The following is a 57671-nucleotide window of genomic DNA, read 5'->3' on the forward strand; positions in this document are numbered from 1 at the left end:
GTATGAAAATAAATGATTTTTTAAATAATTAGAAAATTTTCTGATTTAGAGTTGCTAAATTACACAAGGAAGAGTACTATAATTAGTAATTAATGATTTACTAATTACTCAACCCCATACTTAGTGAAAGAAAGTGAGAGTTGCCATGGGTCAGCAGGAAAAAAAGAAATATATTACTCCAGATGGATATACAGCAGATATTGCAATCTTTACGATAACTACAAAGAAAACGGCAGAGAAAGCCCCGCCTGAAATGTTTTTGAAATTATTATTAATCAAACGTGCCACAAAAGATAAGGAAGGAAGCCCGAATGTTGAAGGAGATAAATGGGCTTTACCTGGAGGCTTTGTCAATGCTGGCGAGACTGCTTATGAAGCAGCCAAAAGAGAATTGAAAGAAGAAACGGGCGTAGCTGGATTCCATGTCAAGCATTTCGGGGTTTATGACCGGCCAGGACGTGATCCCAGGGGTTGGATCATATCCAATGCTTTTTATGCAATTGTCCAGGAAGAGTTTCTTCATCAAAGAAAAGCGAATGACGATGCAGCCGAGGTTGAATTGTTCACGATTCAGGAAGCCTTACAATTAGATCTTGCGTTCGATCATTATACAATTATAAACGATGCGATGAATTTAATGAAAAAAGAAATGGTGCAAACGACGATAGCCCAAAAATTCCTGCCGGATGAATTTACACTTTCTGAATTGCAACGGGTTTTGCTGACAGCCAGAGATGATGCAAAAATAAGCGCAGACTCACTTTTTTATGCAAAAGCCCCGAAACTCCCGTTTTTGGAGAAAGTCTTGGATGAAAAGGGAATGCAGAAGAAAACGAAACGTAATTCGTATCGGCCTTCACAGCTTTACCGATTTAATGCAGAGGTTGTCATGGACTCTATTTACTACTAAGGGGGAATCGTGCAATGGGAAAAAAGGCATTGATCAATATAGATTATACGTATGACTTCGTGGCAGACGGGGGTTCATTGACCTGCGGGAAGCCAGGCCAGGATATCGAGAAGGCTCTTGTCAGTATAACCAAGGATTTTATCGAACAAGGTGAATACACGGTATTCGCGATTGATTTACATGAAGAAGGAGACCGCTTACATCCCGAATCGAATTTGTTTCCACCACATAATATTAGCGGTACAATGGGTAGAAACCTATACGGGGCGTTAAAAGAGGAATATGAAACAAATAAAAATCAAAAGAATGTTCATTATATAGATAAAACACGTTATTCGGCCTTTGCAGGAACGGACCTTGATATCCGCCTGCGGGAACGTCACATTACCGATGTATATTTAGTCGGGGTTTGTACGGATATCTGTATTTTGCATACGGCAATCGACGCTTATAATCTAGGCTATAAAATCTTTATATATGAAAATGCAGTGGCCTCGTTCAATGATGCGGGTCACCATTGGGCGCTTGGACATTTTAAAGGATCTCTTGGAGCAACCATTCTATAACATTAACGCAACAGAATAGAAGGGAAGCGAAGGCTTCTCTTTTGGGAGGAACTATACATGGAAAAAAAGTACAACGACGACAGTTACGCATTACACACTGATCTATACCAAATCAATATGGCCCAAACTTATTGGCAGGACAAAACACATAACCGAAAGGCAGTTTTCGAAATATTTTTCAGAAAGCTTCCATTTAACAGCGGATATGCGATTTTTGCGGGACTTGAAAAAATTGTCCATTACCTTCAAAACTTTTCCTTCTCGGAAAGTGATATCGACTATTTAAAAAATGATCTGCACTATGATGAAGAATTTTTGAATTATTTGCGGAACATCCGTTTCACGGGAGAGATTCGCTGCATGAAAGAGGGAGAGCTCGTCTTCGGCAATGAACCGATTTTACGGGTGGAGGCACCGCTCGGTGAGGCTCAACTCATCGAAACTGCGCTGCTTAACATTGTGAACTATCACACACTCGTAGCAACAAAAGCTTCGCGCATCAAACAGGTCATCGGTGAAGAATCTGCCCTCGAATTCGGTTCAAGGCGGGCGCAAGAAATGGATGCTGCAATTTGGGGAGCGAGGGCGGCCTATATTGCTGGCTTTGATTCCACCAGTAATGTACGTGCTGGAAAGCTGTTCGGCATTCCTGTTTCAGGGACCCATGCACATTCCATGATCCAAGCTTATAAAGATGAATATACTGCTTTTCACAAATACGCTGTTTCCCATAAAGACTGTGTATTCTTGGTTGATACTTATGATACATTACGTTCTGGCATTCCGAATGCAATCCGTGTTGCCAAGGAACTGGGCGATAAAATCAATTTCATTGGCGTCCGTCTTGACAGCGGTGATTTAGCTTACTTATCAAAAGAAGCACGACGTATGCTTGATGCTGCAGGGTTCCATGATGCGAAGATTGTCGCTTCCAATGACTTGGATGAATATACGATCATCAACCTGAAACAACAAGGAGCAAGAATTGACATTTGGGGCATTGGAACCAAATTGATTACGGCTTATGACCAGCCAGCGCTCGGTGCCGTTTATAAAATGGTTTCAATAGAGGGCGAAGATGGGAATATGAGAGATACCATCAAAATTTCTTCTAACCCTGAAAAGGTTACGACACCTGGCTTAAAACGAGTATATCGTATCATCAATAAAGTGAACCATCATGCTGAAGGTGATTATTTGGCGATGGAATATGAGAAGCCGCAGGAACAGGAAAAATTAAAAATGTTTCATCCTGTCCATACCTTCCTAAGTAAATTCGTCACGGATTTCGATGCGGTTGATCTGCATGTGGATATTTTCAAGGATGGAAATTTGATTTATGAATTGCCAACCATAGATGAAATCAAGGCATTCACGCAAAAAAATCTCCAAGTATTATGGCCGGAGTACCTGCGTGCACTTAATCCTGAAGAATACCCGGTAGATCTAAGCCAGGATTGTTGGGATAATAAAATGAGGAATATAGATGAAGTTAAAGCTAATGTAGAAAGAATGCTAACGAAATGACAATCCTATTTTATTAGAAAGCGGGGCTTTGCCAATGCGTCCATTACAAAAAGAAATCGTAAAAAAATTACTTGTCCAACCAACGATCGATCCTGAAGTCGAGTTCAGGAAAAGTGTTGATCTACTAAAAGGGTATATGAAGAAAAATACGTTTCTGAAAAGCTTTGTACTTGGAATATCTGGAGGGCAAGATTCAACACTGGCGGGGTATATTGCCCAAACCGCTGTCAATGAATTGAATGAAGAAAAGACTGGCAGCGACTACAAGTTTGTTGCTGTAAGCTTGCCATATGGAGTACAGGCTGATGAAGATGACAGGCAGCTGGCTTTAAAATTCATCAAGCCAAGCCAAACGGTTACAGTCAACATCAAGGAAGCGGTGGATGCATCAGTAAAAGCTGTGGAAGAAGCAGTTTCTGAAAAGCTATCGAATTTCTTAAGGGGAAATGTTAAAGCACGTGAGCGAATGAAGGTACAATATGATTTAGCCGGACTTTATAAAGGCGTCGTGCTTGGTACGGACCATGCAGCAGAAGCGATCACAGGTTTCTTTACGAAACATGGTGATGGCGCAGCGGATATCCTTCCATTATACCGATTGAATAAAAGGCAAGGAAAAGAAATCCTGAAGTTCGTCGGGGCTCCCGAGCGTCTTTATACGAAAATACCAACGGCCGATTTGGAAGATGACAAACCGTTGCTTCCTGATGAAGTCGCTTTAGGCATTAGCTACGATGAAATCGATGATTACCTTGAAGGCAAGGAAATCAGAACGGAAGCTGCCGAAATCATCGAAGGTTGGTATACTAAAACCGAACATAAACGCAATGAAGCCATTAACGTTTATGATACTTGGTGGAAATAAGAAGCTGATAAGTTATCCCGCATCACATAGATGCGGGTTTTTTTGCAAGAACATAACGAGCACCTTGGCCAACACATCAGTATTGAAATTTTACCGGCAAAGGGGGAAACGAAATGTCGATTCTAAATATGGATTTATCCAGGATATGGAAAAAACGAGCAAGGAAATTAAATTCTCGGGTGTAATCGGTGTGAAAGCGGGAGATGACGTGATCCATAGCTCAGCACATGGCTATTCCAATCGAGCGGATGAAATCATGAATACGACCGAAACAAAGTTCGGAATTGCTTCCGGGTGTAAACTGTTTACGGCGATAGCCATTTGCCAGTTAATACAAAATGGGAAACTTAGGTTCGATTCTAAGCTTAAAGACTGTCTTCCGACCGAGTTTCCTGGTTTCAACCAAATTGTAACCATACATCACCTCTTAACACACACATCGGGCATTCCTGATTACTTTGATGAAGAAGTGATGGATGATTTTGAAGAGCTTTGGCAGAAAAATCCGATGTACCATATAAAAAGATTAAAAGATTTCCTGCCAATGTTTCAAGATGAGGTGATGATGTTCGAACCCGGGGAAAGATTTCATTACAATAATGCAGGCTATATTTTATTAGGATTGATTGTTGAGGAACTAACCGGGCTCGAATTTTCGGAATATATCGACAAGAACATCTTTCTGCCTTGTGAAATGAAAAATTCCGGTTATTTTTCCATGGACCAGCTTCCTAAAAATACTGCATTAGGGTACATTGACGAAGAAAATGGAGCATGGAGAACGAATGTTTATTCCCTTCCGATCAAAGGCGGTGCGGATGGAGGGGCGTATCTTACAACATCGGATATGTTCAGATTTTGGGAGGGGTTATTTTCCAATCAATTACTGAATCAAGCATATACCAATCTTTTATTGAAGCCCCATATTGCAACGGAAGATGAAGGTGGATACTACGGATATGGTCTATGGATTCGTAAAAAAGATGATGCGATTTTCAAATATCATCTTATGGGGCATGACCCGGGTGTAAGCTTCAATTCAGCGGTATATCCGGCAAATCGATTGAAAACCGTCATTACTTCAAATGAAAGCACGGGTCCATACCATATTGCTTGCGCGATTGAAAAAGAACTATAAACAAAGGGAACCTTTCTGCTTGTGAAGGGTTCCCTTTGTTTAGTCAATGTGAGTTCATTCATGGAGAACCTGTTTTTTAAGAAAGGGACGAATTCGCATCCATTGCAATATTGGTTCCAGAACTTCTGGAATTTCAAGGGAAGAAAACTTTACCTGTACCCGTATTCAAGAACTAAGCTTTAATGAAGCGGCACACCAATTTTTCATTTATTGTCTTTCGGAGATCTTTAAGTAGGTAGCTTTATTTAGGTTTCAAGGCTTTTCCAAACAAAGAATTTGTATATTTAAATATCTTGAAGTAGAGTATATTTAATATACTTTATTTTATCCGGTATTTTCCGATGGAGGTTCTTTTTACATTATGAAGGCAAGATATGAACTCGCGAACATGAACTTAACAGTAAGCAATGTGACTTTACGTAATGCTGCGGATAGCTATGTCCTCTTGAAAGCTGCAGATGATCAAAATAATGAAATCACGATCAAGCTTTCCCACGAACAAGCGGAATTTCTGGAAGCGGAATTAAGGGAAGTGAATCGCCGTCGCAAGGAAAATAGTCCTGATGTAACAGGAAATGACCAGGAACGCATTAATGACGACGATTCTTTTAATCTGTTTAGCATTGATTTATTCAATGAAAATGAATCGAAGTAATTCCCCGAATCAAATTTGCTTCTCTGTAACCTACCTTTCCAATAAAGATGATGCTACAGAGAGTTTATCATTCCCGCCAATGCAAAAATCCGAATTTCCAGTTATTGAAAGGCATTAGGAATGTTTTAAGCCAAGGTGACCTATCGTTACCTTTATTTTGATTGCTTGAATAAATTCTTCACCAATAGGAAAATGGATGAAAGTACAGCAAAAACCATGAAAAATACAATGAACCCCCATAGGCCTACCGCCGCATCTTGAAACTCCATATTCCCCCTGCTGGTAAGGGCTTGCTGTATTTCAATGGCAAATACTAAAACAACCATGACGGTAAAGGTATAAAGGAAAGAGAGGATCGTTATCCCAAAACGCATCCGGGAAATTAAATTAGATAAAAATAACACGAACAAAAATATGATGATACCGATGATTCCCATTATCCAAAAATGCAAATCTTTGTCCGTTGCATTTGAATTTAATGTGTCACTTACAAAGAATAGGATGAAATCGTGAAGATTATTGACGATTTCAGCTAATATCTGGATGATTTCTTTCAATTTTCACACCTCCAATCCTTAGATTATAGCAGGTTATAAATCTTTATAGAAGAGGGGGTTGCCAGACTGTCCTTCGATGGAAGTAATATGAAATCATAGACATGTTAAGAGAAGTATATTCCGGGTAACGTAAAAAAACATAAGGAAATGAATTGGAAGTCAGGACATGCAACGCCAGTTTAACTATGATTATAGTTAATAGATCAACCAAAATACATAAAAAAATAAAGTATAAGCGATTTTAGGGAAAGTATGTGTGTCTATTTCCAAAGTTTTAATGCCTTTAGCGATCTTAACCATAGTTTGTTGTTTGGATCGGTTTCTTTATTATAATGTTAGTAAAAAATATCTTTACTTAATGCTTTCATGGTTGGAGGGAAAAAGAATGAGTGATGTACATAATCATGTTTTAACGGTAATTGATTTTATGAAAACCGGTCACAAAACTTGCTTTGTGAAAGTCATCGGTTTTGATGGTGAATCCGGACAGGATTTTGAAGGCGAAGTTAAGTTTGTCGGTGACTTGCCTTTTGGAGATTTGATACATCCTGAGCGGTCACATCTATCTTCGACTTGCAGGGAGTTTGTTCGGGATGATTTGTTGCACAGATACAATTTAGGGCAGTTTGAATGAAGTGGGGCAATATTTAAGGGAATCCAATGAGATGACATTCTGTTCACTTGTTTAAAATTGGTAAAATACAGGGTATATAGAATATGGTATGTAGGAACTTTTTTATGCCAATCTTCTCTTTTAACTGACAAAATAGCATATTTCTCCCTATTTAACTCTCGGACTTTAATCCTTATAATGTTAAATAGGAAAATATGACATTTAGTGTAGGATTATACTGTTTTTGAGGTGAGTTTCATGGTTTATGCAGATATTTTGAGTAATATACACTCTGCTATCTCCAGTAAAAAAGCTGATTTGAATGTGAAAATTGAACGTTTAGAAAATGCGAAGAACGATATTATAAAAGAGCAGAGCATGTGTCTGAACGAGATTAGGAAAATAAAAGACCCTGAGCTAGGTGGCAGCTGGACAGGGAATCGCTCGGATCAATTTCAGGAAGCCCGTCATGATGCCTATAATGTGATGTTCAGTATCATTCATGACGATTATGACGATTACCAATGGAAAATCGAGGCAATGATTACAAAGCTGAATGCCGAAAATACTCTTCTGAGCATAGCGGGGAATATAGCCCAAGAGGCCGACTCCCTTTTGAGCAAAGGCGAAGAGGCATTTGAACAGCTGGAAAGTAAAATATCCGATTTAAAAAGGCGGTTGTTTTAATGACGACAATCAAACTGAATCATCCTGCCGTAACGAAGCAAGTCGATCAGGTGAAGACGGCACTTGGTACAGTCACGCTTGGAAATTTGCCGGCAGGCGAGCTTGGCAGCAATAAATTGGAATTCACCTCGAAATGGATCGACCGGGAAACGAACCTGGAAAAGGTCTTTGAGCAATATATCAAAATCGTCCAGAAAAATGTGGAAGATACCCGTGCCAACATTGACTTATTAAAAGAACAGGATGAAGCCATCGCCCATACGTCTTCACATGGGTATCCTACGCGATGAAAATATATGAAGCCAAGACATTGACGGCCGCAACCAAGTCGCGCGCCAAGCAATATGAAGAACTAAAGAAGGAAGTCACAGCCCTGAAAAAGGAATTTCAGGGCATCGTCGGCCTGGATAACGAGTTTCAAGGGGCCGGTGCCACTGCCATCAAAAGCTTCTATGAAGCGCAAATCGAGGTGGCGGACGCCTGGATGGAACTTTTTACGACCCAGATCAGTTTTTTGGAAGGCATTCCGGCAAGTCTGGAAGAGGCGGACCTTTCCGGAAATACGGTGGTCGAGGTTCCCTTTTTAGATGGCGAAGTCTCGAACGGCATCAACCAAGCGAAGTCGCTTGTCGATGAACAAGCAAACGATCTCCAAAGGATCCTCGACAGCATTGACGATATCCTGCCTCTTGATAGGTTCGACCAAAAAGACTTTAATGAAAAAATCACGCTGGCCGGCCAGAGGCTGGATGACACCGTGACAAAAGTCGAGAATGTCGACCGGCAATTGGTCGAGGAATATGATGTATCCGTCGGGCAGGAAAACGTGGCCGTTGGCCTCTTCCGCGCCTTGCTCGATGCCACCAAACAGGACGGCAACGTTTCGCCGATGACCTTCAATCAATCGGCCTTCAAGAAAAGTGATGTCTATCAAGTGAAGGATGAAGTCGCCGGTCAGATGAAAGACTATCAGACCTTCAAAAAGCAGCAAACCGAAGCCCGGAAAATCGAACAAGAAATGGAAGAACTCGAAAACCGCCCATGGTACGAAAAAGCCTGGGATACGACAAAAACCTTTACAGGCGAATTCACGGGATATTATGATTCAATCAGGGCCTCAACCGGAGTCGATCCAGTAACCGGCCGCAAGCTGTCCGATGCCGAAAGAATCGCCGCCGGCGCCATGGCCGCCGCTGGATTCATCCCCGTCGTCGGCTGGGCCGGACGGGCCATCAAAGGCGGCAGCGCCCTATACAAAACTGCCAAAGGACTTAACGCAGCGAACCATGCCCTCGATGCTTATAAAACGACAAAAGGCTTTAGCCTTCTCCAGAAAACCGAATACGGGATATACGGCCTCCTCGCAGCCAACGGCCTCGGAGAAGCCGTCACCGGCAAAGACATGTTCGGCAACCAGCTGACCGAGGAACAGCGCCAGAACGGGCTGTTGATGGCACTCGGAATCGGCGGTGTGGCTGGTGCGGCTAAGGTCGCTGATAAAGTGGCGAGTGGTACAAAGTTCGTCCCTTACAGCAAGGAATTTGCGCAAAAGCAGGTTCAGAAGGCAAAAGTATTCGGCCGGCAAATCGGCAATGTGGAAGTACCTCTTCGTATCAGAGTCGAAGAGTTAGCCACGGCGTATGGAAACAACTACAAGCATGTCACTTTTGATAAAACGGCTATTAAGGATATCGTACAGAAGTTTGCGGTGAAGAGTGATGGTGGTAAAGGTACAGGCAAAGTAGTGCTAGCAAAAGGATCGAATGAAATTACAAAAGTGGCGTATGGAAAGCACTATACAAGAGAACGAATGAAGAAAGTTTTAAAACCGAATATTGAATATACATCCCCTGGTGGTCATGTATATAAAACGGACGAAAAGGGTCGGATAACAAGTGTAGAAGGTTCTCTCGACTTAGGCAGTGGCAAACGAAACAATTATGCACAGCGGATTGCTGGAAGAGAAGACCGCTTGCCAGATGATCAAGGGGGCCACTTAATCGCCAGCATATTTAAAGGGTCTGGTCATTTAGACAACCTTGTTCCTATGAATGCAAACCTGAATATGGGAGAATGGAAAAAACTCGAAATATCTTGGGCAAAAGCTTTAGACAGTAATCCTCCTAAAACAGTTGAAGTGAAAATTACTCCAGTTTATAAAGGAGACTCGAAGCGGCCTGCTAGTTTTAGAATAAATTATAAGATTGATAATAGTCGTTGGGAGAGAAGAATTTTTGAAAATAGATCAGGAGGTAAGTAAGTATGAATGAAATTAAACTTAATAGTATTTATCAACAAATAGCTCAAACTATTAATGAAACTATACCAGAGGAATGGTCAAAGGTATTAATGTACGGTGAAATTGCTGAAGGTACCGGTACTGCATTCTTTTTTTATTATACTCCTAAAAGTGAAGTGCCTATTTATAGTCATGATATACCTGAAATATATAGTTTTAATGAAGAAGAATACGATAAATTATGGTATCAATTATTAGATGAATTAAAACTATTGTCAGATGAATTTAAAAATAATAATCAAGAACAATGGACCAATTTAACTTTCACTTTAGAAAGTACAGGGAAATTTAAAGTTGACTATGATTATGAAGATCTATCAGATGCAGATGATCATGAAAGAAGGGTTATTTGGGAATATACTCGTTTGGGCCTTTTACCTGAATCTGAATATGATAAGAGTATTTTAGAAGAATACCTTAAGAAAGAATGATGTAGGGCAAGAAAAGCCTGTTCGAATGACCTTAACGTAAAAGTTAAGGTCTTTTCATTGTTGAAATAGAATATGTATCATCTTAAGTTATATCGGTTACCTCAGAAAAAAGGCAGTCAGGGCAAAAAAAACTTTCTTTAGAAAATATATGGATTTACTTACCTCAGGTAAGGTGACTTAGGAAAAAGTAACCACAATGCAGAAGAATTCGCAAGACAGTTAAAAGACCAAGAAAAAGGGTTGAATGGTTTAACTATTGAAGAGTATTTAAAGAATAGAGAAAGATATATAGAAGAAGGAAGGGATTTAGAAGGGAATGCAGCTCAAAAGTCTGCAAGAGTAAAAGATTATTTAGATAAAGTTGATGTGTTAAGGGAGACAGGCTTATCTAGAAAAGAATCAGAAAAGCAGGCTACGGTATGGATTAATGAACAGGCTGCGTTACATAATCCAGATCAAATAGCTGGTTGCAATCCACTTGATATTGGTGGAATGGGAGATAAAAGGGTTAATTCATCCCTTGGTTCGCAATAGAGATATAGAATTGATGTTATAGATGAACAAATAAAATCTGTTGCAGCTAGTATGACGCAAGTGGATAAAAAGTCAATATACTTAAATGTGAAATTAATACAATGAAATAGAGGTGACTATAAAAATGTCAACTGCGATTTTTGATAACTTTAAATTATTTGAAAAAGCACAAGCAGAAACTATTAATAATTTTTATGGTTATATACCTGAACAAGTATTAGAAGTGTGGAATAAATATGGTTTTGGTAGTATATTAAATGGGTATTTAAATATCGTTAACCCAGAAGAGTATCAGGAACTATTAAAGGATGTATATGTAAGAAACGAGGATGCTCTAGTTTTGTTTACTACATCAATGGGAGATCTAGTTGTTTGGGAAGATAATAAATATTTAATTTCACTTAATTTTAGAAAGGGTGAAATTAAAGAGATATCGTCCGGTTTTAAATACTTCTTTCCTGATTTAGAGGATGAATCATTTTACCAAGAAATATTAGACTGGAATCCTTATCCTGAAGCAGTTGATAAATATGGAGAGCCAGATTTTGATGAATGCTTTGGTTATACACCTCTGCTTGGATTGGGTGGACCCGAGAAAGTGGAAAACTTGAAAAAGGTGAAACTTATTGAGCATATTTATCTGATTGCTCAATTCATGGGACCAATCGAATAAGGGAGAACCAATCAAGTTGAAAAGATTATAATTATGAAGATCTATCAGATTCAGATAATCACGAAAGAAGGGTTATTTGTTAATATACTTGCTTGTGTCTTTTACCTGAATCTGAATATGATAAGAATATTTTAGAAGAATACCTTAAGAATGAATATTGGAGGACAAGAAGAGTTTGTTCTTTTTGTATGACCTTAACGCAAAAGTTAAGGTCTTTTGTCTTTTCATTGTTGAAATATGAAAATGAATCATTTTACGTCATATCGGGCTCCTCCGATAATAGGCCGTAAGGACTTAAAATCATACAGATTTATTTACAGCAAGGAATTTGCGCAAAGGGAGGTTCAGAAGGCTCAAGCATTCGGCCGGCAAATCGGCAATGTGGAAGTAGCTCTTCGTATCAAGGTCGAAGAGTTAGCCACGGCGTATGGAAACAACTACAAGCATGTCATTTTTGAAAAAACGGCTATTAAGGATATCGTACAGAAGTTTGCGGTGAAGAAACTATCTACCGTAAATCAGGCAAAGGCTGACGATGCGATGATTGAAGCAGCTCGAAAACTCCCAGCATATACAAGAAGACCTAACCAACCAAGAAATTATAAGTATAAAGAACGTAATGAAGACGGAACTACACTGTACACTTTTATTTCAACCAAAAATGGAAAAGAATATCAAGTAATTTATGATAAAGATGGATTCCCAATTTTTCATTCGAAATTTGAAATTTACTTACCAGAAAAGTATTTTTTAGAAACAGATGCTGCACAATTTGAATATTTATCTAAAACCTTATCTGAAGAAGTTATAAGGAATCCAGAACTAGCTGAAAAGTTCTTTAAATAGGAGTGAATATAAGACTCTAGAGAATACATGGAAGAAGGCTTTAGTAGAGGGTAAAGAAGTAACCATTAAAGTAAAACCCATATATGAGGCACAATCAGCTAGACCAAGTGAGTTTAAAATCAACTATGTAATAGATGGTAAAAAATATTCAGATAGATTAACTAATTATTTAGGAGGTAAGTAGATGGAAACCAAAATAATGGAGCAGACATATCAACAAATTGCGAATACATTAATTAATATAATTCCAGAGGATTGGAAACAAATCTTTTTATACGCTGAATTTAGAGAAGGCTATAAAAAAGTTTTTTTCTATTATTACCCTGAAACTGGAGGGGAACCAGTATATAGTCTGAATATAACAGATTTATTTAATGTTGATGAGGAAGAGTTTGATGGGCTTGATGATGATTTGTATAATTGTTTTTCAAGATTGCGTGAAGAATTTAAGGAGCAAGAACAGGAATTATGGACAAACCTAACTTTCATTTTAGATAACACAGGAAAAATGAAAATAAATTATGGATATGAGGATATTTCAGAACTTAGCCCTGTAGAAAAACAAGATAAATGGGAAGCTGAATATCTAAAGTAAAACATTATATAGAATGAAACCCCTTGATTGGTTAAATACCTTTCAAGGTTTCTTTTTTTGGGGAGCTACCTAGTGCCGAATAAATAGTTTGGTACTAAGAGAGTAGAGATAACACTTATTAGTTATAAATAATGTTTGACAAAAATTTATCCTACATAAAAATCAACTTTAAAAACAGGTACCCTATTAAGCCCTATGGGTACCTCAGATAAAATGCCGTCAGGTCTAAAAAAGTGGTACAAAGTTCGTCCCTTACAGCAAGGAATTTGCGCAAAGGCAGGTTCAGAAGGCTCAAGATACAATAACAGACATAGCGAGATCAGGAAAAACCACGTTAAAAAATATAGGTGAAGAACTAAGTAAAAAAGAAATTCCTAAACGTATAAGTGTGGAACAAGTTTCCCTCGCAGGAGGACCAAACCTTCGCCAAGTTATGATGGAAAAGCAGACACTTAAGGAAGTCTATCAGAAATTTACGGTGAAGGATAGCAAAGTAGAGGGTGTTTCAGGGGAGAAGATTTCTAAGGGTACGGGTAATAGGGGGGCTGTAGTTCCACCTGCCTTTAGACAAACTGAATTTGCTAGTTCGTATGAAGCGAGGCTTAATCAGACACCTGCATTAGAGAATTCAAAGGTTGAATTTGAGGGAATAAGGGGTGAATCTAAGGGAATACTTAAGCCGCCACCAGACCGTCAATTAAAACAAATTTTAGATGAAGTTGGGATTGATGGCATCCAATATAAAAATGCTGTTCCTGATTTTTCACCGACAGCAAAAGCACAAGTTGAAATCAACTATATGCTTGGAGGAAAAGGAACTTATGGAGGGAAAGCCAGACGCGCTAATTTTGTTCAATCAGACCAAAAATTAGCTGATCAACTTAATAATTCACCTGAATTAGCAAGCCAATTTGGGATGGAGTCTGGTAAAATTAGTGCAAGAGATATAAAGAAATATCGAGAAAATAATAAATTAACATGGCATGAATTAAATGATGTTAAAACAATGCAACTTGTGCCAACAAAAATAAATAGTGAATTCGGACATCTGGGTGGTGTAGGAGAAATAAATGCAGGAGCTTTTATACCTGGAGGGTTTGCTAATAAACAAAAAGAGGAGATTTTAAAATGACTATAAACGACCCAATTTTTGGTGAACTTGAGTATGAGTATGGTTGGGCTAAGGATACCACTATTCATTTTTTTGGTAAAGAAACTGAGATATCTTTGATGATAGATGGTGAAGAAGATGGAAAGTTTGATGAAGAGCAGTATATGGCATATCAAGCATTAATGCAAAAATGGGAGGATTTACAGCTAAGTTTATTGCAATCAATTTTAGACTATTACAAACAAAAGCGACATGAACTAGGTTATGATATTGGATTAAATGAAAATTATCCATTAGTTGAAACAACTAATCAAATACTAGAAATGATAACTTTAGATGGAATTGTTGTTCCTTATGCGTATATTTTTGAGGGGCGAGATATTGGAATTACTTTTAATTGTACGTGGGATATAGAAAATGGATTAGGGCTTCGTCTATTAAATGAAAAAATAATTGAAGTAGGTTTCCAGGATGTTGCAATTTAAAATCGGCTGTTAAAAAGTAAAGACTCATGATGGTAGTACCATCAAAGAGTATTACGTGCAATGATAGAATAGAAAAAGAAGTATGAGCTTAGGTGATATGACATTTTAACTGGGCGATGAAATATAAAGACATTTATTGTATATTAAACTAACGAACTCGTACAAACTCGTAAGTTTTAACGTAGTAGTTGTCACGACATATGCCAAAGTTAAGGTCTTTTCATTGTTGATATGAATATCAGTTAGATTTAGATTTAACACTTGATTGCCTTTTAGGCACAGGTGCTTTTTGTTTTTCTAAGAAGAAATTCAAGTATAAAACACATTAAAGGAAACGATGGCTACGCTAATTTGGAAATCCCAGCTTATCCAAGCGACAAAGACCGAACAAGCCTTTTTCGAAGAAATGCTAAAAAAATTGGCTTATTATCTCATTCTTTCGTTAGTGCAAACCTTTGTGTCACATTTACATGATGATATTCTTCACCTTACCTAAAACGGCTTCTTCACTTTTTAATATAGCGAAATTGTTTATCAAAGATCATCCAACACAACCTTTAAAACTTACTGATGCAGCGAGTCATTTTCATATGTTTGGTCGGCACTTGTCTCGGATATTAGTCTTGGAATCAGGTGTAAGTTACTCAGAGTTTGTTCAGAATGAGAGAATACAGGGAGCTGCGACCATAATAAAAACAACAGATTTATCCATTAAAAATAATTCGGAAGAAAGCAGTACGTACCGTTTATTATTTTTTGAGCCACTAATGCCTGTATAAGCCTGTTTCGAAATGTAATGAACGTTATAAACCAGCTAACAAGATTAAAAATCCTTTTTTTAACTTTTTCTTATATTTCTTCCTTCCTGTATTATAGTTATACTTCCAAATTTGAGTTCAAATAAATATGACCTCTCTTTTAATATCTCATAATATAATTATGTAAACAGATAAGAACTGGAAAATTGGCAAAAGAGTTTAACTATTCTATTCCTGATCCTTTACCGGAATCAATAGCAACACCGTTAACAGTTGGAAATATGAAAATCGAAGCATACTTCCCCGGAGAAACCCAACATGGCTGCCAAAGTATAATTTCTAATTTGTTGACATGATTTTCTTGCTGGAACAAAAGAATTCAGGAATCATCGATGAAGCGAACATGGAAGCATGGCTAAATACGATGAAGAAAGAAATTAATATATGTATCTAAAGATGCGAAAAACGACATACAAATTGGGGAGATTTCAGTTTGCTTTAAATACATTGGAAATCATCCAGAATCATGGAAATGAATTAATTTGCATTCACTTCTAAACTTTTAGCAACTTGTCCACACCTTCCAACAGTCCATGCATATACAATAGTAAGGAGGGTGTTAGGATGGAGATAAATTGTTGTTATGAGGAAAAATGTTATGAGGAAAATGATCCCAGTACAGTATGGTTTCCTGGGAAACATTGTAAATGTAAATGCAAATGCAAAAAGGACAAGCGCCGTAACCATTAATCACTAAAAGAATGAAGCAACGTAAAAAGTTGTTCAACAGAGGCAGTCCTTGTGGCTGCCTTTTTTATTTGGACATGCAGTTGTAGATTAGGATGTATTAGTGCAAATATAAAGATGAAAAAACACTCAACCGTGATGACTGAATGATTATAAGCCAGTTTTTCTTAAGGTTGGAGGTTGAAAATACGAAACAAAACGAATAAAAATTAATCGAAAGCTGGTTGAGGTTTGGCGAAGTGTGCTGGAGGCTGGATGATTTTTGGAACTGACGCTGTGACTTTAGGAGATTATTTGCATCTGTTTTAGAGTATATGTTGCACGATAAGTAAATTTCATAAGAACAATTTTGTAGCTTTAAAATAAAGATCGGCCAAATGGAAAAACCCCATTTTGGATCGATTCAAAAATGGAGTTACTTTATTTCGCTAAGTATGAGCTTTTTATAAGTTGATTAAATGTCCCTCCTGTTTAAATGGAAGGATATTTTAATCGAGGTGTATCCTACATAAAATTATAGTCTAACCTTAACCTCAGTGCCGTCCTTAGCTTTGACATCCACTAGCACGATCCCTTTATAATTTTTCAGTTCCTTGACGATAGGCTTTAGCGTTTTTTTGTCTATTAGTGGAAAGGTAAAGTCCAGTTTTTTTCTTTCGAAGTGCTCTTTTGTCCATTTGTTTGCATTTTGCTGAAAAAATTTTGAAGACAAAATTGAAATAACGATGTTTAAAATAGCATATGGAATTGGGATGGAAAACCGAACGTCTTTTGCTTTCACTTTTACATGCATCATAAGCGAATCACTAATCAATGATGACCGAAACGGTATCCCCGTTTGCCGATTTAATATCAACAATTTGGCCATCCAATTCGTTTTCGATTGCTTCAATAATAAGGTTTATGTTTATATCTTTAACGTATTTTTCCGATTGAGGAATACTAGCTGCGATGCTGTGTCCAGCCATTAATACGACCTTGACGAGTTTTATGGGCAAATTGACCGTTACGTTATCATTTTGGGCTGATACAACACGAATTTTTAATGTTTTATCCAAATATTTAGTCGGTTTTTCAAAAAGCTTATTACCTGTTTCTTCTTTCTCTTTTAGTACTTGAATCAGTTCTGATCCCTTATCTGCATCAATCTTCCCTTCTTGAACCATTGTTAACACTCTTGTAATTTCCTCTTTCATGATAAATTCCTCCTTATTCCTCTTTTAAGAGCTTTATAGCTTCTTCTGGTGTGATTTCGCCATTTTCCAACATGGTGACAACTTTTTTCTCGTCTAATTCATTTTTCTTCTTCTGTACATATCCAAGGGATGAAATGATGTCTGTTAGCTTGCCTCGAACCGTTGGATACGAAATCCCCAGTTCCTTTTCAACTTCTTTGATATTCCCTCTGCATGTTAAAAATACTTCTACAAAATGAAGCTGATCATTTGATAAGGATGCCAGCTTAGATAATTCAAACTCATTTTCAATCGTAGTGTGACAATGAGAGCACTGCAACTTTGTAATTTTCAATGTTTCACTGCAGACAGGACAATTTGTGATTACTTTATAAGCCATAATGAAATTCCTTTCTTTTATTTGATTCGATTATATAACAAGGTATTGAAAATATAAATAATAATATTGAAAATTTTAACCAAAAAAATCAATAATATTAATTTATTATTTAATATTATTGATTATCTGTTTCCGTTATTCAGTCAAGTATTATATTTACCATAGTGTATAAATACATAATGAGCACGATTACATAGACTAAGAGATGCTGAATAATAATCCCTGGATATTTGATATTAATATTCCACCTAAGGATGATTCAGCAGTCGTAGAATTGATGTATTATTTAATGATAGAACTTGAAAATTACGTAGTCTATATTTTAGTTATTCCAGAATAGGGTGCTATTGTTGAATAAAACTTAGATTTTTAAAAGACTTTATTGTTATATTTTTTTAGGACAGTGAAGGATACTATATCGAAAATTGAACGACTATATTTTAACCCCGTCCTAAATCTAGAACGGGGTCTACTTAGCCTGTTTTTCCTGTATAATAATACTATATTTTACTTTCAGGAGGAATTATTTATGGACCAAGCCAGCAGTTTAATAGGGCTATTTGCAATCATACCGATTTTGTTTTATCTGGGACTTATTGTTTTAAGTGTTTATTTCATTATTAAGATAATAAAATTCATCAATGCAAAGACAAGATTAGATCAAGAAAGAAATGAAAAAGCTGGATGAATTGATAAAGGTTATTGGAAAAGGTAAAGATAAAGAAAATCAAAATAATCCTTTATAAAATAAAAGCACAATCCCATTAAGGGGTGTGCTTTTGTTTTTTACCAGAATTGTATGGATGATGAACCCAAACTAAATCAACATAAAAGGACGTTTTATTGTAACGTCAAGGTAGGTGTACAAGCATTCCCTAATAAGTACCATAACATATTAGGAGGTGATAAAAATTGGCAGTTAAATTAGAAACTTTATTGGATCGTTCGGAAAAGAATATGGGCAGCGGAATTCATCCAGTCGTAAAAGAATCAGCATTGGAAATGGTTAAACGGGCATACGAAGAAGGCATTTTTGTCCAAATCAGCGCAGGTTATCGGTCTATGGAAGATCAAGCAAAGCTATATGGTCAAGGTCGCCTAGGTTATATCTACGATGGTAAAAACTATAGTGATTTATCGAAACCGAGAGTGACCAATGCTATGCCAGGCCAATCTTACCATAACTATGGACTAGCCATTGATTACTTCATAGTCAGCGATAATGGAAAGAATGCCATATGGACTGTTGATGCAAAATGGAAACGTGTAGCGGCCATTGGTAAAACCTTGGGCTTTGCATGGGGCGGGGATTGGTCAAGCTTGAAAGATTATCCGCACTTGGATATGACGGGCGGACTAACTTATTCTCAGCTAAAAGCGGGAACAAAGCCTAGACTGATATCAAAAGTGAATGGAACCACGCCACCAGCAACACAAGTCGAATCGGATGTCATTATAAAAGATACGCCTGCAAAGGACAGCGGCAATCCGGCTATCAAGTCCATCCAAAGTACATTAAATAGCCGGTATAATGCAAAAATAGATGTTGATGGTTATTATGGTCCTAATACTAAAACAGCTTTGATAAAGGGTTTTCAAACCGAATTGAATAAACAATACGGTGCAAAGATCAATGTTGATGGAATATGGGGACCCCAAACAAAAGCGGCATCACCTAATGTTAGGGAAGGGGCGAAAGGGAATATCACCTATATCCTTCAAGCTGCACTTTATTTGGAAGGGCAAAATCCACATGGCATGGATGGCATCTTTGGAAGCGGAACGGAAATAGCGGTTAAGGCATTTCAAAGGGCCGAGGGGATACCTGCAGACGGTATTGCAGGTGAAAATACCTTTGCAAAACTATTTAAATAATATATGAGAATAAAACTATAATGCTTAAATGCAATTGGCTTAGGAAAAAAGCCCTAAAAATGAGGGCTTTTTTTGTTTGAATAAAAAATGGTTTTATAATGGCAGTTTTTTTAAAAGTAAATATCCCAATCGTTCAAGAAACGTAGTATAAGAAAAGTAAGAATACATACTGGGACAAGAAATGTGACCGCATTTACGATATGGAAGTACTTTAATGTGGAATGCTTTATACCCTTGACTTTAATCACTAAATAAAAGAATGATAAGGTTGCAATAATTGGGCATAGCAAACCAAGATCTGTTAAAATCCTTGAAATTGGATAGTTCATGGTACTAAGTCCAATAAGGAATGAAGCAAGGCAGATAATATTGATAACCGACAAAATGGTTGGTATTAATAATAAGTTCTTTTTTACTGTCTCCATCAATTTCACCTCCAGACTGATAATCCCACGCGATATTCTTATGATATCCACTGATCAGGTAGTAAGGCAAGGTTAAGGCTTTGTTAAAAGTAAAGGTTGATTTACTGAGTACAAAGAGAAAATATCCAAAAGTTGTCCTTTCACAAAAATGAATTGTAATATTTATCGAGCATTTATTCTCATTTTCGTTCACTTAAAATTGACTGAAATATAATAGTCTTTTTAATTTTCCAACACATTTAGACAATAAAGTTAAAGGTGGACATAACTTTATTGGAGGAAAAAGATGAAAAAAATATGGAAAAAGCCAATTTTGCCTATCGCCTCTATTAGTCTAGCGTCAGTGATGATTGTTAATGCGATTCCGGAAACTCCAGTTCAAGCAGAATTGAATGTTCAATCACAAGTGCAAATGAATAATCATGTGCTTCCGCTGGGAACGTCTAATTTGGATGAGCAAAGAACTTCCATGAATCCAGCACCAGGAGTGACGTACACCAAAATCAATCGTGGTGAAACATCTTCTAAAGACTATTTCACAGTGGATGTGGCATTTGCAGAAACACAGAAGCAGGCAAAGAAATTGTTGGGAAATTTAAAGAGGGACGGTTTCAAAAATGCTCGCATAATAAGGGAACCGGATCGGACCTTGGATGACAGGGGAAAAGGACCACTTGGATACATTGTTCGCATCGGCCAATATCAGCAGGAAGCGGATGCAGCCGAAATGAGAAACAAGTTATCGGAAAAGGGATATTCGGGTCTACGGACTGTGTATACGGGTGAAGACGGAGAGAAAACAACAGGACCATGGGTGGTGAACGTACTTGAAGTGGATAGGGATCGATTTCAAGGGCATGTGGTGCCAGAATTAGCAAATGATGCAGTGATAGGAAAAGAAACATTGACCCAAATGGCTGATAGAAATGATGCCATTGCAGGAGTTAATGCTGGATACTTTGTTGTTGGGGCCAAGGATGGAACACCAGGCGATCTTGCCGGTATATTCGCCAGCAAAGGTCAACTTGTCAGTGAAGCGATAAATGGCCGTTCAGCTCTGATTTTTTCTTCTGTTGAAGAGAAGGCAAACATCGCATCCGTTTCCACGTCAATTCAGGCTACTTCATCTGATGGTGCGGTTAGGGAAGTGGATGGATTAAATCGTAAGCCGGGATTAATCCGCAATTGTGGCGGTATTGGAGGAGATACGACAACAGAACGGCCGAAACACGATTTTACTTGTATGGATGAAAGTGAGCTTATTCAATATACATCCGTATTTGGAGAAAAGACAGAATCGGGCGACGGTGTGGAAGTGGTAATAAATCATGCCGGGGACGTGGAGGAAATTCGTAACCATCGTGGGGGAATAATTCCAAGCAGCGGTTCAGTTATTGCGGGAACGGGGGAAGCGGCAGAATGGCTTCGTGACCATGCCCGACAAGGGATGAAGATTCAGGTGAAGAGTGAAATCCTCGGGGATGGAAAGCCATTAAGATTAGACCAAACCACTAGCATGATTAACGGAGGTCCCCGTTTATTGGAAAAGGGAGAAATTTCCATTAATGCCGTAGAGGAAGGCTTTCACTGGGAAGAAGATCCTGGATTTTATTATCGATTTGGGGAACGTCGTAATCCTAGAACGCTTGCAGGAATAAAAGAGAATGGAAATCTATTATTTGTCACCATCGATGGACGCGCACCAGGATGGAGTGTGGGGGCTAATTTTGAAGAAAGTGCAAAAGTCATGAAGTCACTAGGAGCCGTAGATGCCATCAATCTTGACGGCGGCGGATCGACGACCATGACAGTTGGGGCTGACCGAGTCACAAGACCATCTGACGCAACAGGTGAACGCCCGATTGCCGACGGAATATTGTTAGTGAAATAATAAATGAACATGTAAAGGAGATAAAGAGTAACTTCTTCATATATTCAGAAGATTCCTTTAAGCGGTGATAGTGGTTTTAGTTCAAACCGGCCGTCACGAATAAACTAAAAAATCTCTTCAGATAGGTTTCTGAAGAGATTTTTTATAATGGGATCATCCGACCAAGATCACAAAGAATTAAGCTATTTATTGCTGTTTGAACTTGAGGCATAAAATAAGGCCAAAAGGTAATGTAATTTTGCGATCATTTAATATAAGGATTTTGAAATACTTTCAGCAGTTCTTAACAATAAAGAGATATGTTGTTCCATCGATTCTTTATTCCAGCGAAAGACTGGCCCGGAAATGGAAATAGCTCCAATGACTTTCCCTTTAGCACCGAATACTGGGGCTGATAATGCAGCTACATTCTTCGTGATTTCTTCCTCATTAATAGAGTAATGAGTATTTACAATAATATCCAATTGTTGTTGAAGCATTTTTCTTTCTTCCTCTGGAAGGAGGTTTAATACTTGTGCCTGTAGGCCTTCGCTAAGAAATGCCAAAATTACTCGTCCGCTTGAGCCAAGTTGTAGCGGAATCCTATTACCAACCCCTGCTCTTCTGCTTATTTCCTGATTACTTACATGTTCAATTACACACATCCTAATCATGTTTGTTAACATATAAAACCCTACAGTTTCCTGTGTCTCGTCTCTTAATTTAATTAGTTGTGGATCGATTATTGAGACAAAAGGTACATCGGTGATTATTTTATTTGCATAATCAATAAACACCGTACCAAGTGAATATTTTTTGGAATCTGCATCTTGGAATACCAAACCGTCCATTTTCAAAGTAGTAAGCAGACGATGAGTGATAGGGGGAGAAATGTTAAGTTTTTCGCTAATATTTTTAATTCCTTGTGGACCGGTTGTTTCATTTAAATAATTGATGATTTTGATTGCACGCTGCACTGTAGAAGAAATCTTAGTGTTCATAAATAAATCCTCCAAAAAAATCCCAAATTAATTTAATTATTAAAAATATTATATCATAGTAAGATAAGGGGCCAATTAGTAGCTAGAATAGTTTCTGTTATCATTATTATGAATTGAAAGGGGTGATTCAAAAAGTTCCCCAAAAGTGAACTTTATGGATCATCCCATCTTTTTTTAAAATTATATTTATATAAATTTTGGAGGAGAAAAAGTCAATTTTTCTGCAAGTTGAGGTCTTAAGTAATAAATTGACTTTTCTGAAAACTAACTTTATATTCATAATATAGGAATTGTGATTCCTTTATTATGAATAATAATTTCGTGAAATGAGGAAAGGAAGTGAAATAGTAACCTGGAAAACGAATGACTTTTACAGATCCTGATTTGGTAAACCGTATAAAAAAGTAAAAGGGGGGATAACAGAAAAATTCTATATTAATGATTGAAAATTAAACAGGGGGGATTAATATGTCCGTGAAATTATTAAACTCTAATTCTAGAAAAGCCTATTCTGGTGCGATGCCCGACACGAAAGGATTAAACTTTTTTGAAGAGGATCAAAATTTGTCTTTTATACTTAAACATTATCTTTCTACAGAAAATTATGATCGTGCCCTTCCTCACTTAAAGGAGTTGGGGGAAATAGCCGGAACAAGGCTTGATGAATTATCCCGGATGGCCGATAAGCATACTCCCGAGTTAATAAATTACGATGCAAAAGGGGAACGAGTAGACGAAGTTGCATATCATCCTTCCTATAAAGAAATGGAAACATTAGGATATGGAAAGTTCGCACTGGTCGCTATGTCTCATAAACCTGTGCTGGGATTTCCTACTAAACTACCGCACGTGTTAAAGTACGGATTTTGGTATTTGTTTGTCCAATCCGAGTTTGGTTTAGCTTGCCCGATGAGTATGACTGACTCTGCTGCAAGGGTCTTAAGTAAATTTGGTGATCAAGGTTTAAAAGAAACCTATTTGTCTCGTATGACGAGTACTGATATGAAAACTTTATGGACAGGTGCCCAATTTATGACCGAAAAACAAGGCGGGTCTGACGTAGGTGCTAATACGGTAACAGCAAGGAAAGTTGATGATCATTGGGAGATTTGGGGTGATAAATGGTTTTGTTCCAATGTTTCAGCAGATGTAGCATTAGTTTTGGCTCGCCCTGAAGACGCCCCCGAGGGTACTAAAGGTCTTGGAATGTTTTTAATGCCAAGGAAACTGCCAGATGGTTCTCTTAATAAATACAAAGTTAATCGCCTAAAAGATAAATTCGGGACCCGCGATATGGCTTCCGGTGAGGTGACTTTTGAAGGGGCCGTTGCGTATGTCGTAGGGGATATTACAAAGGGTTTTAAACAAATGATGTCGATGGTGAATTCTTCACGGTTATCGAACGCCGTACGATCTAGCGCAATGATGCGAAGAAGCTTTTTAGAAGCACACGTTTCAGCTCGCGGACGTGTCGCATTTGGCAGCTCATTGTCTGAAAAACCCCTTATGAAAGAAACACTTTTTGAACTATTACTAGATTGCGAAGCAGCTGCGTCCATCACATTTTACACAGCTTCCGTTTATGATAATTCTGATCAAGGGAACCGGGAAGATGAAAAGCTATTACGAATTTTGACGCCATTGCTAAAAGGATACATTTGTAAACGTGCAAGAAATTCTACCTCGGAAGGGATGGAAGCCAGAGGAGGAAATGGATATATCGAGGATTGGATAGATTCGAAACTTGTCCGGGATGCTCATGTTGGTTCCATTTGGGAAGGCACCACGAATATTGTTGCCTTAGACGTTGTAAGAGCGTTAGTGAAAGACGAAGCAGGAGAAATCTTTTTTAACGACCTTTACAATCGATTGGAAGGGATTACGAATTCTTTGACTAAACAGATTGGGAAGATTCTTCTGCAAATATCCAAAAAAGTTGAATCGCAATCAAAGAGGATAATGAGTCTGAATGGACAAGAAAGGGAATTGCCTTCTAAACAATTAATGAACCGGATGTATCATATATTCACTGCCAGTCTTCTGCTAAGTGAAGCAGAAGTACAAATTACAGCCCAAGAAAACTATCGAAAATTATACATGGCTTTGCAGTATATCCATCGTTTTTTGCTTTCAAGTGGCTTGGATGAACTTAATTACTTTGACTCATCTTTATTGCAATGGTTTGATGCTATTGTTGCCTTTGACATAGTGTCAAAAGGGGCCGTAGAAGGTTTGCTGGAAAACGTGCAACAGGCTGTGAAACTCTAAACGTCAAAGGATGGAGGTGAGAACAATGAATAGGGCATTAAGCCGGATAAAAGTTCTTGATCTAAGCCGAGTGGTGGCTGGTCCTGTCTGTACAAGTATTTTAGGAGATTTGGGTGCAGATATTATTAAAGTGGAAGGGCCGGATTTCTTGGATGAAACACGAACATGGTTTCCTCCGGACATTGAAGATATTAGTTTGTATTATATGGCAGTTAATCGAAATAAACGTGCCATAACGGTGAATTTAAAGACAAAAGAAGGAATTCAAATCATAAAAAAACTCATTCAGGAATCTGATGTTATTGTAGAAAATTTTAAGACAGGAACGATGGAGCGGTTAGGACTGGGATACGAAGACTTGAAAGCATTGAACCCTAAAATAATTCACTGCTCCATTACTGGGTTTGGTCATACAGGACCGTATAAACAATTACCTGGATATGACTTTCTTGCTCAGGCAATGAGTGGGTTTATGAGTGTGAATGGCACATCCGATGGTGAACCTGTAAAAGCAGGGATTGCCATGGCCGATTTATATGCAGGTCTATACGCAATCATTAGCATATTAGCCGCTTTGGAGGCTAGGAACCATACTGGCCGTGGCCAGCATTGTGACATCTCCCTTATGGACTCAATGGTTGCTTCATTGCTGAATATAGGTACAGGTTTTTTAAATACAGGAAATCTGCCTAAGCGGTATGGAAATCAGCATCCGACCCTAGTTCCCTATCAGAATTTCCAAACAAAAGATAAAGAGATCATAATTGCAGTAGGCAACGACAGGCAATTCCAGCGTTTTTGTTCATTAATAAATGCAGAGGAATTACCCCAGGATGAGCGTTTTGCAACAGCTAATGCAAGAATCATATATAGGGAAGAGTTAATTCCTATATTACAAGAAGTGATATTGACAAAAACAGCAGATGAATGGCTTAAAGTCTTCCAAGAAAACAATATTCCTTGTGGTCCCATCAATACTTTAGATAGAGTATTTACAGATGAACAAGTACTTGAAAGGCAAATGATTCAGGAAGTTGATCATCCCACTGTCGGAATTGTTAAACTTTTGGGATCACCTATAAAGCTCTCGGATACACCTGTCACAATCGAGAGGCATCCCCCTTTACATGGGGAGCATACTAAAGAAGTATTGTTGGAATTAGGGTACGATAAACAAGAAATTGAAACGTTTATGGAAGAGAAGGTTATTTGAAAATAAATTACTTAGTAGGCATCTGGATATCACGTTATTGGTAGATGGAAAAGAATTGTTGTTAGCTTTTAAAGTAATCCCCTGATTAATCAATAATACTATGAACCTAAAACCATGTTAAATGAACAAAATTAGTATGGGAAAACGAAGCAGTGATGAATAAAGTCTTCATTACACTCCTATCATCGGATGATTTTTCAACTTCAAATTGACGGCGCTTACATCAAATGGGCGTTTACCGTTTTTAACAAGAAGATAATCCAAAATCAAGGGGGGTTAGTATGAATAATCGTACGTCAGATCGGACTTGGATTGTGGTATTCGTCGCAAGCTTTTTAGGTCTTATGGTAGATGGCATGGACTTAATCATGCTATCTATCACGATGCCTAGTCTAATGGAAGAGTTTAATATTGGTAAAGCAGATGCAGGTCTCATCGCTACATGGTCCTTAGTGGGTATGGCTGTCGGCGGAATCGGTGGCGGTTGGTTATCTGACCGGTTTGGCCGGGTAAGAATGGCAACCTGGATGATGGTTCTATTCTCTATTGGAACGTGTATACTTGGATTTGCCCAAACGTATGAACAATTTATCGTTATTCGTTTCATTTCTGCTATCGGGATAGGGGCGGAATATACTATTGTTACGATGCTTATGGCAGAATATGTACCTACGAAAAAAAGGACGACGATCTTAGGTACATTACAAGCAGCTTATTCATTAGGATATTTAGTGGCAGCTTTATTGGCTGGTGCAATCTTGCCTGAATACGGATGGAGGCCTCTTTATTTTATCGCAGTTGTACCTGTTCTTTTGGCAATTTATATCAGATTCAAAATTCCTGAACCTCAAGGGTGGAAGGAAAGGGTGCAAGCTCAAAAACAAATGGGTAGGGGTAATAAGAAAAATGAGTGGGCTGCGATTTTCAAAGATTCAAAAACAAGAAAGATTTTTATATTTTGGGGTCTTACTGCGACCTTCTTACAATTTGCTTATTATGGCATTGGTACCTGGCTGCCGACGTATATTGTATCTGATTTAGGTTTTGATTTTAAAAAAATGACAGGGTATATTGTAGGGACATATGCAGCGGCAATCTTAGGTAAGATCATTGCAGGTTGGCTGGCAGATCGATACGGTCGTAAAACGATGTTTATTGTTGGTGGTTTCTCTACTGCAATTGTCTTACCAATCGTTTATCTTTATAATTCACCGTCCAACATTATTCTGTTACTTACTTTACTAGGTTTCCTTTATGGTATACCTTATGCGGTTAATGCTACTTACATGGCAGAGAGTTTTCCTGCACATATTCGTGGTACGGCTGTAGGGGGATCGTATAATGTCGGTAGAGTCGGATCAGCGATGGCTCCATTTCTCATCGGTGTCGTGGCGGAATCCTATTCAATTGGATTCGGATTAGCTACACTAGCTATTGCGTATGTGGTATCAGCATTAATTCCTGCACTGTTTATTCGGGAAAAAATGTACGATCCATTTGGGAATGAAGAAAATTCTGCAACCGGCCAAAAAGAAAGCGTTTACGCCAATCAGTCTATAAATTAACAACATTATGGATTAACAAAGGCTAATAATGTTTAATTGTTTAAGGAAGCACTGAGTATAAATGAATATCAGCAAAGTGTGTACATAATGGTAAAGAAGGGTCAAGAAGGACGAGTGAGGTTATATTCACATCGTTTATTGTGGAGGCAGTATGATTATCCATAGAGGTCGAGGATGTCCTCTACGAGCTTCCAGATGTAGAGTGGAAGCAGTAGTTGGTAAACAATCAAGTGAGAGAATTTTTAGAAAATAACTTTAAGAAGGCTGCCCTAAAATTACTGAAACATGATTTGGGGTCAGCCCCTTTTTTTTTCACTCTAGAAGAATATGTGATTTTCAGGTCATGCCCTAAGGTTGCCTAATAAAATAAAGTGTCTAACTTTTTGTGTTCACTTCTATCTCTTTAAGCCAATTTTTAGCGCCCGATTGTGGAATTTCATTATTTTTACTTAATGCAAGATAGTCCCTATTAAACGGTAGGCTAGTTACAAAACTCCCGTATAATCTGGTTCTTTATTTCTTCTACCGGAAACCCTTGTTGATAGGTGGATATCATCAACATAATCCCTTGTAGCACAGATGAAAAATATAACGATCGTTTCCTTGGTTCCTTTTCCCCCATACTTTCAAATATCTTACATTGAAACTCAAATTGTCTAGCATTTGCTTTAATTATGAGATGACTGTATTTTATCAACTCTTCATCAGCCTCTGGCTGAGTTTGCAGGTGCAGATAGAAGCGGTGGACTTCCGGTTTTTTGTGGATATTTTCAATGGCACCATTGACTATATGTTCAAGCTGTTCACGAGGTGTATTTAAGGTGAACGCTTCTTCCATGACTTCAACCACTTCCCTGATTCTGGCCTCGACCATTTCTGAAAGCAGCTCTTCTTTTCCTTTGTAATAGTTATAGAGTAAACCTTTAGAAATACCCGCCTTCTTGGCTATATCACTTATGGAAGTAGCGTAATATCCCTGTTTCATAAATAACTCCATGGCTGCAGTACGGATTTTTTCTTTGGATGCTTGGCGAATGCGGTCATTCTCTTCGGGTGTACGTGGCATTTTAACTTCAATCCTCCATAAAAGCAGTGAACTCTTGATATAAAACTTCAGAATGGGTGAGGGGCAGCATATGATCGGCATCCTCTAGTTCGATGAAACGGATGTTTGGAACCTTACGGAAACAATCGGCAACCCGAAAATTGTCTGCCAAGTCCTTTTTGCCGATAAAAAACAAAGTTTCGGGGTTTAATTCTTCTAATCGTCCCATTGCTGGCGGCTGAGGCCATATCATGCAGAAATCAGCGGGCCACTTAAGCATGCGCCCGAAATGATGCCTGAGCATTTGAACAGCGAGATCTTTGTGCGGACTATCGATAACAACTTGATATGTTTGTGAATGAAGGGCAAGATCCAACATCTTATCTATATTGGGGGCACTTTCCAATATCTTGTCATGATATTGTTCAAACTCCTTTGAATAGGGAAAACCTGTTAAAGAAGGAGCAATTAATACAAGTTTCGATACTCTTTCAGGGTAATTAAGAGCGAAATCAGTTGCAATCTGTCCGCCCATGGAATGGCCGATAATCGTTGCCTGTTTAAGTTCTAGATAATCCATTAATGTCAATACATCGTCAACATAGTTTGCATGTTTTATAGGGGATGGTGATTGACCAGCACCACGTCCATCAAAAGCAATAACTTTGTAATCCTTAGATAAAAGAGAAGCAAAAAATGTCCATTGCCTCAAATCAGCACCACCGCCATGAATAAGAACAATAGGATGACCACTGCCAGTAATCTCAACATGTAAATCCAATGCAACCCCTCCGTTTTTACTGAATTTTCAGTATTATTTTATTATTGAATGAACGTTTAGTCAATATTAAACCTAAGTAATTATTTCTATTCCGCATAATGCTGCTTATCAATAGTAAAATCTGAAGGCTTCAGCTTTACATCTCCTCAGGTTTTCTTAAGCGGTCTTTGTGTTGAGTAAAAAATGATGTATAATGAACACGTTTTCAACACTTAGAAAAAGAGGGTACGAATAGCATGGAAATCATTTCAAATATATTACAAAAACCAGAAACGGATAATGAAATCCTCTTTATAGGAAATACCGAAGATGAGATTTCATTTGTGAATAGTAAAATCAAATTGTTTGGTGAAGGAAATCGGTTAATTATTGAACGTGGAGCGGAATTTAAAGATGCGACGCTAAGTTTTAATGGCAACAACTCGCTCATAATCATTGGTAAATCCAAACGCAATGCAACGATAAGAGTCAATGTTTGGAATGACAATACATTTTTCCTGGGTCGCAACTATTCATTTAATGGAGCTACGAGATTTATTCTCTCTGAACAAAAGAATCTATTCATCGGTGATGATAATATGTTTTCAACTGGTGTAGTCGTTCGTTTGGCAGATCCACATTTGATTTACGATGGAACAACTCGAAAACGGATTAACCCAACAAAGAGTGTGTACTTAGGTGACCACATATGGATTGGGCAGGACGTCATGATTCTTAAAGGAGTGGAAGTTGGTACAGGTTCAATTTTAGGTGCAAAGTCACTCGTCGCAAAATCGCTCCCATCAAATGTAGCAGCTGCAGGAAGTCCTGCACGTGTGGTGCGGAAAAATGTTTTTTGGGCACGTCCGTCTGTCCATGCATATACTGAAAAAGAAACAGCACAATCACAAAAATTCCCGGATGGGCGTTTTGTCTATACCTCAAAAGGCTCAACGGCAAAACATTTCGCGAAAATTGAAGAACAGCTAAGTACCGCAACTTCTGTAGAGGAGAAGACTGACATATTAACCCCTTATCTTGATGTAATAAGTAAGAATCGTTTCTTTCTCCCAGTGCCTCCTGAGAGAAAGAAAACATTTCTCGATCGAATCTTTAGCAAGGGAAGTAAGAAGTAGATGAATGAATTATTCCAGATTAAAACCAGAAAATTCTAAATGGTAGTTAAGGGATGATGGATACAGGAATAATTGTAAGTTTTTTTAAAATGCATTTAAGGGGTTTAGTTCCTTATTGTCTTTTTTAGGGTTATTCCTTTTTCACAAAGGAGAATTAGCAATAGATTACTATGAAGGAGCATTTCTCAAGATTACTTTAGATCAAAGAGAACTATTTGTTGATTTTGAAAGTCCCGCTATCGTACTAAATCTAAAATTTATTGACTTCCAGCGACAAGAAGCAAGTGAAAAGGTATTAGATCGGTTGGAGCTATCTGAGGGGAAATTTAAAGGCCGATACACTTCTAGCATTTTAAGTGAAGCGATACTTGATAACTATTTGAGAGAAGCTTTTGAAGAAGAGTTAGACAGGTTATTAGGGGATCCTGCTTTCTAAAGTTGCTCAATATTCCGTAAGCATCCGAATAATCGGGTGTTTTTTTTATCTGAATTATGTGTTTATTCAATCATGGTAGGTGGTATTGACAAATAATTAGGAGGATATTTCAAAAATAATCAAAGAGGTGAAGATATGCCCAAGCTTAAAAAGACAGAATTACAAATTATTGAAAATGATCTTATTAAAAATCCTAACATTGATGGTTATACTTTTCAAAAAATTGTAAAATCATTATCGAAAATTCCAGAAGAAAAAATAAAAATTATCGTTTCACAGATAGGTAATTTTTCTCAATTGGTAAATGATTATATGGGATATCTAAACGAATCACTAAAATACAATAATCAAAGGGTAGCTGATTACCAAAAAACACTTTCAGAGCAGCTAAAAAATGAAAATGATTCAGAAATCTGAATGATAATTATTGAAGATTTAAAGGACTTACATAAGTCTGTAAATAAACAAATTTTATTAGATAAATTACATTTAGATAAAGTAGCAATGGGTGGTGCAGCTATAATTAGTGCATTAATTTTTGCAATTGCGAATAAGGACAATTCTGACCATGACAATAAAAATTAAATATTAAAAGAAAAAGCACTCAGCCTAAATGGTCGAGTGCTTTTTGTGTCTTATTTAATACTTCTTTATTTTTATTAATGAAAACTTTATTTCTTAATATCATTTCTTTATTATTAAGCTCATCATTTAGTTCGGTAGTATTGTTCAGTTTCTCTAGAAGTGAGACTATTGATGGCATTGCTAATAATTCATGGAAAGCTATGTTTGTTTTAGTAGATAAGATTTTTAGCTCAGTAAGTTGACGAGGAGATAAAAAAGACTCAAATGGTTGCCTATCATTTATTTCCATGATGTACCCTCCATATGATGATGAATTATTAAATTGTAATTTAATTATAAAATAGATAAGTCCAAAAAAATGTATTAATCATGTAAAGATTTGATGAATTGCAGAAGGTTCGATGAAATTAGGGGAATATTCCTGTTACTATGGTAAAATATTGATGATGAATAGGGGGAGGATTATAATAGATACAACTAAATACTCAGATAATTTTTCTGAAGATTCATTTTGGAAGAAGATTAAAAAATTCGGCAAAAAGGCAGGGGTTAAAGTTGTTTATGTAGCTTTGCTTTTGTTTTACACACTTCAAAAGCCAACTACTCCTGTTTGGGCAAAAACAGTAATTATTGGTGCATTGGGATATTTCATACTTCCGATTGATTTAATTCCTGACCTAGTCCCAGGTGGATATACTGATGATTTTTCAGGGTTATTTGGAGCATTGATTACTGTTTCAATGTTTATCGATGAGGAAGTTAAGCTAAATGCAAAAGAAAGAATTGGGATTTGGTTTGGTGAAAGTGCAATTTCTGATACAGATTCAGTTGATGATAAATTAAATAAGAAAACTGATCAGGATGAGCAAGATAAAGATTAAGATAAATAAATTCAAAAAAAGCACTTTCCCTATATTGGTTAAGTGCTTTTTTAATTTGTGAGAATGAGATAAAATAATGCCCAACTTTTCCGTACGAACACCTTTAAATTTACCACCTGAAGTCTTTTGATCCATAATACGTCCTGTAGCTGCATCTCGTTTAAGATAGATACCATTTGGAGCTTTGAATTGGGTTCTGTTTTTTACTGCTCCGTCACGATGGTTTTTTACCTGAATTACCTGCCATAATACTCACCTCGCTATTACTAAATTATAACATTAATAGGAAATAATACACAGGAAGAGGCATCAATTGTGTCGATAGTTAAAGATAGAAGGAGGTGGATGGAAATGCAAAAATTTAGAGTGAGATTTAAATAAATGTTACATGGTAATATTATTTCTAATAAAGAGTGGTATGAGCATGGGTTATAAACATGAAGCTTGTAACCTCTATTTTATATTGCAGCATGGGTTTATAACGATATAGTTGCTAAATTTTAAAATGTTCAAATTCTCAATAATATCTCCGAAGGTTATACTGGAACAGCCAATGAATCTATCTTAAATTTCTGTGACAACAAAGATAGTGCTGATCCGGGCGGTGGTCCACGGCAAATGAGGTAGAATTAGTTTAGAGAGTCTAAGATGGAATTTTAGACTCTCTAAACTAACATATTACTTGCACTGAAGATATAAATTCACTATTTAAACACAAAAAAACTACTAATTGTTAGTTAGTAGTTATGATCAAATTAAGAGTAAATAACGGCGGTTTGAGAGTTTGAATTTTTGTATAAATATTGGTTGCAAAATTGGTCACAGAATCGTCTGAAACCCTTGATATTAAGCAATGGTTAGATGATTGAATCATCATATTTCCGTGTGACTCGGACTATTTCTTAACTTTTATTTATGATTTTTTCAATTAGTACTTGCAAATCATCTGGCCTATGAAACTCAATCGGCGACACGCCTTTATCGAATTCTATTGTATTGGATTCTATCATTAATACATACTTCCCATTAATCTTCCCTAAATGGATGCTGTCGCCGAAATCGGCTAACAGTCCTTTGACAGATGTACTGCCAAGCCTCATTCGCAGTTCGGCTTCAGGAGTATGCTCGACAATCTGGGCTGTGGCTTCGACTACCTGATGGGTTTCAAGACGTTCCTGGATTTCCCGCTTTTCACTCGTTTCCCAGATTTCCAGGTCCTGTTCGAATTTGTGCAGTTCGTCGCTGTTTTCTTCGAATTGTGCGGATACATGTTCATGGACCATGTGGATGACCTGGTTTTTCATGATTTCCGGCATCGATTCACCATATTCGACGAATTTCAGGAAGTCCTCGAAGTAGCGGGCATGTGAGGCCTGATGGATTTTCAGTTCGCCTTCTTCGACCATTCCTTCTTCGGGCATGTATGGGTATTGAATGGATTTCATATTTTTAGTGGTGATTGCCATTTCAACGTGCCTAATCAGGGTCCGTTCATCCGAAATGGAAGCAACTTTTGGCTCGAAATCACATTTTAATAAGAAAACGAATGGTTCATCAAGATATTTCGTTAATTTAGCCGATGCAATTATGAAGACACCGCCACGGACGGCACTTGTATCGATATAGGACCGCGTGAATTGTTCATTTTCCTCTTGGAATTCCTCTTTCGTTTTGGCATAGCGAACACGGTTAAATACATTGTAATTAGGATTGGAATCAAGTGCATGCCCTTCTTCGACAATAAAAGAACCGATTTTGGTCGGTATTTGTTCAGTTTTTGGATGACGGTCCACTTTTCGCTTGGAAATCTTCATCAATTCCCCATCCAAAAAATCCTTTAGAGGACTTTCCTCGTATTCTTGGCTATCAAGAGTTTGGAAATGTTTAAAACGCTTATCAGCCTGATCGCCTTTTCCTTCAACTTGGATTAGATAAAAAGACAGATAGGTAATCGTAAAATCCATGAATGTCACCTTCTTCAATTAGTAAGCATAATTCCCATACTTTTTTTAAGACTTAATAAGTATAGTTATGTACTTTGATTCCGTCAAACGATTGGTGCACGAATGATCAGAATAATATTGATGAATTATTTCATAATAATACATAGAGAAAAATAAATAATGATTCTTTATTGGATAAAAAATATTAGAACTTTTACAAGAACAAATTAAGGGAAAACACTCCAATAGCTCATTTTCGATATTAATATAACGATTTTTTAAACTTTCATTGTTAATTATGGATAATAACGTTGAATAATAACGTTTATATTTCAAAGAAGATTAAAAAACAGAATTTTAAAATAATAAATCATTGACGAAGGAAAGGGTTATTCGTATAATTTGAAAGTCAGATAATTCAGGAATTGCAGAAATTTGTCGAAATTTCTCCGATATAAATGTAAGTGAATTTATTTGTCTAAAGTTTTCAGAATAGTTTATAAAATTTATGGAGGAGAGAACATGAATATTTTTAGAAAGAAGTCCATTGAGGACTTGTTGAAAAACGCAGGTTCCGGCGGTAAGGGATTGAAACGGGAACTAGGGGCTTGGGATTTAACGATGCTAGGAATTGGAGCGATTATTGGGACAGGCATTTTTGTACTAACAGGTACTGGTGCAGTGAATGCGGGTCCTGCACTTTCATTATCGTTCGTTATTGCTGGACTTGCCTGTTTATTCGCGGCACTCTCCTATGCAGAATTTGCAGCTTCCGTGCCGGTATCCGGTTCGACTTATACGTATGCTTATGCTACTTTGGGTGAATTCGCCGCTTGGATAATCGGCTGGGACTTAATCCTTGAATACTTATTGGCTGTTAGTGCCGTATCGGCCGGATGGTCGGGCTATTTCCAATCATTTTTAAGCGGATTCGGGATTAACTTTCCGGAGAAATTGACCGCAGCACCGGGTTCGATCGAAGGTGTCACGACTTATATGAACTTGCCAGCCTTTTTAATAGTCATGGCGATTACCTTTTTGATTTCCATAGGTACGAAACAAACGACTAGAATCAATAATATAATGGTGGTTATAAAAGTGTTGGTTGTCTTATTGTTCATCGTTTCTTCCATTTCTTATGTGAAACCGGAAAACTGGCAGCCATTCATGCCATTTGGAATAGATGGGGTATTTTCAACTGCCGCATTAATGTTCTTTGCCTTCATCGGCTTTGATGCAGTGGCATCTGCTGCTGAAGAAACAAGAAATCCAGGAAAAAATTTACCACGCGGAATCCTCGGTTCCTTGGTCGTTTGTGTTGTGCTTTATATGATCGTAAGTCTAATCATGACAGGTGTGGTACCGTATGCACAATTCAGCAAGGCTCTTGACCACCCGATTTCTTTGGTCTTGCAAAGCGCAGGACAAAATTGGGTTGCAGGGATTATCGATCTAGGTGCCTTCCTCGGAATGACAACGGTAATCTTGGTTATGTTGTATGGACAAACCCGAATCATGTTTGCGATGTCACGTGATGGACTGATGCCAAAATCCTTATCAAAACTTCATAAAAAATATAAAACACCTTATGCGGCTTCGTGGATATTTGGTTTGATAGCAGCCTTATTGGGAGCATTCATTCCGCTTGGTGAATTGGCCGAGTTGGTCAACATTGGGACATTGACTGCGTTTACGATGATTTCCATAGCGGTCATCGTTTTAAGGAAAACAAGGCCTGATATGAAACGTGCTTTTTATTGTCCGGCTGTACCGCTCGTTCCAGGCCTGGCAATCGTTTTTTGCGTATTCTTGATGGTTCAGCTAGGGAGTCATACATGGATAAGGTTCTTGATCTGGATGGCTATCGGAGTCGTCATTTACTTCACTTATTCCCGTAAGCATTCCAATCTTAACCAACAGGAAAATGATCATTGAAACACTATCTGGGTGTTGCAGTTTGACAATGAAAGGAGGTTCGGAATGTTCTCCCCCGAACCATGATTTTAAAAGATAACTTGATTATCCTACATGTTTTTTTACTTTTTTTACGACAATTCGAACATTGATTTTCACTCCAGGCATTCGCTTTCCGCAGGCGTTCCGGGAGCCTCCTCGGCGCTTTTTGAGCCTGTAGGGTCTCCTTTGGACGCGCTTTTCCTACAGGAGTCTCGAATACCCGCTCCATTCAAATGGAACTTCTTTTTAGGCACTCCCTGGAGTGTTTTTTTGTTTGGACTTAAATAGTTCATAAGTATTTTGTGAAAGAGGAAAATTTATCAAAGTGAATTAAGATTAACAGACTTTATGTCGAAATAGTATATATGGGTAATAATTCAATCATGAAAAGTATATGGAGAAGTAGACAAAAGATAGATTCAATAGACTATATGCAATATAAAGAACAAGTCGGTATCAATATCAGCGAATATCAGAGCGTATTGAATCAAGTGGATATGATTCATTTGACGATCGGGGATTTGTGCATAATTCGTTCTTTACAGGAAAAAGTGAAGAACACTTGACCCAAATTGTAGGGGATTTTTATAAAAATCTAGAGAATGGATCTTCTTTAATGAAAATCATTTCGGACAATAGTTCTGTTGAGAGATTGAAAAAAACACTGCATCGCCATATGTTCGAAATGTTTAGCGGTACCAATGATGATGCGTATGTTAAACAGCGTTATATTATCGCACAAGTACATGTGCAAATTGGACTGCAGCCAAAATGGTATATGAGTGCTTTTCAGGATTTATTGCAATCATTAATCATTCATGTGATTTCGGATATAAAAAATATTGAGCAATATCAAGAAAACATGCTGGCTGTCACTAAAATTTTTAATTTAGAGCAGCAAATAGTTTTAGAGGCATATGAACTAGAAAATGAGAAGATTCGCAAAAAAACTTAGCAGAAAAAGAAACGATTAAACTACAGGTCAATCATAATGCAGAGGAATTGGCAGCAATCAGCGAAGAGACTAGTTCAGCAACTCAATTAATGGCAAATAAGGTAGGCGAAATTCATGTTTTCACTCAAAAAGGGTCAGAGATTGCAATACATACAGAGGGAAATCAAATGAGGGAGTAGAACTGTTACAAGGATTAGAGAAGAGTTTGGTAAAAACGCAGGAGCAAATGACGATCATCTCAAAAGATATGGAACAGCTATCCAATACTTCAAAGGAAATTGAACGAATTGTCACGATCATCACTTCAATTGCAGAGCAAACGAATTTGTTGGCGTTGAACGCAGCGATCGAGGCGGCAAGAGCTGGTGAAAATGGCAAAGGATTTGCGGTCGTGGCTGGTGAGGTAAGGAAGCTTTCAGAAAATACCAAGGAATCATTTTCGGAAGTAGTGAAACTGGTTAATGGAATTGCTCATTTTACCGATGTCATGAACACGTCAATTTCCATGGTTAGCGGGGAAATTACTAAAGGCACGAAACAAGGAAAAGAAACTGGCATATTTTTTACTGAAATAGCAAACTCCATGCTTTCTGTTAAAGAGCGGAATATTAAGATCACAAAGGAAATGACAGAGCTGAATGATATATTCGATGAAATTAATGAAGCGTTCAATCAAGTGGCCGTTTCCTCGGATCAATTGACTCAATTAACGATAAATCTGTAATGAAGTTTAACGATTTTGTTGCATAGAACACCTTATCGGGGTTCGTACATATTTTAATAAACAACTCGATAGAATATTTATAAAAAGCCCTGAAGCGGTTTATAGAATAGGAACCTGAAGGAAATATAATCAATTCCAAGATGCCGTTAACAGGCTGTTCAATAAATCACTTGATATAAAATAAGTTTAATGTTATATTAATAAAGCGATGAGCTAATTTGTGTAAGTCGTAGAACATGCTTTTAGCTAAACGTCGGGATGTGGCCTGACGGTTCTGCGCCACAAACGCATCAAAGACGCCTGCTGCGTGCAGGCGTCTTTTTCATTTTATCGATTCTTTTTTTGCAGCTTGTACGTCATCCTTGAATTCCTCTTGTATTTCTTCCGTTATTCCCTTGGTTGCATCCTTAAACTCCCTAAGTGAGGTGCCGACTGCCCTACCGATTTGAGGTAGCTTGTTCGGTCCAAAAACTATTAAAGCTAAAAGAAGGATTAAAATCAAACCGGGAAAACCTATGTTTGAAAGCATAACTAGTCACTCCAATCAAGTCTGTTAGTTAATATTATAGACTCCTTCCATGTATTTGCAAATGATATTTAGGATATATTATAGAGTTCAATATCCGATGATCTTAGCAAGACAAACACTTTCAATTCTGTCCCATTTTTATCTTGCACATTCTATCTAAAAATATTTACTTACCCAAGTATGCTATTTCTAATAAGATGGCAATGAAAGTAGGGGGGACAGTATGAGAAATCAGAGTGCAGCCATTAATTTTGCCGTTTGGGCATGACAAATAGGCTCCGTCTGCTTAATGTGTAACATGAAATTTTTTTGTTGTCCGGGAATGATTAAACTTGCAAGATTGAAGATATTTCGGTATTATAACTATACAAGCTGCGTTGTTCGTAATGATAATTAAGTTTTAACCTTTAAGCTGTAATAGGGAGTTTTACATCGAAACAGGAATGTTATGCCTCGTCACTGACTTGGACAACAGGATTGTTTCTGCAAACACCCACTTTGAGGAGTGGTGGTTTAAAACTTTCTTACTTGAATACGGCAATTGCGGCTTACTATTTTTATAATTAGAAACCAGTTCCGATAAGGGACTGGTTTTTTGTTGTTTTTCTTATTTTTGGAAAAACTTTGTATATAACGATAGCATCAGAAAAATTTTTAAGATATTTATGAAAAATATATGAAACTTTTTATTGAAATATCAGATAATTAACATTTATAATAATAATTAGATAACTCGGTTCACTATTTGTATAAAATGATGGTGAGTCGATTTTTTTAAAAGGATTACGTAAGCGCTATCATTTGGATGGTAGTACAGGAGTCACCTAGAGAGGAGAAAATTTTATGGCTAAAATTAATACGACCGAGGTAATTAGCAACAGTAAGTTCAATCGCTTTCATTTTGGATTGCTGGCATGGTGTTTTATCATCATCCTTTTTGATGGCTATGACCTCGTCGTTTACGGTACGGTCGTCCCGGTATTGACGGAGGAGTGGAACCTTTCTTCCGTGGAAGCGGGGGCCATGGGGAGCTATGGACTATTTGGAATGATGTTCGGGGCCATTTTCTTTGGTACATTAGCAGATCGGATTGGCAGAAAAAATGTAATCGCTGTTTCACTGATTTTATTTAGTTTATTTACACTATTATGTGGATTTGCGAACACGCCTACCATGTTTTCGACCTTCCGATTTCTAGCCGGATTAGGGCTAGGGGGAATCATGCCGAACGTCATTGCCTTATTGACGGATTATGCACCGAAAACGATGCGGAGCATGGTCGTTTCAATCGTTTTGTGCGGTTACTCATTCGGGGGGATGCTTGCCCCGATACTGGGTATCTTGCTTATGCCTTCACTAGGCTGGGAATCAATATTCTGGTTTGCAGGAATACCATTGTTATTTTTACCCTTCATGATGAAGCGTTTACCAGAGGCATCGACGCATCTGATCAGAATTGGCAGAAAAGAAGAATTGATCAGGATTTTATCCAAAGTCAGTCCGGAGAGTAAATTCGACATCAAGGACGAAATTGAGGAAGTGAAAAAAACAGATACGAATATGCCGATTGTTGGATTATTCAAGGATTCCCGTGCACTAAGCACACTGATGTTCTGGATCGCCTTTTTCATGTGCCTATTGATGGTATATGGATTGAATACATGGCTGCCAAAGTTAATGATCGAGGCAGGGTATGCGCTGAATTCAAGCTTAGGTTTCTTGATCGTTCTTCAAGGGGGCGCAATCGTTGGCACACTTATCATAGCTAAACTATGTGATCGTTATGGATCCAAGAAAATGCTTGTGCCGATGTATGCGCTTGGGGCAGTCAGTTTGACCCTATTGGGAATGGGCGGAAGCTCCTTTGTGATCTACACTTTGGTAGCGGTTGCAGGAGCCTGTACCATTGGTGCCCAAAATCTTGTACAAGCCTATGTTTCCCAGTACTATCCACCAAATATTAGATCTACGGCATTAGGGGTCGCATCTGGAATCGGAAGGATCGGCGGTATGCTCGGACCAATACTCGGTGGATTCCTATTATCCATCTCGCTGCCCATCCAAATGAATTTCATCGCCTTTGCTATTCCGGGTCTCATTGCCGCCGTTGCTTTATCATTCGTTCCAGCGAAAATGGCTTATTATAAACATGACCATTCGGAACCAACTGAAGAAATGTTGGTAGAGTCCAATAAAATGAACATCTTGTAAAATTAAATGCATGAAATGCATTGCAGGGATACCTCCGCAATCATTTCATGCATATTTGTTTTATTGGACTTTTTTGACGTAGTAATGGATCTATATGAAAAGGGAAAATTGAAAAGAATTAGCGGAAAGATTTTCCGGGAATGGTTTAGCTTGACCAACTCTTGAGAAAAGTTGCTTAAATGTTCATAATTTCGCAATACGAGTCACTCTTATAGATAAAGAATAAATGTTAGAATAATGGTACGGATAATTAATTCCTCCTTAAATGGAGCGAACTAGAAAAAATAATCTCATCTTTTGTGAGGAGTCTTACTTTGAAAATTTTAAAACATGTAATTTTTTGGTTAAGCATTATAGGGACATTATTCTCTATGATTTATTTCTTTGTAGCGGACATTCCGTTATATGTTAAATTATTAGGCGGAGCCATCATCCTTTATCTTGGTTATGATCTTATAACAGAATCAAGGAAAAGAAAGCGTAAAGAAGCCTTGGACGCATAATCCTATACTCGTTAAAAGCCCTCTTTGATAAGTGGGCTTTTTTTGTTGATTAAAATGGCTAATTGACTTTGATTATTGACAATATTCTAAAAATTAAGTTAATATATAGTGAACTAAGTTCTATATATGTATAAAATTATTTGTAACAACATTATTGGTTGTCATTAAATATTGGTTCAACCAAAAAAAGGAACATCCTTAAGACTATGTCAAAAGGAATAGCAGAAAGAGGGGAAGGAAATGCGCACGATCCAAGTGCCTGAAATGATCGATGAACAAAAATTTAACCGCTTTCATTTTCAGATTTTATTATGTTGTATCTTTATCATCATCTGTGACGGGTATGATATGTTCATGCTTGGGACGATACTCCCATCTTTGATGGCGGAGTGGAGGATAACTGCTGTAGAGGCAGGGTTATTCAGCAGCTATGCATTGTTTGGAATGATGATAGGAGCGTTGGTCTTTGGACCGCTGGCTGATAAATTCGGCAGAAAGAAAGTCATTTTGATTTGCACGGTCATTTTTTCCGTATTTACATTTACATCAGGTTTTGCCGATGAGCCAACTTCTTTTGGATTACAGCGTTTCATTGCAGGACTAGGCCTGGGAGGAGTCATGCCGAACCTAATAGCAATCATTACTGAATATGCTCCTAAAAAACTTAGAAGTACCCTGGTCGCAATCATGTTCAGCGGGCACGCTCTAGGGGGAGTTGCCGCATCAATGGGAGCGATGTATCTGATTCCGAACTTTGGTTGGCGGGCAGTGGTTTGGCTCGGGGCACTCCCATTAATCTTCATGCCCATATTATATAAATTGTTGCCAGAGTCGATAAATTATTTATTGACAAAAAACAAAAAAAGCAAATTGGTGGATGTCCTGAATCAAGTGAATGTAGACGGGCAATACACAATGAATGATGATTATGTCCTTCTGGAACATCTAAAAAGTGAAATGAAAGGGTTTCCAGTTAAACAGTTGTTTAAAAATGGGAGGACTTTAAGCACCCTCATGTTCTGGATTGCATTTTTCATGTGTTTGTTCGTAATGTATGGTTTGAGTACATGGCTTCCAAAGATCATGGGAGGGGCAGGATATGAATTAGGTTCAAGCCTGACATTCTTAGTCGTATTGAACCTCGGAGCAGTATTTGGAGCAATCATTGGAGGGAAGCTTGCAGACAGATATGGTTCCAAGAGGATTCTGGTAACTTTTTTGGCCATTGGATTCATTACCCTCACGATGCTGAGCTTCAAGCCAAGCATGATCATGCTTTATATACTGATTGCCATTGCAGGAGGTACGACAACAGGTACGCAAATCGTAACGAATGCATATGTATCCCAGTATTATCCGAATGAAATCCGTTCTACAGGTGTCGGCTGGGCATTGGGCATCGGCAGAATTGGCGGAATACTCGCTCCTACTTTCTGCGGGATCCTGCTTGATATGAAGTTGTCATTGCAAGTCAATTTTTTAGCCTTTGCCATACCATGCATCATTGCGGCAGCGGCGATTTGGTTCATTCAGGATAATTTCAGCAACATGACTGCAATCAGGCAGGAAAAGAAATTGATATAAAGTAAACCAGATGAATCACTGTATCGTAATGATCAAATTAAGTTCGGCCAAACAATAAGTGTTGAATTTGGTGAAATAAATTAAAGGGCCTTATGCCCTTTAATTTATTTAGTGTCTAGGGCCCCAAATAATGACTGAAACTCCTACCAAACAGATTCCAGCACCAATCCAATCATATAAATCAGGGGTTTTCTTATCGATGCCCCATCCCCATAAAACCGATAAAACAATGAAAACCCCGCCATATGCAGCATAGACACGTCCAAAGGTAGGGAACGTTTGGAAAGTTGCAATGATGCCGTATAGCACCAATCCGAAACCACCGGCTAAACCTAGGTAAATGGATTTACCTTCTCTTAACCAGAGCCAAATTAGGTAACCGCCACCAATTTCCGCTAGGCCAGCCATAATGAAAATTAAAGCAGTAGCTAACATTTATATATACCTCGCTTCCTCGTTGAAATTTTATCATATATGTCCTGTAAATGATCATGCTTCAACAAAGTTCTAACTTAATGAAAGTTATTATTGGAGCTACATCTTGTTTCTTCATTAAACACGCATAGTTATGAAGGAGTTTGTGCAGTTCTGGTGACCTTCTATATTTTTTAGGCTCTTTTCGTAAAGATTGTTGTTTTTAAAACGAAACGATTTAAGGTTGATTGGAACGGATTGCGAGACTCCTGCGGGAGCGGCGGGACAGGTGAGACCCCACAGGCGTTCACGCCGAGGAGGCTCACCGCCCGCCCCGCGGAAAGCGAGCATCTGGAGGGGAAATCGACCACACGGCTTTACTTGGTAGATAGCAACAAAGTATGCGAAAACAGCCATTTTTTAAGATAGAAGTTTAAAAAATTATTGATAAACGTTTAAGTAGGATCTATTAAAATGCATATGGCGGAATATTCTGACTTTTTATTGACTTTTTATAACGTTGTGTGTATCATTCACTAAGAAGTGGTACTGACGTTATGATGAGTTATTGTCAATATCGTAAAAACAAATTCAATATAAAAGAAGGAGGAATTTAAATAGCGGAAATGTATTTGGGCAATTCCTGCCTGGATTATTATCGATTTTCTTTTTCCGATCCATAAGACCTGCAGGTATTGCAGCAGGCCTAATTGCAGGGGATCTGTTCGCCATATGTATGCATTTAGCACAGGTGAATTTCTTGAATATTAATATTGGCTTAATTGCTTTATTGATCAACTTCACAGTTACTTATTCAATCAGTATGTATTTGAAAAGAAAACAGAAAGCTCAGACCACTTTTGAAGAACCGATTGCCTACAAAAGCATTGAAGTAGAAGAAGCCTATCCAAAAAACTCTGTCATTGTCGATTAATAATTATATTTTCTTACGATATGATGCATTCAGATTTAATTCAACCATACATTATTGTAATAGGCTTTTACTTGAATTGCACAAAATGCATCCATATCCCTCAGTATAATTTCAAGCTATATGAAAAATGGGTGTATTGATAATCATGATAAACGGGTATCCATTTTTCTCCTGTGTACAACAAATTAAACCAACAAAAGAGTCTTTAAACCGCCTTGTTGTTTTTAAAATTTCAAATACGTAAAATATCCCAAAAAGACCTGGATTTTTCAACTCTAACTTGGATTGCAAAACAGATGCAAAGGGTACTATACCTAAATAGGAATATAGTAATCTAGTTGAGGAGTTGCAGCCATGAAATCCCGAACATTTGCATACATGTTAGCGCTATTTCATTCAAGTATTGTCGGCCTATCTTTTTTATTTACGAAAATGGCGATTGCAGAATCGAATCCGCTTGATACTTTGGCTTTCCGATTCACGGTTTCTTTCGTCATCATTTTATTCCTGGTCGCCGTTAAAGTCATTAAGGTGAACTATTCCTGGGGCTCGGTTAAAAACCTGATCCCGCTATCTTTGTTGTTCCCAACTTTTTTCTTTGCCTTTCAAACTTTTGGACTTAAATATTCGCAATCCACCGATGCTGGAATTCTGTCTGCCGTCACTCCAATTCTAACATTGGTGATAGCTGGATATTTCCTGAAGGAGAAAACCTCTTTATATCAAAAGCTTTCGATTGTTTTGTCGGTGATTGGCGTCATTTTTATTTTTGTGATGAAAGGAAGCACGATCGATTTTTCCGACATGCTTGGGATGCTGTTGATCTTGCTATCCTGTATTGCAACTGCCTGTTACACAACGATGACCCGTTCACTTGCCAAGGACCATACCCCAGGTGAAATGTCCTTTTTCATGATGGGAACAGGCTTTGTCATATTTAACGTGGCGGCGCTCTTGACACACTTAAAACAAGGATCGATGGCGGAATTCTTTACACCCTGGTCGAGCATGGAATTCATCAGTTCCATTTTGTATTTGGGAATATTGGCTTCGTTGGTCACTTCGTTATTATCCAATACGATTTTATCTAAAATCAAAGCGTCCCAAATGAGTGTGTTTGCTAATTTCTCCACAGTTGTCACGATAACGGCAGGAGCCCTCATTCTAAATGAAAAGATGACCATCTACGATATTTTGGGGTCGATACTAATCATTTTAGGTGTAATAGGCACGAATTATTTTAGTGTGAAGAAAGAGCATTCAATAAAAGTGAATCTGGAATATAATGAAGGGAAAATGTGAATGAAAATGGTCCGTCCCATAGGGATGGACCATTCAGACTGTAGACAAACTGAAAATCGGGTTGTCTACAGTTTTTTTTATCGCTTGTACAATTTAGTCGTTGATTTCCGCTCCAGGCATTCGCTCTTCTAAGCAGGAGTCTCGCACATCGCTCCGATCAACTTAGGTATAACTTTTAGATTGAAACGATATCTGGGGAGTTGAAGATATTGCTTTGGGTCAGTTGGTTCGGGAACACCATTTGTTGAAGAAACGTTTACCGACTCTCTTTTTTTATACAAACTGAATGGCGTCTTTTCATATCCACCATCTTGTTTGAGGGAAATCTGTTGAACCAATCTCTACTGATTCTCCTATTTGAGGTGTGCTGACCTGGACACCAAGATCATTGGCCGCTTTCGTTACCCGTTCTATCGGATCTGTCCAGTCATGAAAAGACAATGTGAAACCAGCCCAATGAATGGGGATCAACCGTTTTCCTTTTACATCGATATGTGCTTGAACAGTTTCTTCTGGAACCATATGGATGGTTGACCAACGTTCATCATATTGGCCGCATTCCATTAAAGTTATATCAAAAGGTCCGTATTTTTCGCCGATTTCTTTAAAATGGCTGCCATATCCACTATCTCCACTGAAAAATACCTTTTCTTGTTTTCCAGTGATTACCCAAGAACTCCAGAGTGTCGTATTGCCATCACGTAAACTTCTACCAGAAAAATGCCTTGCAGGCGTACAAACAAATTGCAAATCCTTGAATGAAACTTCATCCCACCAATTATGTTCCTGAATCAGTTCCTGTTTAACGCCCCATCTTTCAAGATGTCCACCGACACCAAGTGGGACAATGAACTGACTGACCTTATCTTTTAATTTCTTTATTGAGAAATAATCCAAGTGATCATAGTGATCATGTGAGAGGAGGACGGCATCGATAGGAGGCAGCATATCCAAATCGATAGGCAGCTCCCCGCTAAAGCGCTTGTTTCCAAACCAAGGAAAGGGAGTGGGTGCTTTTCCAAACATTGGATCCACTAAAATGGTTTTCCCATCTAACTCCAACATGAATGCAGAATGACCAAACCAGGTGATTTTATTGGAATTTACAGATGCAGGTTGTTTTGTTCCAATTACGATCGGGCGGTCGGGCCTCCTTTTTGGATTAGGTTTAATGAAATCACGTAAAATGGAACCAGTATGTTTAAGACTCATTGCTTGACTGGCAGGAATCTGATTTTGGAATTTTCCCTTGACAAAATTCTCTTTTGTAGTGAAATTTCTCACTTTTTCTTTGGTTGTCCGTCTTCCAAGTGGAGGATAGAGGTTTAGGAAAAGTAACAATATTATAAAAGAAGAAATGAGGATCTTAATAATTTTCATCATGATAGCTTCCTCCCATATTGATCAGACCTTTTATTAAAACATATCATATCACAAAATTTATTAGGTTATTTACAATGATGTCCCACTAGAAATATGATAAAGATAAACCATTCCGAGACAAGGGCAATGGATGGTGCAACATATGATTCATTGACTGTAAACCGACTTTGGGAGGAGTGTTTTTTCTCAAGTGAAAAATTCTGACAAGTGTTTAAGTTTCACCCATCCTAGGCAGGGAATAGAGGTATATATAATGAATAGTATAGAGAGCGGTATAAGGAATGTAGCAGCCGAAGGGTAGGGTGATAAATCGATTGTTAATGTTTTTCAGAGTCTTTGTATGGGTAGTATTTATTGCTTTATTAGCCTATGTCATTCTTTCTTGGAAATATAAAGACAAGGTAAGTAAAAGGATTGAAGCGATTCGAAAAACCTGGTATATCATTTTTATACTGGGTGCATTGATTTATTGGAATTTCTATCCGATGAGCATTTTTAATGAGTGGAAAAATTTCTTGATTATGGCTATCGTATTCATCCTGATCGATATGTTTGTGTTCTTGAGCATGTATATATCCAAGATTGGCGATAACGAGCTATCCTATGCAACAAAAGCCGTTGCGGAAAGTGACAAACTTTTAACGGATAATAGGGAAAAAGTCAAGAATATGTTTCATCTCCTAAAAAAAGAGGGAATACCTGAGTATTATCAAACGAATAAGGAATATTTGGCTTATTTGAGCATTCTCCTGCAAGCATATGCAGCAAAGGAAGGGATGAATGTGAAAATCCTTCCTTTCAAGACGGAACAGGACAAGCAATTGGTGATAACTGGGCATCCGAACTTGAATGGCAGTACCATTCGTGCTACATTGGAGAGAGAAGATACGTATTATAATGATGAAGAAAAAATGGCTTTGCAGCCTGTAAGCATATTGATGGAACCTTATATCCTTGACGTTAAATCAGAAAGCTTCGTTTCAGAAGTCGATTGTTTATTAATAGCATTATTAATCATGATGTTCGATATGGTCATAAAACAAAAACCAGGTGGTGAAGGATAAATGAGCATTTATGATAAAGCCGGCAATGACGTGTCAGTTACCGTAATCAAACCACAGGTGAAAATACCCGATGTAGGTTTAAGTCCCCACACAAAAAAAGTGATGAAACAGAACGAACGCATAATCCTGAAACAAAAGGAAAAAGCTGCACGCTTCAGCCGATTAAAAAATGTTTTATAAGAAGGGAAGGGGTTTTTCCTTTCCTTATGATATTTAATGGAGAACCCGCATATACTATTCAAAATCAAAGAATAGGAAGGGTCTTTCAGAATATGAACAAAAAACCCGAGAGAGTTAACATCCCGGTCCCCTCCGCTTCACCATCCGAGAAACGGATACATAAGGGAAATGCTGACCTGCTCAAGCTTTTGCAAAGGCTGAAAGCTAAACGTTGGATTTTTTTAAGATAAAAGAAAGCCAGTCTCCAAGGAGAACTGGTTTTTTTATTTTTCAGAGTATCACTGCTGGTGGAAGTATTGAATTTTTTTACGTCCAGACTCTTTAGCCATATACATGGAACGGTCCGCTTTTTTCAAAAGTGATCCCATTTCCGTACCATTATGAGGATAAAAACTTATCCCTATGCTAGCTGATACAAAATGATCATTTCCATTAATGTGAATGGGCATGGTGGATAAATGGTTCAGTAATGCTTCAGCGTTTTGCTGAGTGTTTTTCATTAAATCTTCACAATGCGATGGATGTAATAATACAATGAATTCATCACCTCCGATTCGAGCCACATGACTGCCTTCGGGGACGGTTTGCAAAAAACATTCCGCTGCCTTTTTAATAACGTCGTCACCGGCATCATGACCAAAGGAATCATTGAAAAATTTAAAATGATCAAGATCGATGTAAAGAAGGGCCATTTCATCGTTTGTTTTATCTTTATGATAATCGAAATAATTATCAATGAAGTGCCGATTATATAGACCTGACAAAGGATCCCTGATAATCCCTTTTTCAATAAGTATGGTATGACTAATCAAAGCTGCCAAAGACTTAATGAGTATCAGATCATATTCTTTAAAAACATGAGGTTTAATGTCGAATGCACATAATGTCCCAATGATTTCACCCTCATTTATTAGGGGAGCTCCCATAAAACACCCATTCCCTATAAACTTCGTTGCAGGGTGGCCACTAGTCAATTCATGCTCCCTCAAATTCGGGATAACGAGTGGTTCCAAGCCATTCTCAGCAACTAATTTGCAATAAACCATATTATAAGGAAGGATGTCACCTTCACAAATTAACTTTGCATTTCTATTGAAGGATTTAATCGTAAAACTCTGGATGGGATTCAATAAAGAAAGGAAGAATGTATTGACCTCAATGGTTTGAGCTAATAGTGCTAATACCTCTTTAGCGATGGAATCGAAATTTTTATAATAGTTGATATCTTGCTGAATCATTCTCAGGCTCCTCTTTTATCTATAGTCTTTTTAGATTTCCGGATGTTATTTCTCATATTGAACGACAAGACACAAATGCGGAGTCTGAATACCGTGACAGTTGTCCGGATTTCCACTAAACTCAATTAAGGGGTTGGATTCGTTTTATCGATGAAAAATATAAACGGGAAACTTAAAAATTGACCTTTACTTTATTTTCGGCATTTTTTTAATATCATTAAATTTTCAGTCTCCGGATTATCAATTAGCTATATTTCTGTATCCGTTTCTGGATTTCAGGGAGGGGTATCATTTCATCCATAAAGTCTTAGTCAATGATCAGTCTATTCATCATGCATTATACTGTAAATGAATTGGGGAGAGTACCTTTGATGTGCATACTTGTTATTTATTTACCCTGGAGCGTTTGAATGTAAAGCAACTGGGCATTTCTGCACCTTCTCAAGATAACGTAGCACATGAATGGATAAAACGAATGTATCGCGCTCATTTATAAAAAAAATTTGGGGAGAATAAAAGGAAGCAATTACATATTGGATAATTCAAAAGGGGATCATTATGGGAAAATTAGAAAGTATATATCCTATTGCTATAGAGAATACAAAGGAAAAAATAATCCAGGATATGGATTTTTATTTAGAGAATCAGGAGACGATGCCGTCTTATTCAGCTTATATATCAGATAGGACGACTTTTATTGAGCAAATTTGGATAAATGTTTGGCTAAATAAAGCATCAAACGATGTGCCCAGAAAGGAAAAAAAGGCGTTTTTAAGCGAAAGGGGATTTGTAACGGAAGGTTCAGATCATAAGTTGATCAATAGCATGTTCCGGAACGAATTAAAGAAGTATCGCCCGTTTGATGGCTTAACGTGGATTAAAAAAACCTTTGCTGATAATCAAGAAGATTGGGAGAAGAGATATAAAAATGCAAGGGAAAAATTCTTTAGGCGACAAGAAGAACAGCGGCTTGCCAAGCAGCGCTGGAAGATACGCGCAAGGCTGCAAGAAGAGGCCAATAGCTTTTTCGAAAGTAACTCACTTCTTTTATATTTACATGTCAGGTATTACATTGCTGGAATTTTGACAAAAGACCTTAAGAATAAGCCTAAATTCCAATATGTCGATCCATACTTGCTTGAAGAACAATTGGTTGAAGAGGGGGGCTTTCAAGCTGCCGAATACCTAATGGTCACTGATTTTTTTGAAGAGCTGACAGGCGATATTCACTCATTAATCGGTTGGGGAAGGAACCGTTATGAATATGAAAATTACTTCTACAGGTATGAAAGATTAGTTTCGGATTTCATAATGAAATTAGCCCCTGACAAATACTTGCAACATCTATCTGCTGCACTGCATCATGATTTTTTTGAGTCATATGGGGAAAGGCTGACGGTCGATGCCCTTCAAGGTATACTAAGCGATGAATTGGCTGATTTGTCTCAATCCTGTTTTGATGAACTTCAGGAAGAATACCTTTCCGATTTACTGAAGCTTGAAGGAATTCCTTTTAATGAAACATTGCACGAGGAAATATACGAAAAAGACGTGGAGAACAGAGAGAGAAGAAAAGCTGAAGTATTGGCAGAGCAAGCCAAGAAGCGCGCAGAAGAGCAAAGGATGATCGATGACATCATCGGTAAGGCCTATACTCCATCATTAGGAAAAAAAGTAAGATATGTTTTGCATATCGGAGAAACCAATACCGGGAAGACGCATAAGGCCCTGGAGAAAATGAAAGAAGCGGAAAGCGGTTTGTATCTAGCTCCCCTAAGATTGTTGGCTCTTGAGGTATTTGATAAATTAAATGCGGACGGTGTACCTTGTTCATTAAAAACCGGTGAAGAAGAAAAGGCAGTTGAGGGTGCTAAACACGTCTCCAGCACCGTTGAAATGTTTCATGAGAAAGACTATCATGAAGTAATCGTCATAGATGAGGCCCAAATGATTGCCGATAAAGATCGAGGCTTTTCATGGTTCAGGGCAATCACGCAAGCAAATGCCAAAGAAGTACACATAATCGGGAGCAATAATATCAAAATGATGCTTCTGAACCTTCTGAATGAAGCTGATTTAGAACTCCACGAATACAGACGGGAAATACCGCTTGAGGTAGAACAAAGGGAGTTTGGACTGAAGTATACAAAAAAAGGGGATGCCCTCATTTGTTTTTCGAGAAGGCAGGTACTGGAAACCGCGTCCCGGTTAAAAGAGAGTGGACATAATGTCAGCATGATATACGGCAGTATGCCTCCTGAAAATAGAAAACGGCAAATAGAGTTATTCAATCGTGGTGAAACATCAGTTGTCGTTGCCACCGATGCGATTGGTATGGGATTGAACTTGCCTATACGCCGCATCGTCTTTCTTGAAAATGAAAAATTCGACGGGACACGGAGAAGAAGATTGACTTCTCAAGAAATCAAACAAATCGCAGGCCGGGCGGGTAGAAAAGGAATTTATGACTCGGGAAAGGTAGCATTTACAGCAGAGATCAAAATCATGAATAAGTTGCTGGAACAGGTAGATGAACCAGTTCAAACCTTTACTATCGCCCCAACCTCTGCTGTGTTTGAACGTTTTCAAAAATATTACCGGAACCTAGGGACATTTTTCGAAATGTGGGAGAGGTTTGAGCCTCCTAAAGGCACGAAAAAGGCATCTCTATCGGAAGAAAGGGAGCTTTACGAACTGATTCGGGATACTGAAATCGAAGCGCGATTTTCTTTAATGGATTTATATGGTTTCCTGCATATTCCTTTTTCGGCAAAAGAACCTAGTTTGATCAGACAGTGGCTGGAAACGGTCGAAGCGATTGCCGAGAACAGTGAACTTCCTGAACCGATCATCAAGACTAGAAATCTGGAGGAATTGGAGCTATCTTATAAAGCGATAGGTCTTCATCTACTATTTTTATATCGGATGGGTAAGCGGACGGAAGCAGTTTATTGGGAGCGTATCCGTGAAGAAATCAGTGATGGCGTTCATGATCAGTTAAAAGACGAAATGTTGAATTATCAAAAAAAATGCAAGCGATGCGGAAAAAGGCTTCCGGATGACTCACGTTTTCATATATGTGATGCTTGTTATCATAGAGGGCTTAGGAAGACGCACAGATACAATTAACCGAATTATTTTGATAAATAACCCGAATAAAGTGCACAATGGTGTCGGCATTCGGGTTAATAGCGGTTGTATAAATCACTTTGTCGTTTGTTTCGATTTAGCAATGAGTGCTGCTTGCTGCTTCATTCGTTTATCAGCTTTTTTATCATGCACCACCAAGATTGCATGAATTAAACCAGGGACATAAAAAAATAGTGTGAGGATCAGATTAAACACAGCCTGGATGGGTTTACCGGCTAAAAATACGGCTAATGGAGGGAAAAGAATCGCAATTAAATAAAGAATGGTGAACACTCTCCAATATAATGATTTTTATCTGACGATCACGGTTTGTTTTTTTCTTTTGGCTCTTTTCGTAAAGATTGTTGTTTTTAAAACGAAACGATTTAATGTTGATTGGAGCGGAAGTGCGAGACTCCTGCGGGAGCAGCGGGACAGGTGAGACCCCACAGGCGTTTACGCCGAGGAGGCTCACCGCCCGCCCCGCGGAAAGCGAGCATCTGGAGGGGAAATCAACCACACCGCACTACTTGGAAATAGCAACAAAGTATGCGAAAACAGCCTTTCTTTTTGATGATTTTTTTATTCTAAAACAAATGCTTTTCTTGAATCGAGAAGTCAATCGATTACTGAAGTTCCATTTTCCTGATGTTATTTCTTGCAATCGCCTTGATAAATATATGCTCAAGAGCCGGATTCATACCAACTGAGCATTCTGTCACTAAGAAGCAGTCTTTTGACTCCCGATGATGTCAGGAGGACTATGGCTAATCGTCGTTTTTGCCGATGGCGGATAGTGTAATGCTGCTTTATGTGTTAGAATAATCAGAATAATACCTGTAGGAAGCGGGAGATATATGAAAAAAAAGATAGGCTGCTTGCATGCACATTATACAAATATACAATACATAGAAAACGCATTCTCGAAATTCGATATTGAATGGCTCCATTTTGTAGATCCGGGATTGATGCAACGGGTTTCAACGGATGAAAATTTTAAGAATTCGGATGCTCAAAAAAGGGTTAAACAACAAGTCGAATGGATTGCCGAATGTAAAGTGGATGCCATTCTGATAACCTGTACAAACTATATCGCCTTTTTAAACGAAGAACAGCTATCCATACCCATGCCCATCATTAAAATCGATGAACCATATTTTGAGCGAATTTTCCAATTGCAGCAGCCGCAGATAATATTATTCACGAACCCTGCCACTGTTGAAGGAACAGTCAAACGTTTAAATGCCCATGCTGAAAAATATGGGGTTGTGGATTTTGAAGTTATCATCATCGACAATGCCTTTGAATTCATTATGCAGGGATTGGGAGAGAGGTATAACCAGGAAATTTTGAACTTCTTATACCGGTTTAATAACGAAAATAGACCGCTGTCGGTGGCTCAACTATCAATGGTCGAAGCAGCAAAGAGATATGAACTTCAGACAGGAATGACAGTTTTAAATCCATTGGATGCATTAGTTGATTCCATGATCGTTCAACTGGAACTACGTTCATTGAGTGGTCTTTGAATCAAATGATTTCTGGTGCCGCATGAACGGAATGATTTTTCATTGTATACGGAAGAAAATAAAAAAATCCTTGCATCATTCGCTTAAATCCCAGTGCAGGGATTTTTTTTATTATTCCTTTGTGCGGATTTGTTCACGGATGTTTTCAAGTTCTTCAAGGGATAGAGCTGTCAGTGAATTTTTTATTTCTTCTTCGACCCGTTTTCGATCAAGCTCCCTATATTCACTCCACCAATCCCGCAGCCCTTCGGTGTTTTCGAGAAGATACTCTATATCAATTTCTTCTTGCTCATCATCTGATAAATATCGCATGACCGATCCTAATAATCGATTGAGTTTGGCTACTTCAATTTCCTTATCAGGTGAAGCGGGGGTATCTTTCACTTCTAAATCATCTTTAGACGGAACATTACGAGGTGTCATTATATCCTCCTGTTTTTAATACTAGTGTTCCTAAAATGGCAGTTTTCAATATGTGTTTTTCGTATTTTTACGATTTTCATTTTTAAAAATATTATAAAATTTCAACATATACCTCGCTAGAATATATAGATTATATCATCATCCTTAAATAGGTTTAACAAAGTAATGGGTAGGTAAGGGGGAAAAATATAAATAAAGGAATAGCTTAGTGCTATTCCTTACATCAAGCGGCTAAATTTCTGCATTCTTCTGCACATCTAAAGCATGCCTCAGCACATTTTTGACAATGTTCAAGATCGTGTTTTTTACATTCGTTTCCACAGCTTTCACAAATCTTGGCACAAACTGCGGCCAACTCTGAAATAAACGGTGTTCCTCTTCCTATCGCCTGTACTAAGTAAGAGCAAATATCCGCACATTCCCGATCCAAGCGAATGCACTCCACCATCATGTTTACATGATCTTCTTTTAAGCATGCGTCATAACAATGATTACAGGCGGTCATACAATCATTTAATATTTGGATAACAGATGAATAATTCTCATGTGACATGAACAAATCTCCTCCTAAATATGTTCTCTCCCTTACCATTATCCTTTAAATTGCTCCTGTAAACTTCTATTAGGACAAGGTGAATGGGTCTAATATAAAACTGACCGGACAAGCGAAGGAGTTTAGGGAATTAATGGAAGGGACAGTGCATAAATTTAAATGAAAGGAGTGGATATATGAAAATGTTTATTAAATTAAGTGTGGCCAGTGTCTCCGGAGCCGTCGTGTATTTGATATATAATGTCAACCAGACGCTGCGTAAAGGAATGGGAACGCTCGAAGAAACAAATAAGACACTGGAAGAGGTAAGAAATGCGGTACATGGATTGACGCAAGAGTCCAAACAATTGATCCACTCTGCCAATCAAATTACAGCGGATGTTAAAGGGAAGATGGAAAATGTCGATCCATTGCTGGAATCAGCTCAAGATGTTGGGGAAATGATTCATAATGTAACCAATTCCATGAAAGAAGCGAGTTTGGAAGGCCGCCCTAAGGATTTATCCACTCCGACAGTTCCTTCGACTCGAACTGAAACGGAGGGGGTTCAAATAATAATCAAATAGTATCATCATTTAAAAACAGGCACCCCGGGATTCACTAACATATTTAAAGCAATCGTTTCTACTATTTAATTTAGAGGGGGAGCTTTATCTTGATAATTCAATATAGTGTGGCTGCGATCGCTTTAGCCTTCATTTGGTTGGTCGTATTTTTAATCAGTACTCTTCAAAAAGGAATGGTCACGATAGGAGAAGCCAATCAAACATTGGCTGAGGTGAGAAATGCCATCCATGATTTGTCCGGCGAATCGAAACAACTATTGCAAACTGCAAATGAAATCACAGACGATGTAAAAACTAAAATGAAAACGGTTGAACCATTATTGGATTCTGCTCAGGATGTTGGTGAAGCGATACATTCAGTTACAGACTCTGTTAAAAAAGCCACTAACGGTTTCCGTACAGAGTTTACCCCCAAAAAAATCAATGCTATCAAACCCAAAAACCAATTTAGATAAAAAGAAAATATTAAAAAATGAAAGACACTACCGGGATTTGGAGTGTCTTTTTTTGATGGTATGTATAATAGCTGTAGTCATATGCTTTATATGGATTTCGCCCTTGGTTTATATCTATAAGACCCATTTCTCTCATACAGATCTCTTTACACTCTGTATGAGAATATGGAACAAACATAAATTCTGTATGGATTATAGGACAAGCAATTATTTTTCTGTCTTGTCACCTGCAGCATGACTGGATGTTTTTGAGTCATTGGAATGTTTGACGCCTTTACTTACATATGGTTTCGCACTTTTTTTCTTGTTGGCACTTGTTTTCCAACGATTCCAGCCCTTCTTGCCCGTGCCAGTGCCCGTTCCTTTACCCGTTCCATTCTTAGCCTTAGCTTTACTCATGAAATCACTCCATTATAATTCTATGGTTAGTTTAAACCATTTTACTTGATTATTACCCAAGTATGTTGAAATATACAGTAACGAAGGTGATATGTACAGGGAAAGGCTCAATATTTTTAATCATAATCGAAATAAACCTAAAACAGCAAGGGTTTTTGCCTCACTTTATCGATATGGATCTTGATTTCGTCAGTAAGATGCTTATGCCGATTTTTTTACAAATGGTCAAGTAGTGCATGAAAGTTAATAATACAGCACCGGTATTCATTCCTAAAATGATTCCTCCCATATTAAGAGAAGCCTGAGACCCTAGAATATACATCATTAAAAAGGCAACAATATGGGACCATACGGTATGGATGAAAGCATCCTTCACTAAACCCAGGCCGATGAGATAAGCTTGCATGGGAATGACAAAAAAATGAAAAAGGAAATAAGGACATAATAATTTCAAATAGTATGCGGCAGATGTTGAAGAAAAAAAGAGGGAGGTTAAAGGTTCCGCAAAGAAATAAATGAAAATCACAGCCGGAACTCCATATAATACGGTGAAAGACATCGATTTTTGCAATAAAACCCTCAATTTTTCCTTATCCTGCTTCTTGTAAGCATTCGAAACATTCGGAATGAGCATGATCATTAAGGAATGCGCGATAAAGGCCGGAAAGAAGCCAATCGTCATCGCAACACCAGTCAGCATTCCAAAGTGCTCTGTAGCCACTACCGCACCGAATCCTGCCGAAAGAAGGGCAGTATGGATCAAAAAAGGTTGGATGGCATTCGTTATCGCATGAAAGATCCTTAACCCCATGGTGGGCAGCGAAACGGCCAATAACTTTTGTCGTGCATGTTTACCGGTTGTCCACGAGTTCGTACCGCGCCTCATGATGCGCATTTGAAGAATCAAAAGGTTGATCAAGTATAGAAAAACGAGGAACTCACTGCCGATCAAAACAAAAAAGGCCATCAATAATGACTTTTCCTGGTTAAAATGAAATAAATTAAACATGAGGAAAAGCAAAACGAATTGAATGATATCTTTTAAAAAGTTGGATAAGGCAATCT

At 37.9% G+C, this 57671-nt stretch carries 63 protein-coding genes, 1 other RNA gene and 1 pseudogene (1 of these 65 running past the window's edge); 46 read left to right on the forward strand and 19 right to left on the reverse strand.

The window, feature by feature from the left end:
* Window positions 1-145 precede the first annotated feature (145 nt).
* From QNH43_RS12935 to QNH43_RS12960, 6 genes are all read left to right on the forward strand, one after another.
* A complete protein-coding gene (locus QNH43_RS12935) occupies window positions 146-910 on the forward strand; it encodes an NUDIX domain-containing protein (RefSeq protein ID WP_283918143.1) in 765 nt (254 codons plus the stop codon).
* A 14-nt stretch (window positions 911-924) separates the two neighbouring features.
* Window positions 925-1476 (forward strand): cysteine hydrolase family protein, encoded by a 552-nt coding sequence (locus tag QNH43_RS12940; RefSeq protein WP_283918144.1) that lies wholly within the window; start codon window positions 925-927, stop codon window positions 1474-1476.
* Between the two features lie 57 nt (window positions 1477-1533).
* The gene (locus QNH43_RS12945; protein ID WP_283918145.1) at window positions 1534-3003 is read left to right on the forward strand and encodes a nicotinate phosphoribosyltransferase; all 1470 of its coding nucleotides are present in this window, start codon (window positions 1534-1536) and stop codon (window positions 3001-3003) included.
* Between the two features lie 34 nt (window positions 3004-3037).
* Window positions 3038-3868, forward strand: a complete 831-nt coding sequence (gene nadE / locus QNH43_RS12950; RefSeq protein WP_283918146.1) for an NAD(+) synthase — start codon at window positions 3038-3040, stop codon at window positions 3866-3868.
* A 145-nt stretch (window positions 3869-4013) separates the two neighbouring features.
* A complete protein-coding gene (locus QNH43_RS12955; protein WP_283918147.1) occupies window positions 4014-5006 on the forward strand; it encodes a serine hydrolase domain-containing protein in 993 nt (330 codons plus the stop codon).
* A 361-nt stretch (window positions 5007-5367) separates the two neighbouring features.
* The gene (locus tag QNH43_RS12960; RefSeq protein WP_283918148.1) at window positions 5368-5661 is read left to right on the forward strand and encodes a hypothetical protein; all 294 of its coding nucleotides are present in this window, start codon (window positions 5368-5370) and stop codon (window positions 5659-5661) included.
* A gap of 152 nt (window positions 5662-5813) precedes the next feature.
* On the opposite strand, the gene QNH43_RS12965 is transcribed toward QNH43_RS12960, so the two are convergent.
* The gene (locus QNH43_RS12965) at window positions 5814-6218 is read right to left on the reverse strand and encodes a hypothetical protein (RefSeq protein WP_076371219.1); all 405 of its coding nucleotides are present in this window, start codon (window positions 6216-6218) and stop codon (window positions 5814-5816) included.
* A 385-nt stretch (window positions 6219-6603) separates the two neighbouring features.
* Between QNH43_RS12965 and QNH43_RS12970 the strand changes: the two genes are divergently transcribed.
* The 12 genes and pseudogenes from QNH43_RS12970 to QNH43_RS13025 all read left to right on the forward strand — a co-directional run bounded on the left by QNH43_RS12970 (window position 6604) and on the right by QNH43_RS13025 (window position 14492).
* Complete coding sequence (locus QNH43_RS12970; protein ID WP_076371217.1) at window positions 6604-6852, forward strand: hypothetical protein; 249 nt, start codon at window positions 6604-6606, stop codon at window positions 6850-6852.
* Between the two features lie 237 nt (window positions 6853-7089).
* The gene (locus tag QNH43_RS12975) at window positions 7090-7518 is read left to right on the forward strand and encodes a YwqH-like family protein (RefSeq protein WP_098373750.1); all 429 of its coding nucleotides are present in this window, start codon (window positions 7090-7092) and stop codon (window positions 7516-7518) included.
* Window positions 7518-7808 carry a YwqI/YxiC family protein gene (locus QNH43_RS12980; RefSeq protein WP_098370402.1) on the forward strand — a complete coding sequence of 97 codons (291 nt, stop codon included), beginning with the start codon at window positions 7518-7520 and terminating at the stop codon, window positions 7806-7808. The genes QNH43_RS12975 and QNH43_RS12980 overlap by 1 nt, the downstream gene beginning before the upstream one ends.
* On the forward strand, window positions 7805-9778 hold the full coding sequence (locus QNH43_RS12985) for a DNA/RNA non-specific endonuclease (protein ID WP_283918149.1): 1974 nt from the start codon (window positions 7805-7807) through the stop codon (window positions 9776-9778). Before QNH43_RS12980 ends, QNH43_RS12985 begins: the two co-directional genes overlap by 4 nt.
* A gap of 2 nt (window positions 9779-9780) precedes the next feature.
* Entirely contained in the window at window positions 9781-10248 is a 468-nt protein-coding gene (locus QNH43_RS12990; RefSeq protein WP_283918150.1) for an antitoxin YezG family protein, read from the forward strand.
* A gap of 204 nt (window positions 10249-10452) precedes the next feature.
* A pseudogene (locus QNH43_RS12995) lies at window positions 10453-10782 on the forward strand (polymorphic toxin type 15 domain-containing protein); the annotation flags it as partial.
* A gap of 124 nt (window positions 10783-10906) precedes the next feature.
* Window positions 10907-11455, forward strand: coding sequence for a T6SS immunity protein Tdi1 domain-containing protein (locus tag QNH43_RS13000; protein ID WP_283918151.1), 549 nt, complete (start codon window positions 10907-10909; stop codon window positions 11453-11455).
* A 237-nt stretch (window positions 11456-11692) separates the two neighbouring features.
* Window positions 11693-12301, forward strand: coding sequence for an HNH endonuclease (locus tag QNH43_RS13005; protein ID WP_283918152.1), 609 nt, complete (start codon window positions 11693-11695; stop codon window positions 12299-12301).
* On the forward strand, window positions 12282-12485 hold the full coding sequence (locus QNH43_RS13010; RefSeq protein WP_283918354.1) for a DNA/RNA non-specific endonuclease: 204 nt from the start codon (window positions 12282-12284) through the stop codon (window positions 12483-12485). Before QNH43_RS13005 ends, QNH43_RS13010 begins: the two co-directional genes overlap by 20 nt.
* Window positions 12486-12896 (forward strand): immunity protein YezG family protein, encoded by a 411-nt coding sequence (locus tag QNH43_RS13015; protein ID WP_283918153.1) that lies wholly within the window; start codon window positions 12486-12488, stop codon window positions 12894-12896.
* 388 nt (window positions 12897-13284) lie between these two features.
* Window positions 13285-14028, forward strand: coding sequence for an HNH endonuclease (locus QNH43_RS13020; protein WP_283918154.1), 744 nt, complete (start codon window positions 13285-13287; stop codon window positions 14026-14028).
* Window positions 14025-14492, forward strand: a complete 468-nt coding sequence (locus tag QNH43_RS13025; RefSeq protein WP_283918155.1) for a DUF6985 domain-containing protein — start codon at window positions 14025-14027, stop codon at window positions 14490-14492. Before QNH43_RS13020 ends, QNH43_RS13025 begins: the two co-directional genes overlap by 4 nt.
* Before the next feature lie 2019 nt (window positions 14493-16511).
* Here the strand turns inward: QNH43_RS13025 and QNH43_RS13030 are convergent.
* The 3 genes from QNH43_RS13030 to QNH43_RS13040 are packed head-to-tail and all read right to left on the reverse strand — an operon-like array spanning window position 16512 to window position 17572.
* Entirely contained in the window at window positions 16512-16793 is a 282-nt protein-coding gene (locus QNH43_RS13030) for a hypothetical protein (protein ID WP_283918156.1), read from the reverse strand.
* A gap of 10 nt (window positions 16794-16803) precedes the next feature.
* Window positions 16804-17193, reverse strand: a complete 390-nt coding sequence (locus tag QNH43_RS13035) for an SHOCT-like domain-containing protein (RefSeq protein WP_283918157.1) — start codon at window positions 17191-17193, stop codon at window positions 16804-16806.
* Between the two features lie 13 nt (window positions 17194-17206).
* On the reverse strand, window positions 17207-17572 hold the full coding sequence (locus QNH43_RS13040; protein ID WP_283918158.1) for a DUF2089 domain-containing protein: 366 nt from the start codon (window positions 17570-17572) through the stop codon (window positions 17207-17209).
* Window positions 17573-18101: 529 nt separating this feature from the next.
* Here QNH43_RS13040 and QNH43_RS13045 point away from each other — a divergent pair.
* Both QNH43_RS13045 and QNH43_RS13050 read left to right on the forward strand, forming a co-directional pair.
* Window positions 18102-18260, forward strand: coding sequence for a hypothetical protein (locus tag QNH43_RS13045; protein ID WP_283918159.1), 159 nt, complete (start codon window positions 18102-18104; stop codon window positions 18258-18260).
* A 224-nt stretch (window positions 18261-18484) separates the two neighbouring features.
* Entirely contained in the window at window positions 18485-19447 is a 963-nt protein-coding gene (locus QNH43_RS13050) for a peptidoglycan-binding protein (protein ID WP_283918160.1), read from the forward strand.
* A gap of 110 nt (window positions 19448-19557) precedes the next feature.
* On the opposite strand, the gene QNH43_RS13055 is transcribed toward QNH43_RS13050, so the two are convergent.
* Window positions 19558-19872: a hypothetical protein gene (locus tag QNH43_RS13055; protein ID WP_283918161.1), complete on the reverse strand. Its 315-nt coding sequence runs from the start codon at window positions 19870-19872 to the stop codon at window positions 19558-19560.
* A 286-nt stretch (window positions 19873-20158) separates the two neighbouring features.
* On the opposite strand from QNH43_RS13055, the gene QNH43_RS13060 reads away from it, so the two are divergent.
* A complete protein-coding gene (locus QNH43_RS13060) occupies window positions 20159-21763 on the forward strand; it encodes a phosphodiester glycosidase family protein (protein ID WP_283918162.1) in 1605 nt (534 codons plus the stop codon).
* A gap of 248 nt (window positions 21764-22011) precedes the next feature.
* On the opposite strand, the gene QNH43_RS13065 is transcribed toward QNH43_RS13060, so the two are convergent.
* Window positions 22012-22743, reverse strand: coding sequence for an IclR family transcriptional regulator (locus tag QNH43_RS13065; RefSeq protein WP_283918163.1), 732 nt, complete (start codon window positions 22741-22743; stop codon window positions 22012-22014).
* Window positions 22744-23211: 468 nt separating this feature from the next.
* Between QNH43_RS13065 and QNH43_RS13070 the strand changes: the two genes are divergently transcribed.
* From QNH43_RS13070 to QNH43_RS13080, 3 genes are all read left to right on the forward strand, one after another.
* The gene (locus QNH43_RS13070) at window positions 23212-25011 is read left to right on the forward strand and encodes an acyl-CoA dehydrogenase family protein (RefSeq protein WP_283918164.1); all 1800 of its coding nucleotides are present in this window, start codon (window positions 23212-23214) and stop codon (window positions 25009-25011) included.
* A gap of 25 nt (window positions 25012-25036) precedes the next feature.
* Complete coding sequence (locus QNH43_RS13075; RefSeq protein WP_283918165.1) at window positions 25037-26224, forward strand: CaiB/BaiF CoA transferase family protein; 1188 nt, start codon at window positions 25037-25039, stop codon at window positions 26222-26224.
* 281 nt (window positions 26225-26505) lie between these two features.
* Window positions 26506-27789 carry an MFS transporter gene (locus QNH43_RS13080; protein ID WP_283918166.1) on the forward strand — a complete coding sequence of 428 codons (1284 nt, stop codon included), beginning with the start codon at window positions 26506-26508 and terminating at the stop codon, window positions 27787-27789.
* A 481-nt stretch (window positions 27790-28270) separates the two neighbouring features.
* Here the strand turns inward: QNH43_RS13080 and QNH43_RS13085 are convergent, their stop codons facing one another.
* Together QNH43_RS13085 and QNH43_RS13090 are read right to left on the reverse strand one after the other, a co-directional pair.
* Window positions 28271-28855 (reverse strand): TetR/AcrR family transcriptional regulator, encoded by a 585-nt coding sequence (locus QNH43_RS13085; protein WP_283918167.1) that lies wholly within the window; start codon window positions 28853-28855, stop codon window positions 28271-28273.
* Window positions 28856-28862: 7 nt separating this feature from the next.
* Window positions 28863-29615, reverse strand: a complete 753-nt coding sequence (locus tag QNH43_RS13090; protein ID WP_283918168.1) for an alpha/beta fold hydrolase — start codon at window positions 29613-29615, stop codon at window positions 28863-28865.
* A 236-nt stretch (window positions 29616-29851) separates the two neighbouring features.
* Between QNH43_RS13090 and QNH43_RS13095 the strand changes: the two genes are divergently transcribed.
* From QNH43_RS13095 to QNH43_RS13110, 4 genes are all read left to right on the forward strand, one after another.
* Window positions 29852-30730: an acyltransferase gene (locus QNH43_RS13095; protein ID WP_283918169.1), complete on the forward strand. Its 879-nt coding sequence runs from the start codon at window positions 29852-29854 to the stop codon at window positions 30728-30730.
* 115 nt (window positions 30731-30845) lie between these two features.
* On the forward strand, window positions 30846-31166 hold the full coding sequence (locus QNH43_RS13100) for a hypothetical protein (protein WP_283918170.1): 321 nt from the start codon (window positions 30846-30848) through the stop codon (window positions 31164-31166).
* A gap of 135 nt (window positions 31167-31301) precedes the next feature.
* Window positions 31302-31583 carry a hypothetical protein gene (locus QNH43_RS13105; protein ID WP_283918171.1) on the forward strand — a complete coding sequence of 94 codons (282 nt, stop codon included), beginning with the start codon at window positions 31302-31304 and terminating at the stop codon, window positions 31581-31583.
* Window positions 31584-31751, forward strand: coding sequence for a hypothetical protein (locus QNH43_RS13110; protein ID WP_283918172.1), 168 nt, complete (start codon window positions 31584-31586; stop codon window positions 31749-31751).
* A 19-nt stretch (window positions 31752-31770) separates the two neighbouring features.
* On the opposite strand, the gene QNH43_RS13115 is transcribed toward QNH43_RS13110, so the two are convergent.
* The gene (locus tag QNH43_RS13115) at window positions 31771-32040 is read right to left on the reverse strand and encodes a hypothetical protein (RefSeq protein WP_283918173.1); all 270 of its coding nucleotides are present in this window, start codon (window positions 32038-32040) and stop codon (window positions 31771-31773) included.
* A gap of 154 nt (window positions 32041-32194) precedes the next feature.
* Here QNH43_RS13115 and QNH43_RS13120 point away from each other — a divergent pair, with 154 nt between their 5' ends.
* A complete protein-coding gene (locus QNH43_RS13120) occupies window positions 32195-32632 on the forward strand; it encodes a YkvA family protein (RefSeq protein WP_434060197.1) in 438 nt (145 codons plus the stop codon).
* Between the two features lie 902 nt (window positions 32633-33534).
* Here the strand turns inward: QNH43_RS13120 and QNH43_RS13125 are convergent.
* Window positions 33535-34596: a DUF3900 domain-containing protein gene (locus tag QNH43_RS13125; protein ID WP_283918174.1), complete on the reverse strand. Its 1062-nt coding sequence runs from the start codon at window positions 34594-34596 to the stop codon at window positions 33535-33537.
* Between the two features lie 501 nt (window positions 34597-35097).
* Here QNH43_RS13125 and QNH43_RS13130 point away from each other — a divergent pair.
* The 4 genes from QNH43_RS13130 to QNH43_RS13145 all read left to right on the forward strand — a co-directional run bounded on the left by QNH43_RS13130 (window position 35098) and on the right by QNH43_RS13145 (window position 38210).
* Window positions 35098-36510, forward strand: coding sequence for a branched-chain amino acid transporter BcaP (locus tag QNH43_RS13130; RefSeq protein WP_283918175.1), 1413 nt, complete (start codon window positions 35098-35100; stop codon window positions 36508-36510).
* A 404-nt stretch (window positions 36511-36914) separates the two neighbouring features.
* On the forward strand, window positions 36915-37097 hold the full coding sequence (locus QNH43_RS13135) for a hypothetical protein (RefSeq protein WP_283918176.1): 183 nt from the start codon (window positions 36915-36917) through the stop codon (window positions 37095-37097).
* The gene (locus QNH43_RS13140; RefSeq protein WP_283918177.1) at window positions 37094-37486 is read left to right on the forward strand and encodes a protoglobin domain-containing protein; all 393 of its coding nucleotides are present in this window, start codon (window positions 37094-37096) and stop codon (window positions 37484-37486) included. Before QNH43_RS13135 ends, QNH43_RS13140 begins: the two co-directional genes overlap by 4 nt.
* 205 nt (window positions 37487-37691) lie before the next feature.
* Window positions 37692-38210 carry a methyl-accepting chemotaxis protein gene (locus QNH43_RS13145; protein WP_283918178.1) on the forward strand — a complete coding sequence of 173 codons (519 nt, stop codon included), beginning with the start codon at window positions 37692-37694 and terminating at the stop codon, window positions 38208-38210.
* A 322-nt stretch (window positions 38211-38532) separates the two neighbouring features.
* Here QNH43_RS13145 and tatA read toward each other — a convergent pair whose 3' ends face one another.
* Complete coding sequence (gene tatA, locus QNH43_RS13150; protein WP_048686086.1) at window positions 38533-38739, reverse strand: twin-arginine translocase TatA/TatE family subunit; 207 nt, start codon at window positions 38737-38739, stop codon at window positions 38533-38535.
* A gap of 366 nt (window positions 38740-39105) precedes the next feature.
* Here tatA and ssrS point away from each other — a divergent pair.
* The 4 genes from ssrS (at window position 39106) to QNH43_RS13170 (ending at window position 43037) form a co-directional block, all read left to right on the forward strand.
* A non-coding RNA gene (gene ssrS, locus QNH43_RS13155) (6S RNA) lies at window positions 39106-39293 on the forward strand.
* A gap of 289 nt (window positions 39294-39582) precedes the next feature.
* On the forward strand, window positions 39583-40950 hold the full coding sequence (locus tag QNH43_RS13160; RefSeq protein ID WP_283918179.1) for an MFS transporter: 1368 nt from the start codon (window positions 39583-39585) through the stop codon (window positions 40948-40950).
* Between the two features lie 314 nt (window positions 40951-41264).
* Window positions 41265-41453: a hypothetical protein gene (locus tag QNH43_RS13165; RefSeq protein ID WP_063233876.1), complete on the forward strand. Its 189-nt coding sequence runs from the start codon at window positions 41265-41267 to the stop codon at window positions 41451-41453.
* Window positions 41454-41693: 240 nt separating this feature from the next.
* Complete coding sequence (locus QNH43_RS13170; RefSeq protein ID WP_283918180.1) at window positions 41694-43037, forward strand: MFS transporter; 1344 nt, start codon at window positions 41694-41696, stop codon at window positions 43035-43037.
* A gap of 108 nt (window positions 43038-43145) precedes the next feature.
* On the opposite strand, the gene QNH43_RS13175 is transcribed toward QNH43_RS13170, so the two are convergent.
* The gene (locus tag QNH43_RS13175) at window positions 43146-43472 is read right to left on the reverse strand and encodes a YnfA family protein (RefSeq protein ID WP_283918181.1); all 327 of its coding nucleotides are present in this window, start codon (window positions 43470-43472) and stop codon (window positions 43146-43148) included.
* A 715-nt stretch (window positions 43473-44187) separates the two neighbouring features.
* Between QNH43_RS13175 and QNH43_RS13180 the strand changes: the two genes are divergently transcribed.
* Window positions 44188-44385 (forward strand): hypothetical protein, encoded by a 198-nt coding sequence (locus QNH43_RS13180; protein WP_283918182.1) that lies wholly within the window; start codon window positions 44188-44190, stop codon window positions 44383-44385.
* Window positions 44386-44739: 354 nt separating this feature from the next.
* Window positions 44740-45687, forward strand: a complete 948-nt coding sequence (locus QNH43_RS13185; protein WP_283918183.1) for a DMT family transporter — start codon at window positions 44740-44742, stop codon at window positions 45685-45687.
* A 297-nt stretch (window positions 45688-45984) separates the two neighbouring features.
* On the opposite strand, the gene QNH43_RS13190 is transcribed toward QNH43_RS13185, so the two are convergent.
* Window positions 45985-47067 carry an MBL fold metallo-hydrolase gene (locus QNH43_RS13190; protein WP_434060198.1) on the reverse strand — a complete coding sequence of 361 codons (1083 nt, stop codon included), beginning with the start codon at window positions 47065-47067 and terminating at the stop codon, window positions 45985-45987.
* Window positions 47068-47390: 323 nt separating this feature from the next.
* Here QNH43_RS13190 and QNH43_RS13195 point away from each other — a divergent pair, with 323 nt between their 5' ends.
* Both QNH43_RS13195 and QNH43_RS13200 read left to right on the forward strand, forming a co-directional pair.
* Window positions 47391-48134, forward strand: coding sequence for a type II toxin-antitoxin system SpoIISA family toxin (locus QNH43_RS13195; RefSeq protein ID WP_260320903.1), 744 nt, complete (start codon window positions 47391-47393; stop codon window positions 48132-48134).
* On the forward strand, window positions 48135-48314 hold the full coding sequence (locus tag QNH43_RS13200) for a hypothetical protein (protein WP_048686455.1): 180 nt from the start codon (window positions 48135-48137) through the stop codon (window positions 48312-48314).
* A 278-nt stretch (window positions 48315-48592) separates the two neighbouring features.
* Here the strand turns inward: QNH43_RS13200 and QNH43_RS13205 are convergent, their stop codons facing one another.
* Entirely contained in the window at window positions 48593-49552 is a 960-nt protein-coding gene (locus QNH43_RS13205; RefSeq protein ID WP_283918185.1) for a sensor domain-containing diguanylate cyclase, read from the reverse strand.
* 558 nt (window positions 49553-50110) lie between these two features.
* Between QNH43_RS13205 and QNH43_RS13210 the strand changes: the two genes are divergently transcribed.
* Window positions 50111-52681: a helicase-related protein gene (locus QNH43_RS13210; RefSeq protein WP_283918186.1), complete on the forward strand. Its 2571-nt coding sequence runs from the start codon at window positions 50111-50113 to the stop codon at window positions 52679-52681.
* Between the two features lie 75 nt (window positions 52682-52756).
* Here QNH43_RS13210 and QNH43_RS13215 read toward each other — a convergent pair whose 3' ends face one another.
* On the reverse strand, window positions 52757-52966 hold the full coding sequence (locus tag QNH43_RS13215) for a YqaE/Pmp3 family membrane protein (RefSeq protein WP_283918356.1): 210 nt from the start codon (window positions 52964-52966) through the stop codon (window positions 52757-52759).
* A gap of 104 nt (window positions 52967-53070) precedes the next feature.
* Here QNH43_RS13215 and QNH43_RS13220 point away from each other — a divergent pair, with 104 nt between their 5' ends.
* Entirely contained in the window at window positions 53071-53391 is a 321-nt protein-coding gene (locus QNH43_RS13220; RefSeq protein WP_283918187.1) for a hypothetical protein, read from the forward strand.
* A 147-nt stretch (window positions 53392-53538) separates the two neighbouring features.
* Window positions 53539-54210, forward strand: a complete 672-nt coding sequence (locus QNH43_RS13225; RefSeq protein ID WP_283918188.1) for a hypothetical protein — start codon at window positions 53539-53541, stop codon at window positions 54208-54210.
* 111 nt (window positions 54211-54321) lie between these two features.
* On the opposite strand, the gene QNH43_RS13230 is transcribed toward QNH43_RS13225, so the two are convergent.
* Both QNH43_RS13230 and QNH43_RS13235 read right to left on the reverse strand, forming a co-directional pair.
* The gene (locus QNH43_RS13230; RefSeq protein ID WP_283918189.1) at window positions 54322-54633 is read right to left on the reverse strand and encodes a hypothetical protein; all 312 of its coding nucleotides are present in this window, start codon (window positions 54631-54633) and stop codon (window positions 54322-54324) included.
* A gap of 223 nt (window positions 54634-54856) precedes the next feature.
* The gene (locus QNH43_RS13235) at window positions 54857-55186 is read right to left on the reverse strand and encodes a four-helix bundle copper-binding protein (RefSeq protein ID WP_283918190.1); all 330 of its coding nucleotides are present in this window, start codon (window positions 55184-55186) and stop codon (window positions 54857-54859) included.
* A 176-nt stretch (window positions 55187-55362) separates the two neighbouring features.
* On the opposite strand from QNH43_RS13235, the gene QNH43_RS13240 reads away from it, so the two are divergent.
* Both QNH43_RS13240 and QNH43_RS13245 read left to right on the forward strand, forming a co-directional pair.
* Window positions 55363-55752 carry a DUF948 domain-containing protein gene (locus QNH43_RS13240; protein WP_076369123.1) on the forward strand — a complete coding sequence of 130 codons (390 nt, stop codon included), beginning with the start codon at window positions 55363-55365 and terminating at the stop codon, window positions 55750-55752.
* Window positions 55753-55841: 89 nt separating this feature from the next.
* Window positions 55842-56207, forward strand: a complete 366-nt coding sequence (locus QNH43_RS13245) for a DUF948 domain-containing protein (protein ID WP_192204737.1) — start codon at window positions 55842-55844, stop codon at window positions 56205-56207.
* A gap of 207 nt (window positions 56208-56414) precedes the next feature.
* On the opposite strand, the gene QNH43_RS13250 is transcribed toward QNH43_RS13245, so the two are convergent.
* Together QNH43_RS13250 and QNH43_RS13255 are read right to left on the reverse strand one after the other, a co-directional pair.
* Entirely contained in the window at window positions 56415-56606 is a 192-nt protein-coding gene (locus QNH43_RS13250; RefSeq protein WP_283918191.1) for a DUF3934 family protein, read from the reverse strand.
* Window positions 56607-56766: 160 nt separating this feature from the next.
* Window positions 56767-57671: the 3' portion of a polysaccharide biosynthesis protein gene (locus tag QNH43_RS13255; protein ID WP_283918192.1), read on the reverse strand. Its footprint extends 427 nt past the window's final position; only the last 905 of its 1332 coding nucleotides appear in the window; its start codon lies beyond the right edge, outside the window; the stop codon is at window positions 56767-56769.

Source organism: Peribacillus simplex (assembly GCF_030123325.1).
Classification (GTDB): Bacteria; Bacillota; Bacilli; order Bacillales; family DSM-1321; genus Peribacillus; species Peribacillus simplex_D.

Coding starts and splice junctions, on each gene's coding strand:
- QNH43_RS12960 (WP_283918148.1), top strand. CDS start 5,368: ATGAAGGCAAGATATGAACTCGCGAACATGAACTTAACAGTAAGCAAT.
- QNH43_RS13185 (WP_283918183.1), top strand. CDS start 44,740: ATGAAATCCCGAACATTTGCATACATGTTAGCGCTATTTCATTCAAGT.
- QNH43_RS13070 (WP_283918164.1), top strand. CDS start 23,212: ATGTCCGTGAAATTATTAAACTCTAATTCTAGAAAAGCCTATTCTGGT.
- QNH43_RS13190 (WP_434060198.1), bottom strand. CDS start 47,067: ATGAAAATTATTAAGATCCTCATTTCTTCTTTTATAATATTGTTACTT.
- QNH43_RS13175 (WP_283918181.1), bottom strand. CDS start 43,472: ATGTTAGCTACTGCTTTAATTTTCATTATGGCTGGCCTAGCGGAAATT.
- QNH43_RS13240 (WP_076369123.1), top strand. CDS start 55,363: ATGAAAATGTTTATTAAATTAAGTGTGGCCAGTGTCTCCGGAGCCGTC.
- QNH43_RS12955 (WP_283918147.1), top strand. CDS start 4,014: ATGGAAAAAACGAGCAAGGAAATTAAATTCTCGGGTGTAATCGGTGTG.
- QNH43_RS13110 (WP_283918172.1), top strand. CDS start 31,584: ATGATAATTATTGAAGATTTAAAGGACTTACATAAGTCTGTAAATAAA.
- QNH43_RS13065 (WP_283918163.1), bottom strand. CDS start 22,743: ATGAACACTAAGATTTCTTCTACAGTGCAGCGTGCAATCAAAATCATC.
- QNH43_RS13000 (WP_283918151.1), top strand. CDS start 10,907: ATGTCAACTGCGATTTTTGATAACTTTAAATTATTTGAAAAAGCACAA.
- QNH43_RS13125 (WP_283918174.1), bottom strand. CDS start 34,596: ATGGATTTTACGATTACCTATCTGTCTTTTTATCTAATCCAAGTTGAA.
- QNH43_RS13160 (WP_283918179.1), top strand. CDS start 39,583: ATGGCTAAAATTAATACGACCGAGGTAATTAGCAACAGTAAGTTCAAT.
- QNH43_RS13030 (WP_283918156.1), bottom strand. CDS start 16,793: ATGATGCATGTAAAAGTGAAAGCAAAAGACGTTCGGTTTTCCATCCCA.
- tatA (WP_048686086.1), bottom strand. CDS start 38,739: ATGCTTTCAAACATAGGTTTTCCCGGTTTGATTTTAATCCTTCTTTTA.
- QNH43_RS13080 (WP_283918166.1), top strand. CDS start 26,506: ATGAATAATCGTACGTCAGATCGGACTTGGATTGTGGTATTCGTCGCA.
- QNH43_RS12980 (WP_098370402.1), top strand. CDS start 7,518: ATGACGACAATCAAACTGAATCATCCTGCCGTAACGAAGCAAGTCGAT.
- QNH43_RS12935 (WP_283918143.1), top strand. CDS start 146: ATGGGTCAGCAGGAAAAAAAGAAATATATTACTCCAGATGGATATACA.
- QNH43_RS13105 (WP_283918171.1), top strand. CDS start 31,302: ATGCCCAAGCTTAAAAAGACAGAATTACAAATTATTGAAAATGATCTT.
- QNH43_RS12990 (WP_283918150.1), top strand. CDS start 9,781: ATGAATGAAATTAAACTTAATAGTATTTATCAACAAATAGCTCAAACT.
- QNH43_RS13200 (WP_048686455.1), top strand. CDS start 48,135: ATGAGCATTTATGATAAAGCCGGCAATGACGTGTCAGTTACCGTAATC.
- QNH43_RS13095 (WP_283918169.1), top strand. CDS start 29,852: ATGGAAATCATTTCAAATATATTACAAAAACCAGAAACGGATAATGAA.
- QNH43_RS13235 (WP_283918190.1), bottom strand. CDS start 55,186: ATGTCACATGAGAATTATTCATCTGTTATCCAAATATTAAATGATTGT.
- QNH43_RS13075 (WP_283918165.1), top strand. CDS start 25,037: ATGAATAGGGCATTAAGCCGGATAAAAGTTCTTGATCTAAGCCGAGTG.
- QNH43_RS13130 (WP_283918175.1), top strand. CDS start 35,098: ATGAATATTTTTAGAAAGAAGTCCATTGAGGACTTGTTGAAAAACGCA.
- QNH43_RS13250 (WP_283918191.1), bottom strand. CDS start 56,606: ATGAGTAAAGCTAAGGCTAAGAATGGAACGGGTAAAGGAACGGGCACT.
- QNH43_RS13210 (WP_283918186.1), top strand. CDS start 50,111: ATGGGAAAATTAGAAAGTATATATCCTATTGCTATAGAGAATACAAAG.
- QNH43_RS12985 (WP_283918149.1), top strand. CDS start 7,805: ATGAAAATATATGAAGCCAAGACATTGACGGCCGCAACCAAGTCGCGC.
- QNH43_RS13120 (WP_434060197.1), top strand. CDS start 32,195: ATGATGAATAGGGGGAGGATTATAATAGATACAACTAAATACTCAGAT.
- QNH43_RS13035 (WP_283918157.1), bottom strand. CDS start 17,193: ATGAAAGAGGAAATTACAAGAGTGTTAACAATGGTTCAAGAAGGGAAG.
- QNH43_RS13085 (WP_283918167.1), bottom strand. CDS start 28,855: ATGCCACGTACACCCGAAGAGAATGACCGCATTCGCCAAGCATCCAAA.
- QNH43_RS12970 (WP_076371217.1), top strand. CDS start 6,604: ATGAGTGATGTACATAATCATGTTTTAACGGTAATTGATTTTATGAAA.
- QNH43_RS13055 (WP_283918161.1), bottom strand. CDS start 19,872: ATGGAGACAGTAAAAAAGAACTTATTATTAATACCAACCATTTTGTCG.
- QNH43_RS13220 (WP_283918187.1), top strand. CDS start 53,071: ATGTTGATTGGAGCGGAAGTGCGAGACTCCTGCGGGAGCAGCGGGACA.
- QNH43_RS13135 (WP_283918176.1), top strand. CDS start 36,915: ATGAAAAGTATATGGAGAAGTAGACAAAAGATAGATTCAATAGACTAT.
- QNH43_RS12945 (WP_283918145.1), top strand. CDS start 1,534: ATGGAAAAAAAGTACAACGACGACAGTTACGCATTACACACTGATCTA.
- QNH43_RS13045 (WP_283918159.1), top strand. CDS start 18,102: ATGGACCAAGCCAGCAGTTTAATAGGGCTATTTGCAATCATACCGATT.
- QNH43_RS13195 (WP_260320903.1), top strand. CDS start 47,391: ATGTTTTTCAGAGTCTTTGTATGGGTAGTATTTATTGCTTTATTAGCC.
- QNH43_RS13225 (WP_283918188.1), top strand. CDS start 53,539: ATGAAAAAAAAGATAGGCTGCTTGCATGCACATTATACAAATATACAA.
- QNH43_RS13040 (WP_283918158.1), bottom strand. CDS start 17,572: ATGGCTTATAAAGTAATCACAAATTGTCCTGTCTGCAGTGAAACATTG.
- QNH43_RS13205 (WP_283918185.1), bottom strand. CDS start 49,552: ATGATTCAGCAAGATATCAACTATTATAAAAATTTCGATTCCATCGCT.
- QNH43_RS13015 (WP_283918153.1), top strand. CDS start 12,486: ATGGAAACCAAAATAATGGAGCAGACATATCAACAAATTGCGAATACA.
- nadE (WP_283918146.1), top strand. CDS start 3,038: ATGCGTCCATTACAAAAAGAAATCGTAAAAAAATTACTTGTCCAACCA.
- QNH43_RS13005 (WP_283918152.1), top strand. CDS start 11,693: ATGAAAATGAATCATTTTACGTCATATCGGGCTCCTCCGATAATAGGC.
- QNH43_RS13025 (WP_283918155.1), top strand. CDS start 14,025: ATGACTATAAACGACCCAATTTTTGGTGAACTTGAGTATGAGTATGGT.
- QNH43_RS13230 (WP_283918189.1), bottom strand. CDS start 54,633: ATGACACCTCGTAATGTTCCGTCTAAAGATGATTTAGAAGTGAAAGAT.
- QNH43_RS13060 (WP_283918162.1), top strand. CDS start 20,159: ATGAAAAAAATATGGAAAAAGCCAATTTTGCCTATCGCCTCTATTAGT.
- QNH43_RS13170 (WP_283918180.1), top strand. CDS start 41,694: ATGCGCACGATCCAAGTGCCTGAAATGATCGATGAACAAAAATTTAAC.
- QNH43_RS12975 (WP_098373750.1), top strand. CDS start 7,090: ATGGTTTATGCAGATATTTTGAGTAATATACACTCTGCTATCTCCAGT.
- QNH43_RS13115 (WP_283918173.1), bottom strand. CDS start 32,040: ATGGAAATAAATGATAGGCAACCATTTGAGTCTTTTTTATCTCCTCGT.
- QNH43_RS13180 (WP_283918182.1), top strand. CDS start 44,188: ATGCATTTAGCACAGGTGAATTTCTTGAATATTAATATTGGCTTAATT.
- QNH43_RS12940 (WP_283918144.1), top strand. CDS start 925: ATGGGAAAAAAGGCATTGATCAATATAGATTATACGTATGACTTCGTG.